We start from the raw sequence: 57,671 nt of genomic DNA on the forward strand, positions 1-57,671 counted from the left end.
ATCGACAATAACATAACTGCTCTCGGTTTAGCCTATAACCTGAGTAAAGCGAGACTTAATTCTCTTTAGATTTTCTTTACGAATCAGCTCTTAGGTTAGCTCTAACGACTTTTGCCTCATTCAAGGATGCTTCGGTTAAGTTTGCAGAACTGAGTGTAGCGTCGCTCAAATTGGCATTATCTAGGTTGGCATTACTAAAGTTAACGCTACTCAAGTTTGCTCCAGTCAAGTTGGCATTATCTAGGTTTGCGTTACTCAATTTAGCGTTACTCAAGTTTGCTCCAGTCAAGTTGGCATTATCTAGGTTTGCGTTACTCAATTTAGCGCTATTTAGGGTTGCTTTACTCAAGTCAGCACTACTCAAATCTGCCCAACTCAAATTTAAACTAGAACTTTCTACCAAACCACTTAAGTTTGTGCTTATCAGAGATGCCCTAGTAAGATTTGTACTTTGAAGTATTGCTTTGCTAAGGTTTGCATCATTCAAATCTGCTCCTGTCAAATCTGCACTTGTTAGGTCTATCCCACTCAGATTTGCACCTTTGAGGTCTACTCCTCTCAAATTTTCTGAATGAAACTTCCGTTGTCCTGCGGCGTATTTATCCAACAGTTCTTCAACATCCATAATGCACCTTTAAATACCACTGACACAGTATAATCACAAAAACTTTGTGTCACAAGTATTCCTCTCCCCTCTTCTCTCTGCGCTCTCTGCGCCTCTGCGGTTCGTCCCTCCTACCCCAACCTCGGACGTATCCCATAATGCCGATATCGCCAATAATCCTGCAAAATGCGATCGTGGTCAAAACATAAATTACCAGGCACACACCAAGACTCAAAAATGCCTATACCCTTAGCATCATCCCCAGCCACAGGTTCCCCCGTCGCTGTTGCTAAAAATACAATGCTAATCGTATGCTGACGCGGATCGCGATTGGGGTCAGAATACACTAGTAATTGTTCAACTAACTCCACCTGCAAACCCGTTTCTTCCTGAGCTTCGCGCCGGGCCGCCACTTCTACTGCTTCTCCATAATCCACAAAACCACCAGGAATAGCCCAACCTAAGGGTAGATTATGTCTTTCAATTAACACTATTGGCCGATGAGGTCGATTTACAAGTTCAATGATGATATCAACTGTCGGTGTAGGATTTCGGTAAGTCATAGTCATTAGTCATTAGTCATTAGTCATTGGTCATTAGTCATTAGTCAAGGACAAATGACAAAGGACAAACAACATGAGTTTACTTGATTTACCCTACAAATGCTGTTTTGTGATAGATTCGATGCGATCGCGTAGCGTGTCGTTCAGACAATCGCTCCCTCTCATAATTCAGGTTAAATATGCCTTTTCCTAGATCAAGTGGCATTTTGCTGCATCCCACATCTTTTCCCAGTCGATTTGGCATTGGCGATTTAGGCTTAGAAGCCTATCGCTTTATTGATTTTCTCAAAGAAAGCCATCAACAATATTGGCAAGTTTTACCTTTGGGCCCCACTGCATACGGTAATTCCCCGTATATGTGCTACTCGGCAATGGCGGGAAATCCCCTGCTGATTAGCCCAGAAAAACTGCGAGATGAGGGTTTGCTAACAGAAGAAGACTTTGCTAATTTACCAGGATTTTTGGAAGAAAAGGTAGATTTCAAGGAGGTTGTGCCGGTTAAGATTGGGCTACTCAAAAAAGCCTATGAACATTTTAGAGCCAATGCCACACCCATCCTACAAAAAGAGTTTGAAGGTTTTTGCGACAGCAAAGCCTATTGGCTAGATAATTATGCCTTATTTATGGCGTTGAAAGATGCCAACGAGAATGCAAACTGGCACACATGGCCCTCAGAACTTGTAAAGCGTGATCCACAAGCAATGGAGGAAGTACAGGAGCGGCTCAATGGAGAGATTTCTTATTACAAGTTTGTCCAATTTGAGTTTTTCCGCCAGTGGTCAGAGCTTAAAAGCTACGCCAACATGCGCGGGATTGACATTATCGGTGATATCCCCATCTACGTAGCTCATGATAGCGCTGATGTGTGGGCGCATCCCAACATCTTTTGTCTAGATGAACAGACAGGAGCTGCCGCCCAAATGGCAGGAGTCCCACCAGATTACTTTAGCGCCACCGGTCAATTGTGGGGCAACCCAGTTTACAACTGGGAGGAATTGCAAAAACAAGACTTTAAGTGGTGGGTACAGCGCTTTGAGGCAATGCTGGATTATGTAGATATAATTCGCATTGACCACTTCCGGGGCTTCGAGGCTTATTGGGCTGTGCCTCAAGGTGAAGAAACTGCCATTAATGGTAAATGGGTGGAAGCGCCTGGAGATGCTTTTTTTGAAGTGATTAGGCAAAAGTTGGGCAAGCTACCCGTCTTAGCAGAAGATTTGGGAGTAATTACACCAGGGGTAGAAGCGCTGCGAGACAAGTATGAATTTCCGGGGATGAAAATTTTGCAATTTGCCTTTAGTGCTGATGCCGCTAATCCATTTTTACCATTTAATTATCCGCGCAATTCTGTAGTTTATACCGGGACTCACGATAATGATACAACTATAGGCTGGTTCGATACAGCTGACGACCAAGAAAAGCAAAACTTGTTGCTTTATTTAGGTTCTATCAGCCCTGATGGCATCCACTGGGATTTAATTCGCCTAGCTTTGAGTTCTATAGCCAACCAAGCGATTATTCCCTTGCAAGATATTTTGGGATTAGGGAACCAAGCGCGGATGAATTTTCCCAGTATTCCTGAGGGTAACTGGGAGTGGCGCTATCAACCAGGAGCGTTGACAGAGGAATTAGGCGATCGCTTAAAAGTTCTTACCAGACTTAATGGACGCGCCCCGCAAGCCCAGTGAGGAGATAAGAAAGCAGGGGGAGCAGGGGGAGACGGGGAAGACAAGCCAGAGAGAGGAGTAAATGCCTTCTGTCCTCCTTATACTCCTCATCCCCATCATCTCCCCCTGCTCCCTCATTTCCCTCATCTCAAAACTTAGGTTTAGCAGCAATCTTAACTTCTTCTTCTTTCCCAGGCTCTCCCATCTCCTTGGCTTTCTGTTGATTGACGCTCATCAACACACCACCAGCATTATCAGTTTTCACTGTCAATTGCTTTTGGGCTTTCCAAATCCGGTGAGTTCCCTCTGGCAAAATCCCCTCAAACTCGGTTTTGCCATCAGCTACTACGCGAATCCAAGATGACGCTTTCAAAGTGACACCAATCTGTACAGCTTGTCCCTGTTGTTCGCCGCTCAGGGTATCGCTGACCGGTTGAACCTTTACTGACTTTTTTAGTTGAGCTACTTCTGGTTTGACAACGGACTTTTGTTTTGGGTATGGCTGATTTTGGCTATTATTGGCTTGTAATACAGCATTATTTAATAACTGAGATAAGCCATTTACAGAGCATACAATTAGGAATATGTAAAGAAAGTAAAGATGAATTGGACGTAGTTGATTCAGGGGTGAAGTATTTCCCATAGATTGGGAGTTCACTCGTGCAGAACTGATCGGAAAAGTGCCAGAAAATTCTACTCCATTCAAGCCTAGTGCTTCGGCAAATTGCCTGATCAAACCCTGAATATAGATTGGTTCTGGCAGATCGTTTAAATTTCCTTCTTCGATCGCCTGCAATAATCGCCGGGGAATCCTGGTTAATACAACCACTTGCTCTAGAGATAAACCTTGTTCTTGACGCAATGCCCAAAGTTGAGCGCCTAATTCTGCCAACTTTTCGGCTCGTTCTTGCTCTAATGAAAGTGATGGCTGGTGATTATTGTTTTTTCTTAGCCATTTCATGCCTACTGACACTCCTTAACTCCGCTGAATCTTTAATAGGTTGCGTTATCTGCTCTTGTAAAAAGTGAATCTCATGATCTTTGAGGGAACGATATTTACCCTCTGACAAAAAAGGTTCTTTTGGAGTTTCTAATTGAATTGGGCCGATAGCAGTCCGATGCAGCTTGATTACTGGGTATCCTAACTGTTGGGCTATCCGGCGAATTTGGCGATTTCTTCCCTCCTGCAACACTATTTCTAAAAAGCTTTGCTCGGCACAACGTTCTATTAGGTGTACTTTAGCGGCTCTGGTTTTTCTCCCCTCCAACATCACACCCTGACGCCACATTTGCAGTACTGGTTCTGGAGGATGTCCTTTGACCAAAACACGATATGTCTTGGAAATACTGTGACGTGGATGGGTTAGTCCAAATGTCAGTTCTCCGTCATTTGTCAGGATTAATGCTCCTGTAGAGTCTGCATCTAAACGCCCAACTGGGTGAATACCTGAACCCTCTCGTAATTTTTTCGGTAATAGATCCAGAACTGTTGGTCTACGGTGAGGGTCGTAGCAAGTCGAAACCACTCCCGGTGGTTTGTGCAGCAATAGATATATTAAAGCCGGACGCTGCTTTTCGGATACGGGTTTACCATCCACAGCGATCGCATCTTTTTCGGGATCAACTTTTTGACCTAAATGTGCCAATACCCCATTGATCCGCACCCGTGAGTCCCTAATCATTTCTTCGGCTTCACGACGTGAGGCGATACCCCATTGAGCGAGAATTTTTTGTACCCGTACCTCCATGTGGAAATTGCTTATTTACTGTTAACAATTAAATGATATTTGGATTTTGTAGTGAGTAGGCATAAATGTTAAATTTAAGGCTTGTTTAATTTCCGTTCGGTTGTTCAGCAAATACTTATAAACAGATTGGTTAGATGCCACAAAATTCCCAAACAAAAAATACAAATAAAATCCGCATAATTACGCAGGTACTCACAACAGCACTAAAGCTCTGGTTGAGAGCGCAAGTGAGCCAAATATCTGAATTAGAAGTGGAGATTAAAGCCAGCGATCGCCAAATTTTCTCTGGGCGTATCCCCTCGGTATCTATTTTTGCTACTCATGCAGTTTATCAAGGTCTCCTGATTACACAAATTCAATTAATGGCAGAAAATATTCGGATAAATATCGGCTCGGTACTCAAGGGACAGTCACTGCGACTGTTAGAAACAGTACCAGTGGTTGGCGATTTAATCATAGACGAGAAGGATCTTAATGCTTCTCTCTCATCTGACTTATTATCGACTGCTTTGAGCGATCTACTGGTTAAGGTTTTACCAACACATTACCCAAAGTCACAATCAATTAATTGGCAAGAAATTCTCCTTGAGAACAACCAAATTATACTGCGAGGCGTGAGAGTAACCAATAGTGAAACAACACCTCTAGAGATTTGTCTTGGCTTACAGTTACTCAGTGGGCATGAGTTGCAAGTGGCACATATTCTAATCAAGCCCGACCAGGGAGATATATTAGAGGACAATCATCAGTACAATCTGGATCTTGGCTCAGATGTCGATATCCAAGAACTAACACTGATCCCAGGCAAGCTGGTGTGTCGTGGGCGGATTAACGTTAACCCTTGATGATTAAAAATTAAAAACTAAAAATACCAATTACTTATCTTAAATAATATAACGCTTCTCGAAATAAGGGCAGGGGGCAGGGAGACAGAGGAGTGGATGGAGTGTCAAAGACTCATTAACGGAGTTCAAAGACTCGTCGGCGAGTAAAAAAGACTCATTCACGAGTATCAAAGACTCGTCGGCGAGTAAAAAAGACTCATCCCCTATTCCCCATCCCCAATGCACAATACTTCTCTACGAGAGGCTGCGCCAACGACTACGCTCAGTACAAGTGCCCAATACTTCTCTACGAGAGGCTACGCCAATAACTACGCTCAATACAAGTGCCCCATGCGCAACTCATCTATCTGTTATCAGCGGCAAAAGTAGGGTTACGAAATAGTAAACCAAAGGAGCTGTGAAAATATAACTATCGGTACGGTCTAAAATACCACCGTGACCGGGGATTAACTGTCCAGAATCTTTGACTCCAGCATCCCGCTTGAGCATAGATTCGGTAAGATCCCCTAAAAGACTAGCAATGCCAATCAGCAAACCCAATGCTAAACCAGTGAAGAGAGATCTGGGCAAGTGGAGATAATAGGCTCCTGCTATGGCTACGGCAACACTTGAAGTAATGCCAAAGACAGCACCTTCTACAGTTTTTTTAGGGCTAATTTCAGATAAACGGGTTTTACCAAAGAATTTACCAATGGTGTAAGCACCGATATCAGCTGCCCAAATACACAAAAAAGTCAGCAGTGTTGCTGTAAAACCTTGTGGTAAAGACGCCGAATTTGCCTTTTCCCAGAAATCTGTCCAGGTTATGGGCCAGTAACCTCCGAAAGGAAGATTACTAAAAGCAGCACTATCAATCGCTCGTAACCGCACCCAGTAACTCGGTAAATAACCTACGTAAAATAGCCCCATAATAGAAGCGGAAACATCAGCGATCGTGGCAAATTTGGGCTGAAACAGCAGGTAAAAACAAATAAGTGTGCCAGCAATTGGCATTACAGCGTCAGCTAAACTGCCATCAAGGGTACAAATTACCAGCAAAACTTGGCTGACAGCCATAGTGGTTTTAGCGGCAGGAGCGATACCTCTGGCTCGCACCAAATTAAAATATTCCTGTTGACCCAAAAAGATGATAACTGCAAAGATGATGGTAAAGTACCAACCCCCCAAAAGGGTCACACAAAGAGCAAGAGCGATCGCAACAATTCCACTAATAATCCGAGACCAAGGCATAGAAGTATTTTGGATTTAGTCTAGTTTCTCACCACTGAGGATAAAAATGGGATCAACGGCGGTAAAGGTTTGAGAAAAGCCGCGTGTCTCTAAGCGGTTAACCGCAGACTGGACAACTTCGATATTTCTAGCTCTTAACAAGGAAAAGCTCTGGGAAATAGCATACAAGCTTTCTAGATTAGCCGCTGTGGCTACAACCCGACCGGATGGTGGTAAATAATGCCAAGCTGCTTGCAGAATTTCCTGAATGGGTCGTCCTCCCTCGATACAAATGCGGTGAGGAGTAATCTTAAGATCATGTAAACACTCTGGGGCGCTACCTTCAATTACTTCAACGTTTTTCACCTCAAAGCGATCGCAGTTACGCTTGATCAGATTAGCTACTTCTTCATCCCTTTCTATAGCGATAATCTTTCCGCCTGGACACAATAGCCCCACCTCTACCGGAATTGTACCTGTCCCTGCGCCAATATCCCACAACACAGAATCTGATTTTAATCGCAGTTGGGCAATTAACAGTAGTCGGACTTCTCGCTGGCTCAGGGGAATTCCTGGCAAGTGCTCGAATAAATCATCGGGAATACCAGGGGTAATATAAGGCCAAAGTTGGGAGGGCATAGAACTACGCAATTATACTAAAGATATGGATTTGCCAAATTGAAAAGCTATAAGTTCTAAAAACTTTTCAAACCTAGCATTATAAGAAACCATAATGATTGGCGAAATATTAGGCGAACGCTACGAAGTTCAGCAGCTACTAGGAAAAAAAGCAGGGCGGCGGACTTTGTTAGCTCGTGATTTGCAAACTCAGGAATTAGTTGTCATCAAGTTACTCTCTTTTGGTGATGATTTTGAATGGGATTCACTCAAGCTGTTTGAACGGGAAGCTGAAACTTTAAAATCTTTGTCACATCCCTTAATTCCTCAGTATTTAAACTATTTTGAGGTAAATTTACCAACCATCAAAGGATTTGCCCTAGTACAAACTTATATCCCAGCAAAAACTTTAGAACAATATTTACAAGGTGGGCGAACTTTTACAGAACCTGAAGTCAAACAGATAGCCAAAGCGCTTTTAGAGATTCTTATTTACCTACATGGGCTGTATCCGCCTGTAATTCACCGTGATATTAAGCCTAGCAATATTTTATTGGGGGAGCGTTCTGGTAATAATGTTGGTCAAGTTTATTTGGTAGATTTTGGCTCAGTTCAGACAGTCCTCGCCACAGAAAGCGGGACAAGAACTGTGGTGGGAACCTATGGCTATATGCCACCAGAGCAATTTGGTGGACGTACTGTTGCAGCATCTGACCTTTATAGTTTAGGCGCAACCTTAATTTATTTAATGACGGGTAATCACCCAGCCGATTTACCGCAAAAGGATTTTCGCATTCAGTTTGAACAAGCGGCTAATCTGAGTCCCAGCTTTACCAATTGGCTAAAGTGGATGATAGAACCCAGTTTAGAAGGGCGTTTTAGTTCTGCTGCTGGTGCGATGTCTACGACGGGCTCCGCCTACGCAGCCTTAGAGAAACCACAATCGACATTACCTGCTTTAGTTGGCAGCAAACCAGACGGGAGTAAAATTCAACTAACCAAAAATTGGGATTCTCTAGAAATTCTCATTCCACCGACTGGTTTCCATCCATCAATAGTATTCACAGGTGTATTTGCGATCGCCTGGAATTCATTTATCCTGCTTTGGACAATTAGCGTTCTCTCGGCCCCTTTTTCTACCAACATTCCCATTGCCTTATTCTCACTTCCTTTTTGGATTGCTGGCTTTCGGATGGTGTATAAATTTTTCTTTAGTTTGTTTGGACGCATCTGCTTACGCCTGAATGCAGAACAAATTGCCCTAAGCTGGGAGTTGTTTAGTTGGAAGTTTGAGCGTCCCCGTCCATCTCGAAGGCAAAGTATTAATAAGTTGGTTTACATTCCAAAACACTTTACTAAAGGCTCTCAAGGCACTAGAATTGCCGTTCCAGCACAATTATATATTTGCTCAGGATTGCAAAAATATCAGATTAGTGGAAACGATATCGGTATTAAATCCGAAGTAGAACTTGAATGGTTAGCTCATGAATTAAGTCAATGGTTAGGTTTGCCAATCACCAATCCAATGGGAAGTTAGTTGAGCAAGCGATCGCTTTGTTCAAGGTGTCTAATTCAATCTTGATCATACTAAGTACAGAACATAAGTACTATTATGAATACAGATTTTTGGCACATTGCCCTATTCATCCAGCAAATTAATCAAAAAAAATAGCTAACAGTTGGAAAACTTATGCTTTGATGGATGATACTGTCTTTATACGTACAACTGTACTAACAAAGTTTAGATGAGACTTAATTGTAACCCTTACTACGAAACAAAATTTGGTGCTGCTTATTTGGGAAACAGCCTAGATTTAATGACATATATTCCCGATGAAAGTATCGATCTAATTTGTACCTCTCCACCATTTGCACTGGTTCGTAAAAAAGAATACGGAAATGTTGATGCTGATGAATATGTTGAATGGTTTAAAGATTATGCGGCACAGTTTTACCGTATTCTTAAACCAACAGGCTCACTAGTTATTGATATTGGTGGCAGTTGGATTAAGGGGATGCCAGTTCGTTCTCTTTATCATTTTGAACTGGTTGTTGCTTTGTGCAAAGCAAAAGAAAAAGGTGGACTGGGATTTTATCTGGCACAAGAATTATATTGGTATAATCCAGCAAAACTACCCACCCCTGCCGAATGGGTAACAGTTCGTAGGGAAAGAGTTAAAGATTCGGTAAATACAATTTGGTGGCTGTCAAAAGAACCGCATCCTAAAGCTAATAATAGAAGGGTTTTAAAGCCTTATAGTGATGCAATGAAAAACCTTTTGAAGAATGGCTATAAACCCAAAGTTAGGCCATCAGGGCATGATATTTCTGATAAATTCGGGAAAGACATAGGAGGAGCTATCCCCCCGAATATTATTGATGGACGTTGTAGTATAGACAAAGAAGAAATAGGGCAACAGACTCTTATAAAAGAAACTTTATTTGAAGATTTAGTCCAGCCCGTAAATTTGATTTCTGCCTCAAATACTGCTTCCAACGATTATTACCAAAGGCGTTGCAAACAAGAAGGTTTTAAGCCGCACCCGGCAAGATTTCCTCAAGCTTTACCAGAGTTTGTTATCAACCTTTGTACAGAACCAGGTGATATTGTATTAGAACCTTTTGCTGGTTCTAATATGACAGGTCGAGTTGCAGAAACTTTACAAAGACGCTGGTTAGCTTTTGAGATTGATGAAAACTACATCAAAAGCTCAAAACTGAGATTTGAAGAAAATGCTCCTTTGGTTGTTGAACCTCCAGCAGATTTACCAGCAATAGCCATAGAAAATGCTGAGAATAAGCACTCAGTACAGTTAGGACTGTTTTAAAGAAGGCGCTCAAACTATCAGATGTTTTAAGGAAATTGCAGAATGGAGTCTAATAAATTAAAAAGGTTTACTTATGGACATCAGTTTGAGCCAGCAAAATTCTCTTTAGTTGAAATTCTGGAATTATGTAAAGAGTGTCAACCAAGTCGGGACATACTAGAAGCCAATATTGCCCAACGTTATTTTTCCCAACATTCTAAACGAGCATCATCCACGCTAGCTTCAGAAAATATCAGCAAATTGGCAATGAATTGTTTTTTATCCCTCAGAGCCTATCAGCTAATTGAGGATTTTGAACAGCCACGTCAATATAAAATTACCCCTCTTGTTGAGGAAATTTTATCGAAGTCGAGCAATGCTTTTTTTGTAAATCGACGGTTTGCGGATCACATATTAAATAATCTATCAGGCATGGCTTTATTAAAAGCTATCGACGCAATTAATTCCAGAGGAGAAGAACCACAGTTAGAGTCGATAGCTTATGAATTACAAGAAAGGGGATATGCCATATCGCCCAACGCTATTTACACAAGTACCATGAGAAGTTGGTTGTCCTTGGCAGGTGTTTTTGAACGGGAATACGAAATAAACTGGGATGTTGTTTCCGAAATTCTAGGTATCAATAAAGATTTTATCGACGAGCTTTATACCCTGACTCCCGGACAAAAACATTTTCTGCTGAGTCTGTTGAATCTTGATGTTAAAGAACTTATACCAGCTAATAAAGTTGCCCAGCATACCAGAAGTATTTATAAATTAAGACTCACAACTAAAAATTTAGTCAAGGATGTTATTGAACCTCTTGCAACTCTCGGTTTAATAGAAACAGAAAAAACCACAGGTGGCAGAGGAGCTAAACCGAATAAAGTCAGATTAACCAGCAAAGCCCAGTCTGAATTATTAGCACCCCTTCTAAAATCCATCGCCAATGAAACAAGGCTTTCGGAAATTGAACTCAACCGTACCTTTGATGATGTTGTAAATGAATTAAATCATCCAGATAAACATATTAAAGGCAAAGCGTTAGAGCTTCTGGCTGTCTGGATGATACGCCTAACCAGTCTACGTTTTACAAAATGGCGGAGTCGAGAAAATGGTAAAGGGGAAGTAGATGTTCTGGCAGCTTCAGACAGGTTTGTTTATAGTCGGTGGCAGATTCAATGCAAAAACACAAATAAGGTTGATATTGATGTTTTAGCCAAAGAAATTGGGCTGACATTTGTTACAGGGGCAGACGTGGTAATGGTTGTAACAACTGGTGAGTTTACAAGGGATGCTTATCAATATGCTTACAGAATGATGGAAGTATCCCGCTATTATATGATTTTGCTACAAAAAGATGAGATTGAAGCAATTAAAAGGGATAAGACGAATATTGTTGAAATTTTCGATAGAAAGGCTAGGCGAGTTTTTGCGAAGAAAGAACTCGACGTGTCTGATGAAGAGTTAAATGAAATTGAACAGGAAGAAGATTTGATGGCTGAAGCTATTGAAGAAGAAATAGATGATAACATTTGAGATATTTCTTTGGCAATATCGGTATTTATATAAGTAAAAATGCAAAGTATTATTAATTTTATTTATACTTTGTTTTTGCAAGAGGGTCGAGCGCTTATCAGTGGCTAACTCATCTGATTTGAGCCATCAATGTCTATATTTAATTAAAGATGCCTTAGAGGAAATTTATATGTTTGGACTGGGATGGCCAGAAATCGCTGTAATTACCATAGTCGCTGTTCTAATTTTTGGCCCTAAAAAAATTCCCGAACTGGGAACCGCACTGGGCAAAACCCTACGAGGTTTTAAGGAGGAGATGAAAACTCCCAGTGACGAAACCAATTCGGAACCAGAAAAACAATAGTCCAGGGTCAAAAGTGAAAAACTTTTAGATGCTGAACTTTGAACTCTTGACTTTTGACTACAGGAGTGTATTAACAACAGAAGAAGGTGCGATCCCATTTTGGGAATCGATGGCAGTTGTGCCAGGATTTGGTTGATGTGTCTCTTCTTTCACTACACCACGCGCCCTAATTAACTTAATAGCGCGAGTGACGCTTTCTGGTAAAATTACCACCAGACTGTTATTAGGAGCCATGTCTAAGCCTTTATTTATCGCTTGGGTTTCATCCAGAATTGATTCATAGCGGCTATCAGGCTTAACTTGGGTGATGCCTTGAATAATCAACTGGGCGGCTGAACCCCGTTGGCGTCCCCGTGTGTCATCGTCTTCTTTGACGATGATGTAGTCAAAAATTTGCGCTGCTAATTTGCCCAAAGTAACAAAGTCTTCGTCGCGGCGATCGCCTGGGCCACCAATTACGCCAATCCGTTGTCCTGTAGTCCAGTTCCGAACAAAGGAACCTACAGCTTCGTAACTGGCTGGGTTGTGGGCATAGTCTACCAAAGCGTGGTAGTTTCCTAAATTAAATAAATTCATTCGTCCTGGCGTTTGACTAACTGAAGCCCGGAAAGTCCTCAAACCAGCCCGAATCTGCTCAATTGTGACGTTTTGCACGAATGCTGCCAAACTTGCAGCTAAAGCGTTGGCAATCATAAACAGTGCGCGTCCGCCCATTGTTAAAGGTATATTTTCTGCTCTTTCTATACGATGTGTCCAATCACCTTTAACAATTGACAAATAGCCATTTTCATATACTGCTGCTACTCCGCCCTTTTGGATGTGCTTTCGCACTAATTCCGAGTCGGTGTTCATTGTGAAGTAAGCAATATTAGCCTTAGTTTTTTCTGACATAGCGGCGACGCGGCGATCGTCGGCGTTAAGTACCGCATAGCCATCAGGGAATACAGCTTCCGCTACTACGCTCTTGAGGTTAGCTAACTGCTCAATGGTATCTATATCGCCTATTCCTAAGTGGTCAGAGGCTACATTCAATACCACCCCCACATTTGCGGCTTCAAAGCCCAATCCAGAGCGGAGAATACCACCGCGAGCCGTTTCCAGTACCGCTACTTCCACTGTGGGATCTTGGAGGATGAGGTGGGCACTTTGGGGGCCTGTGTTATCGCCAGCTTCCACTAAGTAATCACCGATATATGTTCCATCCGTAGTAGTATATCCTACTACCTTACCAGTCTGTTTATAAATATGTGCTAGTAGTCGGGTAGTAGTAGTTTTACCATTAGTACCAGTGACGCTGAGGATCGGAATTTGGCTAGATTGCTCGTTGGGAAACAGCATATCCATCACTGCGCCGGCGACATTGCGGGGGATACCAACGCTTGGAGCAACGTGCATCCGGAAGCCGGGAGCGGCGTTAACTTCGACAATCACGCCATCCACTTCCCGCAGCGGACGACTAATATCCGTGGTGACGATATCGAGTCCGGCGATATCCAAACCGATAATCTTGACTACTCGTTGTGCCAACCAAAGATTTTCTGGGTGAATTTCATCGGTACGGTCTACGGCACTACCACCTGTACTTAAGTTTGCCGTTGCTCTAAGATAACAAAGGGTTCCTTTGGGTGGGACGCTATTTAGGGTATAGCCTTGCCTTTCTAGCAGCTGGTAGCTGGTGCGGTCTAGTTCAATCTTCGTTAGGACGTTATCATGTCCTTCACCGCGATTTGGGTCAAGGTTTGTTTCTTCAATCAGTTCGGCAATGGTGGATCTACCGTTGCCAATCACATGAGCCGGGACGCGTTCGGCTACTGCTACTACTTTGCCATTTACCACCAGTACCCTGTGGTCGCGTCCAACATAATATCTTTCGACAATAATTGACCGAGAAACCTGTCTGGCAGCTTCGTATCCGGCTTCAGATTCTTCCCAAGTTCTGATATCAATGGTGATCCCACGTCCATGATTGCCATCCAGGGGCTTGATGACGATCGGATAGCCGCCAACATATTCAATGGCTTGTTCCAAATCATCTAAGAAGTTGATCACTGTACCTCTAGGTACTGGCGCACCAGCGGCAGCGAGGATGCGTTTAGTGGCTTCTTTATCGCAAGCTAGTTCTACGCCCAGAATGCTGGTGTTGTCTGTCATTGTGGCCTGCATCCGCTTCTGATTCACCCCGTAGCCTAGCTGAATCAAAAAGCGGGCTTCCAGAGACATCCAGGGAATACCTCTTTTTTCTGCTTCCTTGACGATCGCTTCAGTCGAAGGGCCTAAAGAAGCATCACGGGTAAACTCTTTTAGATCTTGGATATCTTGCTCTAGTTCTGCCTTGGGATAACGGCCGCGATCAACGATACTCTGGCACAGTCGCACTGCTGCTCGTCCAGCGTAACGTCCCGCTTCCTCATTCAGGTACTCGATCACAACTTGGTAAATTCCGGGTGTGGCAGTTTCGCGGGTGCGACCAAAGCCGACATGCATACCAGCTAATTCCTGGAGTTCTAGGGCTACGTGTTCTACGATATGGCCGATCATCGTGCCTTCTTTGACTCGCATCAGAAAACCACCACGACAGCCAGGCGAACAATAGTGACCCTCCAGACTCGGCAGCGCCTCAACTAATCCTTCATAAAAACCAGGGATTTCATTCGAGGGCGTCTCGCCAAGGGTTTCTAAATCGAGGCGCATGACGATCAGTTTGTGGCGTCGAATGCTCCAATAGTTTGGGCCGCGTAAGGTCTGGATCTTGAGGATTCTCATGGGAATAGGTAGATGGAGATTCGGAACCAAAATTCTAGTTTCTTACTGGAATTGACCGCTAAACTGTTCATTGCAAACAGTTTTTTCTTTTTAGATGGTATTCTTATCATTTTTATACGGTAAGAAATAAATGTGCGGTCAACTCAGTGTAACCTCAGATACTCTATCCCGTCAGCTGGAGATTCGGTGTACAGCAGGCAATACAGTGCGCTGGTACAAGTGGAAGCGATCGCCGTAGCTGAGGATATGCAGACGTAAATTATGCACGGTTAGCGGTTCATTAGCACCGACATGGGGTTCGTTGGTGTGGGTAAGTTCAGTGGGATCAACAATGGTGACACTGCCTTTACCCATAACTTGTAGCCAACCATCACGTTCAAACACTGCACAAGTATCTTCGTCAATGCCAATACCTAAGCGATCGGGATGAGCTGCGATCGCACTAATTAGTCGTCCCATCCGATTACGGTTATGAAAGTGTTGGTCAACGATTACTTCCGGAATAAATCCTAAACCCGTTGCCATATCAACTAGGGAACGATTTGGCGTCTCTCCACTACCGCCGCCAGCAATCATATGATGCCCCATCACTGCTGCTCCTGCACTGGTGCCTGCTAACGTAAGTTGCCCCGCCCTCACCCGTTGCCGAATAATTTCCATTGCTGGCGTATCTGCCAATACGCCACACAGACGCAGCTGGTCTCCTCCTGTCAAAAATACCCCACTACAGGCTTCTAAAGATGCTTTGATCTGAGAGGCTTCACACTGTTCCCGTTCGCGGATGTCTAAAATTTCTACCTTCTGGGCACCCATTTCTTCAAAAATGCGAATATACCGACCACCGATGATAGCGGGTTCGCGAGAGGCAGATGGAATAATTGTAATATAAGCCTTACTAGCACCAGCACGTCCAAAAAAAGTTCGTAGGATTTCGCGCCCATGAACTTTATCTTCTGCGCCTCCGATAACCAGAACGGCGGTTTTAGTTGCTTGGGGTGTCCTCATTTCTAGCGATTTAGCTTGTAATTGCGGCATTGTGTTTCTCCTGTCAACAACTTCAGGTGAATTTAACAAGTTCAGAAGCCTGATGATTTTTGCGCTTTGCTTCTTTGAGAGGACACTTTTTTGAAGTTTGGAACTGGGTCAGCCACTCTCCAGATTCTCGCTTAACGCTCACGTTGCCTCAGTCTAAGCGTGTTCGTTCCCATTCCTCAAAGCCAGCGCCTTGTTTTTCACCTGTCCACTTGCAGCAGGGCAAAATAGTCTTTAGGGGGCTAGATTCCCCCTTTAGGCTTGGGGACGAGCAGTTAAGACTATGCTTTTTTCTGAGGCTGGCTCAATGCATCCTGGAAGTTGTTAACTTGATATGATTATTAATTTAAATGTAGTTGTGACAACATTTAAACATAAATTAAGTAATTAGAAAAACTTTTGATCCCATCTAAAATCCAAGAGGTCTGGTAGTTTTAGATACTATTGATAAAGTTTAACTGGAGTTTGACCGGACGTTGACCCGACCTTGGCTGGGTGGTGTTTGCTAGACATTCAAATTTAAGATTAGTGTCCTCGAATACGAATAACTGTGCGCTTTGATATAGTTACACTTTTTCCTGACTGTTTTAACTCTGTTCTCAATTCTGGGTTACTGAGTAAAGCCTTAGCCAAACAGATTGCCCAAGTGCATCTGCTTAACCCACGGGACTTTACCACTGACAAGCACCGGAAGGTAGATGATCAACCCTATGGCGGCGGTGTCGGGATGCTAATGAAGCCAGAACCTATTTTTACTGCTGTGGAGTCGCTGCCGACTCTACCCCGAAGAGAAGTAATTTTGATGAGTCCACAGGGTCAAACAATCAATCAACCACTTTTGAAAGAATTGGCGACAAATTATGACCAGTTAGTAGTTATTTGCGGGCATTACGAAGGAGTGGATGAGAGGGTGCTGCATTTGGTAACTCGGGAAGTATCTTTAGGGGATTTTATTCTGACCGGTGGGGAAATTCCAGCAATGGCTTTAATTAATGGTGTAGTGCGGCTAATACCAGGAACCGTGGCCAAAACAGAGTCACTGACAGCAGAAAGTTTTGAGGAGGGGTTATTGGACTATCCCCAATATACTCGTCCTGCCAATTTTCGCGGGTTGAAAGTGCCTGAAGTATTGCTCAGTGGAAATCACGCAGCGATCGCCCGGTGGCGTTACGAACAACAAATTCAAAAAACCCGCGATCGCCGCCCTGATCTTCTAGAGAAATGGGAGCAGGGAGAGCAGGGGAAGCAGGGGAAGCAGGGGAGCAGGGGAAGCAGGGGAGCAGGGGGAGTAGGGAAAGCAGGGAAAGCAGGGGAAGCAGGAAAAGCAGGGGAAGCAGGGGGAGAATAATAATTCCTAACTCCTGACTAATGACTAATGACTAATGACTAATGACTAATAACTAATGACTAAAATTCGTATTGGAAACGGCTACGATATCCACCAACTGGTGAGCGATCGCGCTTTGATTTTAGGGGGAATTCAAATTCCTCATGAACTGGGTTTGTTGGGTCACAGTGACGCTGATGTGCTGACCCACGCGATTATGGATGCCATGCTTGGAGCATTATCTTTGGGAGATATTGGTCATTATTTTCCGCCTAGCGATCCCCAATGGGCGGGAGCAGATAGTTTAGTACTATTAACTCAAGTACATCAACTGATTTGTAATCAAGGCTGGCAGGTGGGAAATATTGACTCGGTGGTAGTAGCAGAACGCCCAAAATTAAAACCGCATATTCACAATATGCGTGACAAACTAGCGGCGGTTTTAGAATTAGAACCAAATCAAATTGGCATCAAAGCTACCACCAATGAAAAATTAGGCCCCGTTGGACGTGAAGAAGGTATATGTGCTTATGCTGTTGTCTTGCTTTTGAAACAATAAAATTATGAAATATTCTACAATTTTTAACATAATTAAGCGTTTTTGCTTACCATTAATTCTGGCTTCGGCAACAGCAATTACAGTTACCGCCTGCAATCCATCTAACTTTAAAACCGCAGCTGCACAAGTTCCTCAGTTGGTGGTTTCTACTACGACTGACCCTAAGACCTTTAACTACGCCCTCATCCAAGAATCTCCCAATATTTCTGGTTTAACTTATGAGGCATTAGCCACTCAAAACGGAATAACTAAGGAAATTGAGCCAGCTTTGGCTGAATCTTGGGAACTTTCCCCAGACAAACTGCGGTTTGTCTTTACCTTGCGAGAAGGATTGAAGTGGTCGGATGGTAAGCCATTAACAGCTAATGATGTCGTTTTCTGTTTCAATGACATCTACATGAACAAGCGCATTCCCACTTATATCCAAGATGCTCTCAAAATTGGAAGCAGTAAGACTTTTCTCAAAGTCCGCAAAGTCGATGATCGCCGAGTAGAATTTATTCTGCCAGAACCGTTTTCTCCTTTCTTGCGATCTATTGCAGCAGGTGTAGGAATCCTACCAGAACACAGCCTACGTGCAGCAGTTGAAGCTAAAAACTCTGACGGTAAGCCTGTGTTTATGTCTACTTGGGGAACCGACACAGACCCGAAAAAAATTATTGTTAATGGCCCTTACGCAATCGAGAGTTATTCAACCAATGAGCGCTTAACATTTCGGCGCAACCCTTACTACTGGCGTAAAAAAGATGCACAAGGAAAACAACTGCCATATATTGAGCGTGTAATTTGGCAAATTGTGGAATCGCCTGATACAGCTTTGCTGCAATTTCGTTCTGGAGGGTTAGATTTACTAGAAATTGGCCCTGGAAATTTTCAATTGCTCAAGCGTCAAGAAAAACAGGGTAACTTTACTATTAAAAATGCTGGGCCTGACTCTGGGACAAGTTTTATAACTTTCAATCTCAATAAAGGTAGTCGCAATGGCAAGCCTGTTGTAGATCCGATTAAGTCCCGTGTTTTTAACAACGTTGCTTTTAGACAGGCTGTCGCCTACGCTATTGATCGCCAAACGATGATCAACAACACTTTGCGGGGATTGGGTGAACCGCAAGACTCTCCAATTTCTGTTCCCAGTCCCTATTATTTGTCTCCAAAAGAAGGTTTAAAAACCTATGACTACAATCCAGAAAAAGCTAAACAACTTTTACTGGGAGCCGGATTCAAATACGATAATAAAGGTCAGTTGTTGGACGCTGATGGCAATCGAGTCCGCTTCACAATGATGGCTGTTGCTGGTAATAGACCCACAATCACACCGAAAATTCAACAGGATCTCGCCAAGATAGGCATTAAAGTTGATTTACAATTTCTTGACTTCAGTATTATTGGAGAAAAAATCTCTAACACCCTAGATTGGGAATGTTGGTATGGAGCCATTACTGGTGGTATTGAGCCGCAAGATGGTTTCAATGTCTGGTCTGTAGAAGGTAACTTTCATGTATTTAATCAGAAAGCTCAAGCCGGACAATCTCCAACGCTAGGTTGGAAAGCTACTGATTGGGAGCAGAAAATTGAAGACCTCTACATCCAAGGGGCAAGAGAGTTCGATGAAACAAAACGCAAAGCTATCTATGCAGAAACGCAACAACTCTCACAAGAGTATCTGCCTTTTATTCACCTATTCAATTCCCTGGCTTTAGTAGCTGTGCGTAATACCATTGAGAACGTAAAATACTCGGCTATAGGGAGTTACGATTGGAATATTTATCAACTCAAAGTAGTAGATAAAAAAGCTAGTTAATTTTCATGGGCATTTGTCATTAGTTAAAAGTTAGGAGTTAGGAGTTAGGAGTTAGGAGTATAAGAATTATTACTCTCCCCTGCTCCCCCTGCCTCCCATGCTCCCTCATCTCCTACTCCTCACTTGCCACTTCCCTTAATGCAGTCAAGGCTAAACACGAGGTGTATTATGCAAACAGTTTAGTCTTTGAGTTCTATGATTTTTGCCCTCTTGCCTACCCGCCACCGTGGATTTACGGTTTTAGTAATATTCGGTCTATTCTTGATTTGTCAGATAGCTCTTATCAGTTGCAACCCAATTAATTTTAAGAGTCAGGCGGCGCAAGTATCGCAATGGGTTACAAGCACTATTGGCGATCCGAAAACTTTTAACTACGCCTTCAATCAGGAATATCCTCATGTTTTTCTGTTTACGACTGAAGGACTAACTACCCTCAATGGTATTACAGGCAAAATTGAGCCAGCTTTAGCTGAATCGTGGGATATTTCTGATGATCAAAAGCGAGTCGCTTTTACTTTGCGAGAAAATTTGAAATGGTCAGATGGCGAACCACTTACCACAGATGATGTCATCTTCACTTATCAGGATGTGATTTTCAATCCCCAGATTCCTACCGATTGGAAAGATAGTCTTAAAATTGGTTCTAGTGGAACTTTTCCGAAAATCAGAAAAATAGGCGATCGCCGAATTGAATTTATTCTACCTGAACCTTTTGCTCCTTTCCTTTCTACCACTGCTGGAGCATCAACAAATTCAGTTGGCATTTTGCCAAAACATGCTTTAGCTGAATCATTGAAATCTAAAGATGCTAAAGGTAATCCCAAATTTTTATCTACTTGGGGAACGGATACAGAACCTAGTAAAATTATTGTCAACGGTGCCTATAAAATAGAAAGTTATATTTCTAGTCAGCGTGTGGTATTTCGGCGCAATCCTTATTACTGGCGTAAAGATAGCCAAGGTAATCAGTTACCTTATATTGAACGCATCGTTTGGCAAATTGTTGAATCTACAGATACAATAATTCTTCAGTTTCGCTCTGGAGGATTAGATACAGTAACTGTTTCTCCGGAAAACTTTTCATTACTTAAGCGCGAAGAAAAGCGGGGAAAGTTTACTATTTACAATGGAGGGCCGGAATTCAGCAATACTTATATTTCGTTTAATCTCAACAAAGGTCGGCGGCAAAATGGACAGTCTGTGCTTGATCCAATTAAATCCCGTTGGTTTAATACCCTTGCTTTTAGACAAGCAGTTGCCCATGCAATCGACCGTCAAGCAATGTTAAATAACGTTTTTCGGGGGATTGGTGTGTTACAAAATTCGCCAATCGAGATTCAAAGTCCTTACTACTTTTCTCCGGAAAAAGGCCTGAAAGTTTATGAATATAATCAAGAAAAAGCTAAAAAATTACTACTAAGTGCAGGTTTTAAATATAATGCTAATAAGCAGTTACTAGATACTGATGGTAATCGTGTGCGCTTCAGTTTATTAACGAATGCTGAAAATAAAACTCGTGTGTTAATGGGAGCGCAAATAAAGCAAGATTTGAGTAAAATCGGCATTCAAGTTGATTTTAATCCGATTGCTTTCAATACTCTCACCGACAAGCTTTCTAATTCCCTCGATTGGGAATGTTATCTGCTAGGCTTTATTGGAGGGATTGAACCAAATGACGGAGCTAATGTTTGGTTACCATCAGGCGGATTACATACCTTCAATCAGAAACTACAACCAGGACGAGAACCGCTTATTGGTTGGCAAGTTGCAGATTGGGAAGCAGAAATCGGTCGTCTTTACATTCAAGCAGCACGAGAGTTAGACGAAGTAAAGCGCAAAGAAATCTACGCCGAAACGCAACGCCTCTCTCAGGAATATTTGCCTTATATTTATTTAGTAAATCCTTTGTCTTTAGTAGCAGTGCGCGATCGCATCCAAAATGTCAAATTCTCTGCACTTGGTTCTCAAAAAGGAACGTTGTGGAACAAATATGAACTTAAAGTAACAGAATAGAGTTTAAATGGAACACTGGAGATTCTACTTTTATAGATACCATTCGAAATGATTCGTGATATTTTATATTTATTTAAAGTACTAAAATCTCCGCCCTTTGTGGTAAGTTTGGGAACATTTATAAAATCAAAACAACTGACCAGTGTCTCAACATGAAACTTTGCGCTCGCTCCTCGAAGCGGTTGCCAATGGTAAAGTTACCTTAGATACGGCATTAGACTCACTCAAGGACTTAGCTTATGAATCTGTGGATGAGTTTGCCAAAATTGACCATCATCGCCAGCTAAGAACTGGTTTCCCAGAGGTGATTTGGGGCCCTGGTAAGACGCCTGATCAAATTGCTAAAATTATGGAGGTGATGCGCCTCCGCAATCCGGTGGTGATGGCAACTCGCATTGAACCAGCAGTTTATACAGCACTGCAATCAAAAGTTAGCGGTTTACGATATTACGAATCAGCGCGAATTTGTGCGATCGCTCCCCCTACTATCGAACCACAATTCTGGGGTGAAATTGGTATTCTTTCTGCTGGTACTGCTGATTTAGGCGTTGCTGAAGAAGCGGCTATCACGGCTGAACTTTCTGGTTTCCGGGTACAACGCCTCTGGGATGTTGGCGTTGCTGGAATTCACCGCTTATTAAGTAACCGCCACCTGATTGAGTCAGCATCGGTGTTAATTGTCGTGGCGGGGATGGAAGGTGCTTTACCCAGCGTTGTCGCTGGTTTAGCAAGTTGTCCTGTGATTGCCGTACCCACCAGCATCGGTTATGGCGCAAGTTTTGGGGGTTTAGCACCTTTATTGACAATGCTTAACTCTTGTGCTGCGGGAGTAGGCGTAGTAAATATCGATAATGGTTTTGGCGCAGCAGTGTTAGCAGGGCAAATTTTGCGAACAGCCGAGAAATTGCGGTTGGCATCGCCTGCATCTTGAGTTAAGACATTAAAGTCATACCTCAAGTTTCAGTAGATTATCAGGAATTTAGGTAAAAAATAAACTGATACTGAAATTTGCTACCCTCAACCTCTTAATCACCAAATATGAGCCATTACAACGATTTGATATCTCAGTTATTTTGGCATTTGCCTATAAATTTGACAGCCCTAGCACAAACAATTACCGACCCAGACCTGATGGGTCAGCTTCAAAAATCTTGGAGCCACTTTATACACACAGGTCAAGGGTGGGCATTGTTGATTGGTTTAATTATTGGCTATATGATTCGGAATCTAACTAGCTACGGTTAAATTTAAAAGTTAGGAGTTGAAAGTGAGGAGTGAGAAGTTAAGAGTCAAAAACTCCTAACTCCTCACTCTTAACTCCTAGCTTTCCTCCACTCCCCTGATATTTATGACCAAAGAACAGACTTGGAGTCAGCGATTTGAATCAGCTTTGCATCCGGCGATCGCTCGTTTTAATGCCAGTATCGGTTTCGATATTGAATTAATCGAATATGACCTGACTGGTTCTCAAGCTCATGCCAAAATGCTAGCTCACACGGGCATTATCTCTCAACAAGAAGGAGAGCAACTGGTTGCAGGTTTAGAACAAATTCGCCAAGAGTACCGCCAGGATAAATTTCAGCCTGGTATCGATGCTGAAGATGTACATTTTGCAGTTGAACGACGACTGACAGAAATTGTCGGCGATGTAGGTAAAAAGCTGCATACGGCGCGATCGCGTAATGACCAAGTTGGCACCGATACCAGACTCTACCTCCGCGACCAAATCCAGCAAATCAAAAGCGAATTGCGAGAATTTCAAGGTGTTTTACTGGATATAGCCGAAAAGCACATTGAAACCCTGATTCCTGGCTATACTCACCTACAACGCGCCCAACCCCTGAGTTTAGCTCACCACCTCTTGGCATACTTTCAAATGGCGCAACGCGACTGGGAACGCTTAGGAGATGTTTCTCGCCGCGTGAATATCTCACCTTTGGGATGCGGTGCTTTAGCGGGAACTACCTTCCCGATTGACCGCCACTACACAGCTAAACTCTTGGATTTTGACGATATTTATGCTAACAGCCTTGATGGAGTGAGCGATCGCGATTTTGCGATCGAATTCTTGTGTGCTGCTAGCTTGATTATGGTTCACCTCAGCCGCCTTGCAGAAGAAGTCATTCTTTGGTCATCTGAAGAATTTCGCTTTGTCACCCTCAAAGATAGCTGTGCCACGGGTTCCAGTATCATGCCCCAAAAGAAAAACCCCGATGTACCAGAATTGGTACGCGGGAAAACGGGGCGTGTATTCGGTCATCTCCAGGCGATGTTAGTGATTATGAAGGGGTTACCCCTGGCATATAACAAAGACCTGCAAGAAGATAAAGAAGGTCTATTTGATAGCGTTAATACAATCAAAGCCTCTCTAGAAGCGATGACGATTTTGCTCAGAGAAGGTTTGGAATTTCGTACTCAGCGTTTAGCACAAGCCGTGACCGAAGATTTTTCCAATGCTACTGATGTAGCAGATTATTTGGCAGCACGGGGCGTCCCTTTCCGCGAAGCTTACAACCTTGTGGGTAAGGTGGTAAAAACTAGTATTGCCGCAGGTAAACTCCTGAAAGATTTGAAATTGGAAGAGTGGCAACAACTACATCCGGCATTTGCAGCAGATATTTATGAGGCGATATCTCCCCGTCAAGTTGTGGCAGCCCGCAACAGTTACGGTGGTACTGGCTTTGTACAGGTAAGCAAAGCACTCATCGCCGCCCGCACTCAAATCGTTGTCGAGTAATAAATAAGGGCGCACATTTGTACGCCCTCAAAACTAAATAAACCAAATAACAAGGATTTAAGCAGGCAGCTTATTCAGTGTCAGCTGCTGCTGCGCCTTCTTCTTCCTCACTCTTTGGTGGTCTTTGTTGGAACCTTCTCTGCATTCTTCCTGTCGTAGTCCGTTTACGAAACTTTCTGGCATACGCCTGGTTCCGTAGCGCCTTTTCTTTTTTCGGGTTACGGCGCTTGGCCATGTTCACCTCATTAATAAACAACAAAAAAGTAGCAACTAGGCATCACGTAGGCAATATCAGCTACCAATGTTATTGATATACTTGTAGCCTAGTGCAGCAATCAATACGCATTAAACAACGTACTAGTCTACCGCATTCCACATTGTTGTGTCAATAACAATTTAGAATTCTCCCCACTAGCTAGACGAAAAATACCTTTTTTTAGATTCAAATCCGTCAAAGACATGTAAATTAGTTAACTAGTTGTTGTTCTTGGAACAAATCAATCAATATTATCAAGAATTAGGTGGCGGTCTCTAACCCCGCTTAATTTTCTCTTCTAAATTCTGAATTATGCATTCTAACTTATTATTCAGATGAATTTTTTGAATGTGTGCTGAAAAACTATTAGTGATAACTGCTTTGGGCAAGACTAATGTTAGTTATAAACTGAAAAATTTTATGATTTAACAAATATTATGTATAGATTAATACAATGCTTCTATTTAAATTTGGTGTTAGAATTAATAATATTCTACGTAAATCGTGAGAATAAAATCTCAAACCACAAACATATTTGTATAAAGCAAAACTCAACAAAAATTTTATTAGTTGAGTCTATGTAAGTGGTAGAGAACTATAGAATACAATACATAAATTTTGAAGATTGAACGTTATTGCTTTTTTTCCAGCAGCTGTCCAGTCCACACGTAGCTTATGGCGTATTGGACAAACAGTATTGGGTATCATATTTCGTCATCCCATTACTGGCACTAGTATCATCCCAATTTTACCCGATGGTCGCATAGTACTGATCCGGCGACGCGACAATGGTCTTTGGGGATTGCCTGGAGGGATAGTGGATTGGGGAGAAGATATTCCCAATACAGTCCGCCGGGAATTGATGGAGGAAACCGGGCTAGAATTGGTGAAAATTAACCGTTTGGTAGGAGTTTACTCCGCACCAGATCGCGATCCCAGAATCCACTCAATTTGTATTCTGGTTGAAGCCGAGGTACATGGGACAATGGAGATTCAAGATACTTTGGAAGTCATGGAAATCCAAGCTTTCCATCCCAATTTACTACCTCCAGGACAAATGTCTCACGACCATACTCGGCAGTTGCAAGACTATTTGAATGGCTTGACAACATTGGCATAACAATATTTTTTTCATTAGTTATTAGTTATTTGTCAGATTCTAATGACTAATGACTAATGACTATTTATTATGGTGCTAAAAGTTAACTACTAAATTATAATGAATACACTATTCCGTAACTCCCGGAGAAAGCTCTCTCAAGGGCTACTATTCTGGCGTGAAGTCGGTGAAAAAACTCCTATAATTTTTTTACATGGTGCTTGGAATGAGAGCAGTCAATGGTTATCTGTGATGGAGTCCCTTGCACAAGATTTCCATTGCTTCGCACCTGATTTATTAGGGTTTGGTGAATCAGAAAATCCTAATATCCACCATTCGATAGATTTACAAGTAGAGTGTTTAGCTGAGTTTTTGCAAGCTGTCAAGCTAGAAAAAGTATATTTAATAGGGCATTCTCTTGGGGGTTGGATTGCTGCTAGCTATGCTTTAAAGTATCCAGAGAAACTTGATGGTGTGGTACTGCTAGCACCAGAGGGTGTAGAAATAGCAGGACAAGAACAGCATTATCGAAAGATGCGGCGATTATTGAATTATCCACCACTAGTAGCTAAATTGTTGCGATCGCTAACTCCCTTCACTAAAATCTTAGGTTGGCATGAAAAAATTGCCCAGGACTTGCAGCTGCGTCAAGCGCTATTGCCGTATCCCATAGGTTGTCAGTTACTTTTCAAACGGCAACAAGCAGAAATTGAGGCGGAATTAGTGCAAAAGCGGCTTTACATGATAGATGTCCCGGTTTTTATTTTACAAGGTGGTCAAGATACGCCAGATGCTTTAGCTAAGAGCCGGGTTTATGCCCAACTAATGCCGAAAGCCGAGTTGAAAATGATTGCCCATGCCGGAAACGATTTACCAAAATCTTGTGCTGGGGTTGTGGCGGTTGAGATTCGGGAGTTTATTAAAGCTATCTTAAAAAGCCATAATTTAAACGAATTAAACTAGCTCATTAAGAGTTTGCTGCCAATCTGCTACACATATTCCTTCGCTCTCAAAGCGTGATATGTGTTTCAAGTTTGTTGTCACAACTATCACCTGAGCAAAACTCTTCAATTGGAGAATTGCTGGACTAGCAAAAATTACATCACCATCCAAGCAAGCTGTCATTGCTTGCCGTAGGCTTCCCCTGGTTTCGTACCCATGCCCATAATTCGGCTGCTTTTCGCATCGTTTCGAGAGTCAATGGTATAAGACAAATTTGGTTAAATAGTTGAGGTGGCCAATACTTTTTTATTTATGTTCTCTCAAGAGTTTACGTCGAAGTTAATAATCGGCTATCTCATACTAATTCTGTATGAAGATGCGCCAAACTATATGAGGAACGAACCGCATTCGCGCAGCGTCTCGTTAGAGAAGAACGCAAAGGACACAAAGAAAGAAAGAAAGAAAGAAAGAAAGAAGAAGCCAAGAAAATTTGGCGCAGCCTCACAAATAAATGGTATCAGGCATACGTATAACAGTTTTATTTTCTCGTAAAGATTTCAACCACTGCTATATTTTTGGGTCGATTTTAGGATGCGTTACTTTACTCAGGGGATGAGTGTTTAGCAATATGACTCTACTCATCTTTGTTACTATACTGACAGCCGATTCTGAGTTAAAGCTGTCTCAATCTGAGGATACGTTTCCTCATCGTATCCTGATTCCTCAGCCATCCATTCATTAACTAGTTCTATTACCTGTTCTAAGGAATCATTCTCTTTTGCTTCCGATTCAAAAAATTGGGCAACTTGATTTTGTCTTAATTCTTGTAACAGGGATCTGTACAACTCTTGCGATCGCATACAAAAAGCAAATACATTTGCTCGATCACAAAAATGCCAAAAACTCTTGAAGAGATTCCAGGCTAAGTCTGGAATCTCTGTGGTGTTTGACAAGTGATGAAGGCTAAAAGCAGCCTTCTTAAATACGGTCTTTGGGCAACTTACCAGTTTTTTCCTCAATAGTACGACCCTCAGCATCAACATCTAACTCTTCACGTCGAATAGTCTCTTCAACTTCAACGATTTCTTTGTCTACAACTTTCTGCACTCTGACTTCTTCCCGTAAAAAAGCTTCTTTGTGGATATCAGCAACTTCTTTATATAGTTCCACATGTGCTACTTCGCCCTCGCGGAAGTTAGCTATTTCAGCAGACACAACTTTGCCTGCATCTTTAGGAGTAACTCGCTCAATCACGACTCGCTCTGTTTCCACTGGAACAGAAACTCTTACAGTTTCTGTTTCAACGTGCTTGCCAATTGTCACTTCTCCAGTTTTACGGCGTTGTTTGTTGGCAACCAGCCTTTCTTCGTAGAGTTTGAAGGTTTGGTCTTCATGAGCATTGACATCATACAAATCCGCGTCGTTTGCATATGTGTAGTTGTTGCGATCATAAGTGGGAGCAGTACGGACATCTGTCGATCCTACCGCAGCTGAACTTTCTACAGACGGTGTACGATATCCTCCACGCACCCGTTCTTCATAGTCGTAATCAAGCGCTGTGTGTTCTTGATATTCAGGCAAATTTTCCGCTTGCTCTTTTGTGATACCAACGGCATATACACGGTTTGCTCTAGAGTCAATACGCGATTTCCCTACTGGTAGTAATACTTTCTTGCCAAAAATCCAAAAGCCCAAGTCAACAATTAAATAGCGAAATGCTCCTTGTTCATCTACTACAGCATCATTTACTGTGCCAATTTTCTCATCAGTTCCCTGAACATATACATCCATTCCTTTGATGTCGTTACCTTGAATAGCATCCCGGTAGTCTGTATCAAATTCACTTATTTTTTGGAGAGGCATTATTTTATTCCTTAAAAACGTACTGTTTCTTTTTTTATAATCTAGCACATTCAATTTAGATAAATTTTTTTTCCGAAGATTGAGTTAAATTATGTTGAGCTTTCACAAAAAGTAGTAATTCAATCTAGCTTTACTTACATTCTGAAGAAGTCTTATTTCAACATCTTGACTTTTGTGACTCTGATGATCAAATCAATTATAACCAAATTTTTCCTAAAGGTAGTCTGGCGGTAGTTTTCAACTGGAGATTTAACCCCACTTGAAAATAAGCCACTTAAAAAAGTAGGGGTTTAAACCTTGCTCATGACCGTCGTGGCAGTAAACTCTAGAGGGCAGTATTGGTAAACCAGGACACCTCTATTGTTAATATTTTTGTGACTAGGTTCTAGCCGGAAATATCAGGTTAAAACTTAGCCAAATTCATATATATTCAGAAGTTTAAGTTAATTAAATTTTTTAAAACCTTACATTTCAATCAAATATCCTGATATTTTTTTAGCGCTTATTGTTTGAGTTGAAACCCTGATCTCCCTCTAGAGAAAAAAACTTACTCCAAGAGATTGATGATAAAGTTATATAAAAATGCCTTAATATTATCAAAGCCCTAATAAATTAAGCGATCGCTTCAATTGATCTGATTACTTAGTAATAATTCAAGGCAATGCTACTGAGAGTAAGCGTGCGGAAGCGATTCTGAAACGGCAAGGAATTGAGGATTTCATTATTGATGATGCCTCCGCAGGTGACAAATGAGGAGTTCGTCAAACAGTGAGTAATGATCACAACAGTGAAGACCCTGCTGTGATCATTACTAGCTGCCGCCATGAAACTGTTTAACTCACTGTATAGAGTCAAAAGTTCATAGCTAAGGAAATAAAAGGCGTTAAAAATATTGTTGTTAAAGCAACTATTGCCAAAGTTGATAACAACAAAGCCTAAACTTTAAAATTGTTCTCATTGCAGAAAATTAGGAGAGAATTATGGAAACTGAATTACAGCAACAGCAATACGTCGATGCTGCCTCCCAAAACCGGATAGAAGCACTTAAAGGTTCAGAGGCTGTAAACTTGCCAATGTTACCGCCTGCCTCAGAAACTGAAGAACAATGGCAAATAATTGGTAGACAGATTTCTACATTTTTGGCACAACTACCTGAGTACATAGGTAGGTTCTACCAAGAATACAAACTACCAATTATCAGCTTTACTTTGCTTGTGATAGCGGTTACGGCACTGAGAATATTTCTAGCAGTACTGAACGCAATAAATGATATTCCATTAGTTTCTCCACTTCTACAGTTAATTGGGCTTAGTTACACAATTTGGTTTACTTTTCGCTATTTGCTCAAAGGTTCCACTCGGCAAGAATTAGCAGCAGAAATTCGTTTGGTTAAAAAACAAATTTTAGGCAGACAAGAATCACAAACTTTGAGCTAACCACAGGATAGTGGCGAATGAAAAACTTTTTTTTCGCCATATATGTATATTTGAATATTTGTGGTTAAGTAAAACTCGGCTTTTTAGTTGATCATTGTACAGATATATAGGGGTGTCCGTTAAATTAAGCTGCCCCATCACCAGCACGAGCGCTAATTAAAATTGCTCAAACCATTGCTTAGGGAAATCCAAATAATCAAATGCCCATATTATTTGTTGAATTTATTTATTTTTGAAGAAAAAACTGAGCGATGGCATATGCGGGTAGATAGAGATGTACGTCCAATTAATAATGATGTAAACAACTTTGTCTGATTTTTACAGCCAGCTTGGCGATAAAAAAACAACAATAAAGTAAGAGGAAAAAATGCCTAGACTCGTAGGACAGCGCTCTAATACTGGAGCAAACATCACCGTTCTCATCATCCTTGTCGCCATTTTTGGGGTATTCATGGAATACTTTGGTGTTATTGACATCGTTCCCGGTTTTGGCAGAGAGGGACGATATTTTCAGCTAAAAATTCAGCCAACCAACGAACAAGTCACTAAATAACCCAATCAATAATAACTGCGAGGGATAGAGAAATGCGTAAAGGTAGTGATGTGATCGATAAAGTAGTCGTCACCTCTGACAAGGGTAAGAAAATTCAGCGAATTCTAGATTTAATTTTTGATCACAAACGCAATCAACTTTTGGGTTTCCTGGTTGAAGAGAAGGGACTGTTTCGGAATGCAAAAGTCATTCCTCTACAAGAGGTGCAAGCGATCGGGTCAGATGCGATTATAGTTAAATCGAAAGAATCTGTTGTTAAGGCACATCGTGTGCCTGCAATAAAAGAGATTCTGCACCAAAATATCGTACTAAGAGGAACAAGAATTCTGACCACTGAGGGACTTTACCTTGGTGGACTGGTGGATTTGTTCTTCGATGAGCATAGTGGACTGGTGGAAGGATACGAAGTTTCTGGCGGTGTATTTGCTGATGCTTACTCGGGGCGATCGTTCGTTCCTGCTCCCGAAGCACTGACAATTGGTGACGATGTTGCCTTTGTGCCTCCAGAAACTGCTCAGATGATGGAAGAACAGGTTGGTGGTATCCGGGGAGCCGTCCAAGCAACTGAAGACAGGTTGCAAGAATCGGCTCAAACGGCTAACCGCAGGCTACAGTCAGCCAGCCAGAATGCAGGTGAGCAACTACAAAGCTCAGTAGAGAACATGAACCGCAGGCTACAGTCAGCAAGCCAGAATACAGGTGAGCAACTACAAAGCTCAGTAGAGAACGTGAACCGCAGGCTACAGTCAGCAAGCCAGAATGCAGGTGAGCAACTACAAGCCGCAACTGATGCTACCAGCAGTAAACTGCAAGAACTGAATCGAGATGCAGCTGCCTCCCTGACAAACAATTTGGTTGACCCTGCCGAGCAAAAAATATATGTGATTGGCAAACATGTCGAGCGGGATGTGCTAACTCCAGACGGTAGTGTACTGCTACTACAGGGGCAGTCAGTCACGCTAGTCGATGCAGAAGCGGCCGAGCGCATAGGTATCCTCGATGAACTCTATCGAGCCACGGGTGGCAGTCTGACTGCCAATATCAGCCGCAATTTGCAAGCAGCAACAGAATCTGCTAGCAATCGAATCGGGAGTGCAACGATGAGCAGTGCTGCTAACCTACGTCACTCCGTTAATGGGCTGGCAGCACAGGCGATGCAGCAGGCAAGAGGGCGCAGAGTCCTGCAAACAGTGCGTGCTGACGATGGCTTAATTATTGCGGCATCTGGGCAGATTGTAACTGAATCCGTCCTTGGTCGTGCCCAGACTTACGGCAAACAAGCAGAATTACTCAACGCTGCTGGTCTGGCTCTGGCAACCGCAGTTCGTTCTACCACAAGTGACACATGGTTAGAAACCAAAGTTCAACTGCGCCAGGGGGCAAGTGTCGCCCAAGCAAACCTCAACACTTTCTGGCAAGCCTTGAAACAGAAGGCAGAAATGCTACAAACACGCAGCACACGGGCGATGAGGAAGCAACGAATTGAACTTGCACTGGGTCGTCCTGTTACCCGCGTCATTCTTGATCCAGAAGACAACGTGATTCTGAATGTGGGTGAATTGATTACGCATTGCGCTGTGCGTCAGGCTGAAGAAAGTGGAGTCCTGAATATCTTACTTAGTTCGGTCTATATTAAGGAGCCAGAAATATCTGATCAAGAGCTACGTGCCCAAGAACATGGAATGGCGGCCCTGTCGCATCACGATAATGGGCGATCGCAACTTGAATCCAAATCAATCTCAGTAAACTAATGCTCGACTTTAGCACTTTAACTGAATTTTCTCACTGCATTGGGATTTCTGGCTTTTTAATTCCAGCCAACCTGTTTATTTATATTAATTAACAATACCTTTGCCAAAATAAGAGCCTACAAAAATTTTGGCAAAAACGGCAAAATGACTCATATATAAGAGTTTAGCTGACAAGCTACCTTGTCAGCTAAAACCCTTGAGACTGCTGGGAATACCTGAAAAAATGCTTGCGAGAAACCTTGAAGTAATTTTTAGGACTTATTGTTTTTGCCAAACCTTTGAGAACAGGACGTTAATATATCAACTCAGCCTCGTAAATTGGCGAAGGTATTGAATTAAATAAACGTAATGGTTAATAGAATAGCTGGGTCAAAATTTAAGTTATTGATTTTCTGCCATATCGATGCTTAGTCTATCTCCAGTTTCTGCATCCACTACCATTAAAATTTTCGATTTTTTAAATTTTTCTGAAGGTGGTGTTTTTTGATCACGGACTCGTTGTGCTACATCAATCCCGTTTGGTGCATCAATTTCAATTAACCAGACACGACGGTTAGGGTGTACTTGAGCATTTTCGACGCTATCGCCGCCAAGTTTACTTTTAAATTTGATGTAATCGGCGTAAGTTACAAGCCGTGCATTTTTGAGATTCAACCCTTGTCTTAATTGTCCAATCGCACGTTCTTTTGTAATCATCTGCAAAACGGGTTTTGCGCTGTTATCTGGATAAAGATATTCTGTCGGCGTTGTTGGTGACGGTGGCTCGGGAATAATAGGGTGCTTTAATTCAGGGGGTCTTCTCAATCCCGGAGGATTACTATTATCTGGGTTATCTACTGAATTTTGCGCTAATAATGATGTCGTTGGAATTGTGATCCCAATCGCCAAAATACCTAAAAACAAAAGCTTTTTCATCTTTTACTCTGTTGATTACAATCTATTAAGGATGTAAGAATTGAATAGCATTTGGGTTCCCATTTTGTACAGGAAACCAACCCGAATACCACCCACGGTTATTATTATCTGCGACTACAGGTGCAGTTCCAGTGTAATTCTGAAATCCTGATGCACTTACAGGATAAGACCAGATATTCTCGACAGAAGTTTCGTTTGTAAATGAATGTTGGTTATCTTGTGACTCGATACCAATATTTAACTGTTTCCCAACATTCTAATTACTTGCACCTGCGATCGTAATCAAGTAAGCTGCAACCTTGTCAACAGAGGATTGATTAACTAACGAAATTTTATGAAGCTAATCTAAACACATTCCCAAAAAAATCAAATTTGGTTCTACAATTAAAAATGCTGCAATTTCCGGATAGAGGGCTTGTAGATAGTTTAGTAATAAAGTGCGATCGCCTCCTTTAATCGCAATCTTCCCATTAGGAAATAATTGCCACCACGCTTCAAGAAAATCTTTGATTCCAGCTACTAGTGTGTAAATAACTCCACTTTGAATTGCTTCTGTAGTATTCAAGGCAAAACGTAATGGTAAAGAGGCAAACTTTTGCATTTCTACTAATGGTAATTGTCCTGTTTGTTGACCGAGAGCCGCAAATTGCAAACCTATTCCTGGCAGAATTGCACCTCCAACTAGACACTGATTCTCATCCGCAGCCGTAAAAGTCAGCGCTGTCCCAGCATCAATCAGTAACATTGGAAAACCCCACGTTTTCCCCGCACCCCACAAAGCTAAAGCGCGGTCAATTCCTAGTGTGGGATACATACCTTTGAGCGGTACTTGGTCTAAGGTAATGACCCGAATGTTGGGGTAAGTTTGCCAAATAGCAGTTTGGCTGGGAACTACGGAGGCTATGAAAAGAGGAGGGAGACGCAATGACGTGGGGAGGGAATTATTTCCGTGTCCTTCTTGTTCATCAATTCTCTGATGGGGTGAAAAAATTTTTTCTAGTAAATCATTTAGGGTTTGACATTCAGCCAACTGCTGTATAACAGACTCAGGTAGATGATCGGTATCCCAAGCTGAGGAAAGCGTCTCACCTAGAAACAATGCCCAATGCAGCCGAGAATTCCCAATTTCTAAAGCTAGCCAAACATTCTCTGTTTGTTCTGGGTGCTTATACGGTTTCACTGTTTTAACTTTTTTAAGTCAGTCATAGCTTTTTTAATAAAAATTAACATTCAAGCCGTGTAACAATAAAACTAGAGGAATAAATACTCAATTTGTCAAGGAGGGGAGTTATGGTAGCGCTCACCGAAAAAACTGAAAAACGGCTCACCATAGAGACTGTGGAAATCGCTCAAGAGACGACGGCTATTCGCTCATTAGATTGGGATCGCGATCGCTTCGATATTGAGTTTGGTCTGCAAAACGGTACTACTTATAACTCGTTTATCATCCGTGGGGAGCAGACTGCCTTAGTTGATACCTCCCACGAAAAGTTTCGTCAACTATACTTTGATACGCTTACCGGACTAATCAAGCCAACAGAGATTGATTATTTGATTATCAGCCACACTGAACCAGACCACAGCGGCTTAGTTAAAGATTTGCTGCAAATGGCTCCGGAAATTACCGTTGTCGGCTCTAGGGTGGCGATTCAGTTTCTTGAGGATTTGGTACATCAGCCATTTAAACGGCGGATTGTGAAAAATGGCGATCGCTTAGATTTGGGCAATGGTCATGAATTTGAATTCGTGATTGCTCCAAATTTACACTGGCCAGATACCATTTTCAGCTTTGACCACAAAACCAAAATTCTCTATACCTGCGATGCCTTTGGGCTGCACTATTGCTCAGATAGCACCTTTGATGAAGATTTGGCGGCTATCGAAGAAGATTTTCATTACTACTACGATTGCTTGATGGGGCCGAATGCCCGCTCAGTTCTGTCTGCCCTAAAGCGGATGGCGGAATTGAAAACCATCGATATGATTGCCACAGGACACGGCCCATTATTATCCCATAATGTTGAGGAACTAACTGGACGTTACCGCACTTGGAGCCAAACACAAACCAAGGCAGAAACAACAATTGGGATATTTTACGTTTCCGAATACGGATATAGCGATCGCCTCGCGCAAGCAATTGCCAACGGGATTGGTAAAACTGGTGTCGCCGTAGAAATTGTCGATTTGGGATCTGAAGTCGATTTCCAAGAACTGCGGGAACTAGTTAGCCGCTGTACTGGGCTAATCGTTGGTCTACCTCCGGCTTCTGGCGCTGCTAGCATCCAAGCTGCACTCAGTACAGTTTTAGGATCTGCCAAAGAAAAGCAAGCCATAGGCGTGTTTGAAACTGGCGGTGGCGATGATGAGCCGATAGATCCTTTGGTGAGTAAATTCCGGAATTTGGGTTTGACAACGGTTTTTCCAGCGATTCGGATTAAACAAACACCCACAGAAAATACCTACAAGCTGTGTGAAGAAGCGGGTACAGACTTAGGGCAATGGGTAACACGCGATCGCAGCATCAAAGCCATGAAATCCCTCGGTGCAGACTTAGATAAAGCACTCGGTAGACTCAGCGGCGGACTATATATTATTACTGCCAAAAAAGGCGATGTTTCCAGTGCCATGCTAGCCTCATGGGTTAGTCAAGCCAGCTTCAAACCTTTGGGATTCTCCATTGCAGTCGCCAAAGATCGGGCAATTGAATCACTCATGCAAGTAGGCGATCGCTTTGTTCTCAACATCTTAGAAGAAGGCAATTTCCAACCACTAATGAAGCACTTTTTGAAGCGGTTCGCCCCTGGCGCAGATCGCTTTGAAGGTGTAAGAACCCAGCCAGCCGAAAATGGTGCCCCCATCCTCAACGACGCCCTTGCCTACATGGAGTGCGAAGTTGTCAGTAGAATGGATTGTGGCGACCATTGGGCAGTATACAGCACCGTCTACGCCGGACGGGTTTCTAAGCCAGATGCTTTGACTGCTGTGCATCACCGTAAAGTCGGAAACCACTATTAATTTTGGATTTTGGATTTTGGATTTTAGATTAATAATCCAAAATCCATAAACATTCAATAAAGCATTTGTGTAGTATGTCCCTCCCTACTTAATATCCAGAATTTGGATGTTTAATTAACAATCCAAAATCTAAAATCTAAAATCTAAAATTATTTCAGCCATGTCAACAAATAAACCCCGTGACGTTCAAGTTTATCCAATAGCTACAGATACAAGAATACTGCGATCGCGCAGTTGGTCTAGGCTCAGATTTGAAATTGAATATGCTCTTGCTAAGGGTACAACTGCTAATTCTTATTTAATAGAAAGCGATAAAACTGCCATAATCGATCCTCCAGGGGAAACCTTTACGCAAATTTATTTAGAAGCATTGCAGCAGCGTTTCCATGTCGAAGAGTTAGATTATGTAATTTTGGGACACGTAAATCCTAACCGGGCTGCGACTTTAAAAGCTTTACTAGAAATTGCCCCGCAAATCACTTTTGTTTGTTCTAATCCAGGGGCGAAAAATTTACGTGGGGCACTGGAAAATCCAGATTTGCAAATTCTTGTGATGCGGGGCGAAGAAACTCTGGATTTAGGTAACGGGCATAATTTACAATTTATTCCCACCCCCAATCCCCGCTATGCAGATCAACTTTGCACCTACGACCCGCAAACTGAAGTTTTGTACACAGATAAGTTATTTGGGGCGCATGTTTGCGGAGATCAGGTATTTGATGAAGGCTGGGAAGTATATAACGAAGATCGGCGCTATTATTTTGATTGCCTCATGGCTCCCCACGCCCGTCAAGTTGAAACAGCGCTGGATAAACTTGTCGATTTTCCCGTGAGAATGTATGCCACTGGGCACGGGCCTTTGGTACGCTATGGCCTAATCGAACTGACCAAAGCTTATCGGGAATGGAGTCAACAGCAAACATCTGCTGACTTGACAGTAGCGTTGATTTATGCATCAGCTTACGGGAATACAGCCACATTAGCCCAAGCGATCGCTCGTGGGATCACAAAAGCTGGCGTTGCCGTAGAATCGATTAACTGCGAATTTACTGAACCAGAAGAAATCCGGGCTGCTGTAGAAAAAGCCGGTGGTTTTATCATCGGTTCTCCTACCCTCGGCGGTCATGCACCCACACCCGTGCAAACAGCTTTAGGAATTGTGCTATCCACGGCTACTAACAATAAACTCGCTGGTGTTTTTGGTTCCTTTGGCTGGAGTGGGGAAGCGGTTGATTTAATCGAAGGTAAATTGAAAGATGCTGGCTATCGGTTTGGTTTTGATCCGATCCGCGTAAAATTCAAACCCAACGATGCTACCTTACAATTGTGTGAAGAAGCTGGAACCGATTTTGCTCAAGCACTGAAGAAAGCTAGAAAAGTGCGTTCTGCGTTTCGCAGCAGCGCTTCGCTATCGCCAAGGCAACCTGCAACAAGTGTAGAACAAGCAGTTGGTCGGATTGTCGGTTCTCTTTGTGTTCTCACAGCAAAAGAAGGCGATCGCTCCAGTGCCATGTTAGCCTCTTGGGTGTCTCAGGCTAGCTTTAGTCCCCCTGGTTTAACCATAGCCGTCGCCAAAGAACGCGCAGTAGAAACACTGACACACTCAGGCAATAAATTTGTCCTCAATATTCTTAAAGAAGGGAATCACTTGGGGTTTATGAAGCATTTCCTCAAACCTTTTGGCCCAGGACAAGACCGATTTGCCGATGTCGCCGCCCAAGAAGCTGAAAACGGTTCTCCCATACTTACAAATGCCTTAGCATATCTCGAATGTTCCGTACAAAATCGGATGGAATCTGGCGACCACTGGCTGGTTTATGCGACTGTTGAGAGTGGCAAATTGCTAGATAATGATGGCGTTACAGCCGTCCATCATCGCAAGTCTGCAACTCATTATTAATCAATCATGGCCAATTTTCGACCCCAGCCGATTTTTGCTAGTACAATTGTTCCCCTCCTTGCTTGCGGGGAGGGGTTTGGGGTGGATTGCTTTAATTTTGGGCATACTTGCTAGGGATCAGATTATGTCTGATAGCGAATCTTGTTGAATGTATGAAATAAAAATATACCAATATTAGTATATTTTATAATAAAATTATGAAACTTATAAAAAACCATGTAATTAACAATACTCCGGACAAAATCAGGCAGCGATAACGCCATAAAAACGGAGCGCTTGGTAATATGTAACTAAATTGCATAAAAAATAAGTTAGAAATCATTGCCATGACGTTACGTGAACTTGAAGATCAAGCACTGAGATTATCTGCCGAGGATCGTTGGCAGTTAATCAATACATTAATGCGATCGCTCCAACCAAAACTCCAGCCAACGTCAAAGCCGAAGGGTTTAGCTGCGAGTTTAATCGGCATTGCGAAGACTGACAGCCTGCCACCTACAGATGAAGAAGTGAAAACCATGCTAGATGAGCGGTTGGTGCAAAAGTATCTGTAATACGAATTTTATTTGATACAAACATTTTGCTGGATGCTTTGCTAGCGCGTGAACCTTTTGTGGCGGATGCTGCTTTTTTGTTAGAGACGATTGAATCGGGGCAAGTTGAAGGGTTTATGTCGGCAACAACGGTTACGGATGTGCATTATTTGGTTGGACGCCAAACCAAGAGTGCTGAAGTTGCGATTGCCGCAGTGACTCGATTGTTGGCACTGATGGAAATTTGTGCAGTGGATCGCGAGGTGCTGGAACAGGCGATCGCATTGGCGTTAAGTGATTTTGAAGATGCGGTGCAGGTAGCATCGGCGATTAAGTTGGGCTTAGAGGCGATCGTTACTCGTGATGTAGATGGATTCACAGGTTCACCGATTTCAGTACTCTCACCTAAAGATATAAGAAATCGGTTGATGTAACAGAATTACTGAAAAGTTCCGGGGGAGTGTAAAAAACTACCACCACTGACACCAGACTTTATAATTGAACTCAGGTTCCAGAGTGATCGCTTGATGCTGCTTAAAAGTAGTCAAGAAAGTAGGGTAGGTAATGAATACCCATCTTTTTTGCGTAGGGTAGTATAAAGTTAGTTTCGGAAAAGCTATTAAGCATGACGGCATCAAGTGGAAAAGCAGACGAATTAGAGGAATCCTTTCTCCATAAGTTTGAAGAGTGTTTGCTTCAACCGGATGTACGAAAGTCAGCTAAAGATATCATAGACTTACTTGCTGACGAGTTCATTGAGTTCGTCATCTCAGGATGTGTTTTTGATAAACAGCAAATTATCAACAGCTTGCAGAATGAACCCATCGAACCCCTGACTCAAAAAGTTTTGGCAACAGGGTTGTTTTAGTAACCTATCGTATAGTCAGACATAGTGGATCTGGCGAACAGCCTGTTCATTCGCTGCGAAGTTCCACCTGGCAATTGAACAATGATCGATGGAAAATGATCTTTGATCAGGGGACTCTGGTTAGAGAATCATAGATGCGGTATAATAAGCAACTTTCCGAAATTATTCATAGTTCAAGTTTTGTATAGAAAAGGCTCAAGCATTGCTGCTTAAGCCTTTTCTAAATTCAATTAAGTTACTTTAGTAAACTTGGTTTAGTAGCGGTTGTTACGGAAGTTGCCGCCGCCGCCACCACGGTTACCACCAAAGGAACCACCTCTGTCTTCTCTGGGCTTGGCCTTATTTACTTTCAGGTCACGACCCAACCATTCAGCACCATCAAGAGCTTCAATGGCTTTTGTTTCTTCATCTTCTGAACCCATTTCCACAAAAGCAAAGCCGCGTAAACGGCCTGTTTCACGATCAGTGGGTAGCTGAACACGCTTTACAGAACCATATTCTGCAAAAACAGCACTCAGCGCATCTTGCGTAACTTCATAGGAGAGGTTACCTACGTAAATTGACATGGAATGTCTCCAAAATCATAAGTTTGTAGAGATTTAGATTTCGGAGAGAAGTCTGTAATACCAAAAGGGAAAAGCCTGTCAATACTAAAAACAAACACTGTCGCCGAATTAATTCTCATTTCACATCCCATGATGACATAGCAACTAACTTTCTGGGGAAAAGTTTAAAAAACTGTTATAAAAAGTTATGTTACCAGTTGATAGCTAGGTGCTGGCTAGTCTGAAAACGGGTGAGGCTGTAGCCAGCTGCACCCATCCGATAAACTAATCCACTCTTTTTTCTAAATATTGACCAATCATCAACTGCTCACCGGCACGAGAGATAATAGTTTGTCTAGTGCGGTATTTCCTGCCAATTAACTTTAACTCTTCCTCAAACATTGAACCATTGTATTCAGTTCGTAAAAACAGTGTTTTCGGGTTAGAGAAATAATACTGAGCGGTGACTGGTTTGGATATGGCAAAACCGCGATCGCGATACAAAATGTTTCCCATCACCCCAAATATCGTTGAACCTTGCGACTCTTTCCTTGCTTTGGGCACATCCGTACTTTCCCATGTAACTGCTGCACCACAGATCAAACTGACTGGATCAGGCAAATCGTGCATCTGAGCTAGCTTTTGCAATTGATCACAGCCCTGCTCTAGAAAATTGATCGTAACTATACTCTCCATCTCCTTGGTTTCTCCCTGAGGTAGGGTGTAATAGCGTCGTTGCGATCGCCACTTCCCCACTGATTCCTGGAAAAATTCCGAAATTTGGGATTCGTCAGCAGTTTGTGCAATTTTTAGCAATGATGTCACTCGTAACTTTCCTCACCTAATATTTGGTAGCTGTAGTAGATATCGGCTTTTTCTTTGCTGTATATGCAATTGCTTAATCGAAATATTACAGCGTCAAAAAAAGCAACTTATCTTTACTATTCTTAATATATCGTTTCAAGGGTAAAAATTACTAGGCATTTTGCTATAGTTAGGTTTTGCTATGTAAGCAGAAGTATAGTTATTTGATACTACCCATTTTAGAAGTAGGGGCGTGAAAGTCCGATATATTCAAGAAACGCTACTCTTCTACTAAGGGCAGATTGCAAGAAATTTAAAAGTATTTATACTAAATTAATAATTGCATCGGCAGCTAAAAAATTGCCTACTCGATGTAATGAGTTAAAGTTGTGAGAATTTTTCGTGATAAAAAGTAGTTTTTGATACATAATTCTGCAAGAAGATAGTTAATTGATTCTCGCCGCTTTTCATTGGTCATAATGTCTCAAAATTACTTGGTAATGCACGGCTGTTTAACCCCAAAAGCTCCCCAAATAGGAGAAAAATAAATGATTTTGGACAGAAATAAGCCGCAAAAGCAGGCGAAAATCTCACCTTTCGCAGCCGCTAACCAGGTAATTAATGTCCTGTTAGATTCAGTTGTGAAGACTGATGTGGCTGTCGCAGATGTCAAGAGTAGTGTTCACACAAAGGTGTCTTCCCCTTTTGCACCCATATTATTGATTCCGTGTTTGCTGGGCATAGGACTGCTGATGGCGAATTGCGGATCATTGCCCAAGGAATCGGCTGATGCAGAATCTCAAAGTCCTGGTAGTGGACAACGTGGTAGTGGTGCAACGGCTGTAGATGTGGCGATCGCTCGAACTGACTTGCTGCAAAAACAACCAGAATATACAGGTAATACAACACCCTTTAGGATTGTATCAGTGCGATCGCTATCCGCCAACACATTGGTACACTCATGCTCACCGTGGCAGTAATTGTCATTGGGGTATTTTTTCTCACAACCATCCAAGTCGATCTCCTACCCTCAATTACCTATCCACGAATTGGCATCCGACTAGAAGCCCCTGGTATTTCACCAGAAGTAGCAGTAGATGAAATCACTAGACCTCTGGAAGAAGCTTTATCGGCAACCGAGAATGTAGTGCAAGTTTTTTCCCGTACCCGTGAAGGACAGGTAAGCCTCGATTTATACTTCCAACCAGGGGGCGATATTGACCAAGCCCTAAACGATGCTACTGCTGCTTTTAACCGAGGCCGAGGACAACTGCCAGATACGATAGAGGAGCCGCGCTTATTTAAAGTCGATCCCTCCCAATTGCCGGTTTATGAATTGGCGCTGACATCTGCTTCTCTGCCAGGTAAAGATTTACGCGTATTTGCTGATGAAGATTTAACGCGTGAACTCAGTGTCGTGCCGGGAGTCGCTTCAGTTGATGTATCTGGTGGTGCTGAAGAAGAAGTACGAGTACTTGTTGACTTGAACCGATTGCAAGCTTTGGGTGTGGGGTTAAATGATGTATTAAATGAATTAACAGCCCGTAACCAAGACACTTCTGGTGGCCGGATTCTGGGGCAAAATTCTTTATTGACAGTGCGATCGCTGCTTCCCAAGAAGTAGAATCTGCTTTAGTTGCTGTTACAGGTGCCAACTTAGTTTCTGTAGTGCCATTTCTCTTAATTGGCGGCTTTATTGCCCTGCTCTTTAATGAACTGATTCTGACAATTAGCTTCGCAGTAGCAGCATCCCTAGTCGTCGCGATTACAATAGTGCCGATGCTGTCTTCTCGACTCTTGGGAATTCCCTGGTCTAGTCGAATCAGCGAATTTTGGCTGCTTAGACAGTTTAATCACCGATTTGAAGATGCTACGCTCTTATACGGTAACTTCTTAACCAAGATTTTACGCTATCGGCTCCTCGTAGTTACCGCTGCTTTGGTAATTTTAGGCGGTAGCAGCTTTTTTATGTTTGGTCAAATTCCCCAAGAAATTTTACCCCGGATCAGTACTGGTCAAGCTAACTTGAGAGCGCAGTTTCCTCCCGGTACACCTTTAGCAACTTCTCAGAAAGTTATGCAAATTGTCGATGACATTTTGCTCAAACAACCAGAAACCGAGTCTGCTTTCACAACTGTGGGTGGTTCTTTGTTTGGTAGCAATACTACAGAGAATCCTTTACGTGCCAGTAGCACTATCAATCTAAAACCAGGCACAGATGTTGAAGCTTTCGTCAAAAAAGTAACTCAGGAATTTAACAAACTCAATTTAGCAGGAATTCTACTGCGCCTCAATCCTGGTCAGGTGCGGGGTTTAATTTTGAGTAATTCTCCAGTGCAAGGGTCAGACGTTGACGTGATTCTGCAAGGTGAGAATGAAGAAAACTTAACGCAAGCAGGCGCACAAGTGCTGCAAGCATTGCAGGAAAGGGCAAAATTAGCGACATTCCGACCAGATGCAGACCCCCGACAACCGGAAATCCAAATTCGCCCTGACTGGGAAAGGGTTTCGGCTTTAGGGTTGAGCGCTGAACAAATTGGTGCAACAGTTCAAACAGCAATTGAAGGTTCAGTTCCTACGCAAATTCAACGCGGTAATCGTTTAGTTGATGTGCGGGTGCAGCTAAATAAAGAAGCGATTGCGCGTCCTTCCCAGTTAGAGCAATTACCGTTATTTACAGAAAACAATCACCTAATCCGCCTCTCAGATGTTGCAAACATTCAAGAAGGTCAAGCGCCTGGTGAGGTGCAAAGGATTAATCAGCGCCAAGCTTTTATTGTGGCAGGTAATCTCAGCGAGGGAGCTAGTCTTGGTGAAGCGATCGCAGAAGTCAACGAGGTACTTAAGGATGTAGACTTACCTGATGGCGTTTCAATTGTGCCTAGTTCTGCCCAAGAAACTAATCAGCAACTTCAGGATGCTTTAAAAACTTTGGGGGCGTTGGCAACGTTCTTAATCTTTGTAGTCATGGCGGTGCAATACAATTCGCTGATTGACCCATTGGTAATTATGTTCACCGTACCACTGGCGTTAGCTGGGGGAATTTTTGGACTTTACATTACCCAAACTGCAATTGGCGCAACTGTAATTGTTGGCGTTGTGCTGTTGGTGGGAATTGTGGTGAACGCAGGGATTCTAATGGTAGAACTAGCAAACCAAATTCGGGATGAAGAAGGTTGTACTCGCCAAATTGCGATCATGAAAGCTGCTCCTCAACGCTTGCGCCCAATTATCATGACTACAGTCACCACTATCTTAGGACTGTTTCCCTTGGCATTGGGCATTGGCGAAGGTTCGGAGTTTTTGCAGCCTTTAGGAATTGTAGTTTTCTTTGGGATGGCGATGTCTACGACGGGCTACGCCTACGCAACAATGCTGACATTATTGTATCATCCCCTGTTTTTATATCCTGCTGCACGATTTGCTAGGTGGGAATTGGGCGAAGCCAGTGTTAAGCCGATTGCGTGGATTTACGAAAAAATTTATCTGAATTCCTGATCAGGATTAACGCAAAAACAGTGTACAGAATTTATCGAATTACCCAAAACAAAAACCTCACCCTGTCCTGACAGACATCCCTCTCCTTACTAAGGAGAGGGACAGGTTTTGCGTAGCAGAACCAGGGTGAGGTTTCTTTGGGCTATTCGATAAACTGTGTTGTATACACCGTATTCGGGGAAATGGAGGAACAGCTTATTTAAACAATACCAAGCCATTTATTTGCTGTAAAGTAAAGCGGCGTTGCATCATTAACTAGCTGATGTCTCGTCTATAATCTTCTTAAATCTCTCAATCACATCCTTTCGGATCAACTTAAAATCTGAATTTTCTATTTTATTTTCAGCTTGGTCTGTGCCATCAATATTGAATTTGCCGTAATAAACCCCTACAGGAAAATACAATGGACTACCATTCAAACCTTTCTTAAGGAAAAGAATGTATTTCGCATTTTTGACTAGCGGTTGGTAATCGTCAAGTACCTGAAGGGAGCTTTTAGCGGTGATTCTGTCTGCAACTATAGCTGCTTGTTGTCCGATCAATAGCGTGTCAGAATATGACGCACCTTTCAGCACACCTTGTACTTTAAATTTAGTTTGGGAGATCGCTTCAGTAACGTAACCCCCAAAATCACGTTGAATTAAGGGTGTACTTTCTGTGATCGATTGCGTTGGTTTTCCAATAGCGATAATATCGGATTTTGCAATTAAATCCTATACATCTTTTGGTACAATAATACTCCCCTCTGTTCTTGTAACTGTCAAACCCTTAATCATTTTAGTACTTGCAGATACTTTCTCGGTACTTTGTGCGAAGGATTTGGTTGTATTGTTTGCAGTAACTAGACCAGCACCAAAGACAGCGATCGCTGCAATAGTTGTAAAATAAATTCTCTTTTTCATTAGTTCCCCCATTTCGCTTTCAAATTCGCTTTATCATATGCCTGTACACCTAAACCAGAGGGCCCTAGCGTCATAACCGTAGCAGAACCATTACTGACGTTTATTTGCTTATACATAGAATTGTCCGGAGTGGATACTACCGCAGTAGCCCACACCCACCCAAAACTGACAACTACTTCCAGTTAAGATCATCGACTGCTGAAATTAGTAGGCTATCTGGAGAAATTTATTATGCTACAGTCATTTATCCGCAGCCCTTTTAATCCTTTTGCCACGTTAACGATTTGTATCTTGTCCGCAGTCACTATTCCGAACTTTGTGAATCTGCACAAAGCTGAAGCTGAATCCATAACGGATTGTCGCAAATTTGTTACAGGCACATACCTCACGACAAACTCTGGTAACTTCGGTTCATTTCGTGGGATAACAACGTTCACTCAAGATGGCAACTTTGTCTCCACTGCCTCAGTCCAAAGTAATGTTCCCCCTTTTCAACCTTTTGGTAATATACAGGGCAGTTGGAAGTGTACCTCCGACAGAGAGATTACTGCCACCGGACTCGACTTTAATTACCCAACAGCGACATTACCCGGCAAAATTACCAGAACCGATTATCGTGCGACATTTGATCCGAAAGCTGGGATAGTGCAAGGAACAGTAACACTGAGGTTGTTCTCACTAAACGCAAATCCGCTTAAAGATAATGTCCCGCTAGAGGAGACGTTCACTTTCACAGGGCAACGTATAAACCCTCCACAGTAACCCCACTTTAGTAATAAATGCCGCAGCAGACACTTATCAAGACAACAAAGGATAGCTAATCATTTCATGGTTAGCATTTTAACGACAAATTAAATTTTGTCAGCATACTTGCACACTGAGAATCTGAATCAGATTTTTAAAATACACATATTGCCAAATCTGTCAACATATAACTTCTAACTTAGATTTTTTATAAAGATTGCGTGAAATTACTAGTTATGGTGATAAAGCATTACAATAATTGCTTTATAAATCAACCTATGAGTAGATATAAACTCAGTGAGCAGGCACACATTAACCACTATTTATCTAGCAGGTAGATAGCACTTTAAAAGTGAGTTTTTCCTGTTTGATTTAACCCAGACGGTATAGCATTCTCTCAATCAATATAAAGAGGACAGAAATATGACTACAATAGCAACCAAAATAACCTTGTCTGTTCTAGGAGCAGCAGGAATTAGTTTTTTGTTTTTGGCACCAGCGAGAGCCGTCATTTTCGTAGAACCGATTGTGACGAGTAAAAATCAAGATATACTCAACACGAAAAAGCCAAGAACCCTTACAGACTATCAACCAGGGCAAGTAATAGAATATGGTGTCCCAGATGTAGCTAATAACTTTCTCAATGCGACTGGGTACGATATAAATAGCTTGGTGTTTGATTTAAAAACGCTGTCCTATAGTAATCCGAATTCCACTCCACCACTTGATAATGAACTAGTGCAGTGGGGAGATGTTAATGGAGATGGCAAGATTGGTTACTCTAATAACCCTAATCTAAAGGATATTTTTACAGACATTACCATCGGTGGTAGTACTATCACTTTTAGTGGTGGCGTAATCCCAAACGGAAGCCTATTTTACAATCCATTCGCTACCTTGCCCAATCTAGCGCCAGGTACTGGAATCATTCCATCAGTGCCACCAGAGAAAGCGGATAAAGATGGTCCTATCAGAGTAGCTGGTTATTTTACCGCTATTCCTGAATCAACTAGCGTTTTGAGTGTACTGGTCTTTGGTGCTTTAGGTATAGCTTTAAAACTAAAGCGATCGCTACCCTGTTAATCTGTAACTAACTCACGATATACTACCAATGTTTCCTGATGGACGCGGGCAACAGTTAGCCACTCTAGGTTTTGATTTGCCCGCTGTTTCCACTTATGCAGCATATCGGCATTACTCAGTAATTGTACTAAAACCCCAGCTAAAACATTACTATCTTTTGGTGGTACTAAAAGACCTGCCTGCCCATTGTCCAAAGCTTCAGGAATCCCATCTACTTGAGTGCCAATAATTGCAGTTCCAGCTTCTCTAGCCTCCGAAAGTACCAGAGGGCAAGGGTCACGATGGGAAGCCAACACAAATATGTCACAAGATATGAGATAGCGTTGAGGTTCCGGTTGGAAGCCTTCAAAATGAATGCGTTTTTTTACAGAAGTTGCTTGTGCCTGTGCCTCAAATAGCTGTTTATCAGGGCCATTTCCGATCAAATAAAGATGTGCTTGGGGAAAATCTGAGGCAATTTGTTCAAAGGCAGCGATTAACTCAGTAATTCCTTTGCGTTGATACATTCCGGCTACGGTAGCGATCGCTGGACGCTGTAATGGTAAAGGTTGATAATCTTGTATTTGTCGGGTGCGGGGACTGCCCAAAGTTCCATTGCATACCACCCGTAACTTGTTTTCTAGGATACCGCGCCTTGCCATAGAATCTCGTACAGCTTTGCTGACGGCAATTACCCTGTCAGCTAAACCCATCAGCAGGCTAGCACGCTGAAATTCGTTGTGGACTGTGGAAACTAAAGCATACTTGTGCCCTTTAAAAATGCGTGCTAGTATGACTCCTGTCATCATATGTGCATGAACAATATCCGGCTGAAATTCTGCTGCGATCGCCCGGTAACGTACAGCTGCTTTGATAATACTTATCGGTTTCCTGGTTTGATCTAGTTGGTAGTGTTTGACGCCACAAATATTTAGTAATTTCTCATATTCACCACCAGCAGAAATAACCGCTACCTCATAACCAGATTTTGCCTGTAAACAAGCCAGGTCTACAGCCACATTTACAATACCATTACCTATTTCTTGAACGTGGTTCAAAATATGTATAATTCGCATAATCTTTCAGATATGTATAAGAAATCAAGATAAGTAACTGTGTGTAAATCAACATAATTATTGAGGTCTTCAGCGACAAATCAAAAGTAGTCAGTAGTGCGTAACAATGACCACTTGCTACTGACCAAGAGCGCTTCTAACCAGTTACTTAGCTTAAAGACTTATTCAGTAACGGCTCGATAAATCGGGGTAAAACTCCAAAATTTTGAAGACCAAATCTGCTACTTGAGCCGCTACAGGTTTATTTCCGATTCCCCAATAGCTACGACCAGCATCAGCCAATACCCTAGCATCGGACTCTACAAATATGGATACGATTCAACACAGCGAGTGCCAAAGCCTTTTTGAGTTCCGAGTCATCTTAGGTTGAAGCAAGCTATGCTTACCATCTTCTGAAGGAACTGAGTGGCACTAAGAGGAACTTTAGCAATTTAGTCAAATTACATACTTTTCTGGCTTTACAAAAACCGCAACTTAGGTGACGATAAGAAAGAAGGAAATTAATAGTAATAAATAATTCATTATAACTGTTAAAAATTGTGTGAAAACCCGGTTATGACAAAGCTTCAGTCAGTTTTAGATCAACTCATAACCTTAGTTTAAAGTAACAAAATGGCAATTTTACACACTCCACCCTTCCAATTAAATTCCATAATTACCACCTCATATACGCATAGCCTCGTCTTCATCGACACGGCAGTTGAAGACTATCAGAATTTAGTTAACGGTATTATCCCCGACACCGAAGTATTCGTTATTGACTCTACACAGAACGGTGTTGAGCAAATTACGGAGATTTTGGCAACTCGTGCTGACCAGAATCTTAGCAGCATTCACATAGTTTGCCACGGTGCCCCCGGTAGCTTGCAACTGGGCAACACTCACTTGGGACTCGATACCCTCGAATACCATAGCCAGGAACTGCAACAATGGCAGAAGATATTTTCCGCCTCGTCAAAAACCGATAAATCATTGGTGACATCCGCTACAAAATCTGTAGCCAACTTACTCATCTATGGTTGCAATGTAGCTTCCGGTGATGTGGGGGCAGAATTTCTTGCCAAACTGCGCCAACTCACAGGAGCAAATATTGCTGCTTCGCGTCAGCGGATAGGTAATGCAGCATTAGGCGGTAACTGGGAGTTAGAAGTCCACACCGCTGATATGGAAGTAAATCTTGCGTTTGCAGAAACGACGCGAGAAGCTTACCCAGGAGTACTAGCAACGTTCACGGTGAATAATACTGGAGACACAGATGATGGTAATGCGAACAACGGCATCACTACTCTACGGGAAGCAATTAACTTAGCCAATGCTACTGCTGGGGATGATACCATTACCTTTGGGGGAGTGTTCAACGATACAACACAAGATATCATTACCCTCACCTCTGGGCAACTGACGATTACCTATGATGTCACCATCTTGGGTACGGGGGCATAGAACCTCACCGTGAATGGAAATAATGCTTCCAAGGTGTTTGAGATATCGGGAATAGGGAGAGATGTCAGTATTGATGATTTGGCGATCGCTAATGGGAATGATAGCGGTATTTTGGTGAATACCAATACCATCCTTAGCCTGACCAATACTAATGTCTTTGATAATACGGCAGCCTCCAGCGGCGGCGGTATCAATAACAAAGGCACCCTTAAGCTTACCAATACTAATGTCTCTGGCAATACGGCAACCTCTAACGGCGGCGGTATCGCCAACCAAGGCATCCTCAGCCTAACTAAAAGCAGCGTCTTTGACAATACGGCAACCTCTAGCGGTGGCGGCATTTATAGCGAAGGCATCCTCAACCTAACTAAAAGCAGCGTCTATAACAATACGACAACCTCCATCGGTGGCGGCATTTATAGCGAAGGCGACTTCAAGCTGACCAATAGCATTGTCTCTAACAATACGGCGAACAATGGTGCAGGTATTTATAACGGAGGAGATGAGATTCCTTTTAACGTCGGTACAGCTACCCTGACTAATAGCACTGTCTCTGGTAATAAGGCATTAGAGGATGGGGGTGGCATTTATAACTTTAGCAACCTTAGCATCATCAACAGCACGATTACCAATAACATCGGTGACTCAAACCGTGATGGTGTTGGTAACGGTGGTGGCGTTTTCAGTGGGGAGTTTGATACATACAAGTACCCACTCAGCGTTGTGGGCAACACCATTATTGCAGGCAACTTCGACAAATCTAGCTCCGGGAATATCAACCCCGATGTGTCCGGCAGCAGTTTCAAAGATTCGGGCAATAATCTGATTGGTAATCAGACTGGTAGTACTAATTTTACCACCAGTACCTTAGTGGGCACCAACGCCAACCCCATTGACCCAAAGCTCGGGCCGTTAGAAAATAACGGTGGTGCAACCTTAACTCATAGCTTACTTGCAGGTAGTCCCGCCATTAACGCAGGCAATAATTCCCTAGTTGCAGCTAATTTCACTACTGACCAAAGAGGTGTTGGATTTAACCGAATTTTCAGCAATACAGTTGATATTGGTGCTTATGAAGTCCAGTCTCCCATCACCCCACTACCTGTTAACACTGACACAGTGGTGACTAATACCAACGATTCTGGGGCAGGGTCATTGCGGCAGGCGCTTCTGAATGCTAATGCGACTGCTGGGGCGGATACGATTACCTTTGCAGGCGGCGTGTTCACTGATGCCACTCCAGATATCATTAACCTTACCTCTGGGCAACTGACCATTAGTGATGATCTAACCATTGTGGGAACTGGAGCATCTAAGCTGACCATCAGCGGCAATAATACCTCCAGTGTATTGGAGATCACGGGGGCAGGAACAGATGTCAACATTGATGGCTTGAAGATTGCCAATGCCAATGATGTTATATATGGCAGTATTTTGCTCAATAGCAATGCCAGCCTCAACTTAACTAATAGCACTGTCTCAGATAATCAGGGAGCAGTAGGAGGCATCTTTAACAGAGGCAACCTCAGCCTGACCAACACCACTGTCTCAAGCAATCAGGGGTCATCATTAGGCGGTGGTATATTTAACACAGGTACTCTCAGCCTGACTAACAGTACTGTCTCTGGTAATAGTGCATACATCTACAGATCATTCAATGCCTACGGCGGCGGTATATTTAACACAGGCACCCTGAAGATAACGGGAAGCACTATCTCTAATAATACGTCATACGCCAAAGGTATAGAGTACCGATTTCCTAACCCCTATCCGTCCTATGCTGGTGGCATTTATAACTCCGGCACTGTTGATATATCGGGAAGCACTATCTCTGGTAATGGGGCAGGAGACGGCGGTGGCGTCTTTAACGATGGTACTTTTAGACTGACTAACAGCACTGTCTCTAATAATAATGTATATACTAGAGGCGGTGGCATCTATAACAACAGCGGTACTCTCACCCTCACCAACGACACTATTACCAATAACGAGGCAACAGGTGGCTACAACGGTGATCCTGAGAATGGGGGCGTTTTCAATGAATCTGATGGCACTGTTATCGTTGGAAACACTATCATTGCAGGTAACTTAAAGTATAGTGTTTCCAGCGACGTTGAAGGCAACTTCACCGACCTCGGCAATAACCTAATTGGCGATAACACTAATAGCACTGGCTTTACTACCAGCACCCTCGTCGGCACCAGCGCCAACCCTATCGACCCCAAACTCAGCCCTTTGCAAAATAACGGTGGTGCAACCTTTACTAATGCCTTACTTGCGGATAGTCCCGCCATTAACGCGGGCAATAATACCCTGATTCCAGCAGGTATCACCACCGACCAACGCGGCGCTAGATTTGACAGAATATCTAAGGGTATAGTTGATATTGGTGCCTTAGAGTTCAATAGTCTGATTGGAACCAATGACGCTGATAATCTCGTAGGCAACAATTATGGTGACATAATTAACGCTCAAGGCGGGAATGATACCATCACAGGTAATCAAGGCAACGACATCCTAACTGGTAGCGGTGACAAAGATAAATTTGTTTACAATTTAGGTGACGGTGTTGATACCATCACCGATTTTGGTGGGCTAGGTAAAGGCTCAAATCCCTCGGCAACAATTATTGGCGGATTGGATACCCTGAAATTCCAAGGTACTGGATTGACATCCCGAAATCTGCTACTCACTCAGAATAGTAACAATCTAGAAATCACCTTTGAAGGGGTGGCTGATGATAAAGTTATCCTGCAAAACTTTCCCCTGGAAAACCTAGACAACCTCTCTACCATCGGTAATATCCTGTTTGATGGGCAAACCAGCATTCGTGACAGCTTTGATGTCTTTAATGCCAACTCCACTCAAAGCAGCATATTCAACAAAAACACAGTCACCTTTCTCAATGACCTGAACAACAATGTCAATGGCTTTGACAAATCAGATGATGTGATTAATGGTCAGGGGGGTGATGACCGCATCGACGGCAAGAGTGGCAACGACTTGCTACGCGGTGGTGCAGGTAATGATACCCTGCTTGGTGGTGCTGGCAATGACACCCTGCTTGGTGGTGCAGGTAACAATAGCCTCATCGGAGGTGCTGGTGATGACATCCTATTTGCTGGTGATTATAATGATACCCTGACTGGCGGTAGCGGTTCTGACCAGTTTATCGTCCAAAGCTTGAACTATCCCGGTGATACAATCACTGACTTTAATCAGAGCGAGGATAAGTTAGTCCTTACTAACGTGTTTAAGAATCGGGGCTACATTGGCAGCAATCCCATTTTAGATGGCTACCTACAGTTTGTGCAATCGGGTACTTCTACACAAGTTAATTACTCTTACTATGGTAATGGTTCTTCCGATTTCATATTGGCGACTTTGGATAATTTCACTGCGACAAATCTGGTAATTGGTAGTAACGTCCTCGTCTAGCGCTCAGTCGAACTCTGAGCGCTCACGCAGAAGTCCACCAGTCGCACAGAATTAAATTCTGAATGGCGACTGGAGCTTTTATTCTATGTATTTTGCCAGACATCATAATTACGACTCAATCAACACAAGTTTGCGAATCTGAGAATTGTTTCCCTGAGAGCGGCGTGATGAGGCAGCAGTTAGCAAAAATTTCCAAGACTGAGGAGAAAGTACAGACGGATCGATCATTGAAAGAAAACTCTTGAGATTTTTTTGCTTCAGTGCTACTAAAATCCAATGGAGTTTCAGGTAATTTTTTATATCCTGAAAGACGGGAATCTTTGAGCGATGTTGGTCATTTACCAAGGCGTAAATTTTTTCCTTCATCAAAATATTTGTAGCCAACCGCCGAGACAAAGAAAACTTTTGATTATACGCACCAGGCCAGATAGTCCGGTAAGCAAGACACTGATTGAAGAAAATAGCATCACCAAACTGAGCAATCCGAATCCAGGAATCGATGTCATCACAGTTAGCATCGAGTGTGGAATCCCAACCACCAGTTTGCAGGAAAGCATCGCGTCGGCAAGCTACTTGTACAGGTGTGCCAAAGGGTACAACCTCTAAGAGCATACCGTAGTGAATATCGGCTTGGGGGACATAAAAAGCTAATCCGGGGCCGACTTGGGGGGTGCGACTGAGTTCAACTTCATTGCCATCCACCTGAGCCGCCACACAAGAGCAGATTACAGCATCAGGACGAAGTGCGATCGCCTTCGCCATCTCTTCTATGCAGTTGGGCGCTAAATAGTCGTCATCATCTAAAAACTTTATCCAGTCGCCGCTAGCTTTGGCAACTCCAGCATTTACCGTTGCTGCATGACCTTGGTTAACTTCGTTACGATAGTAAACAACTTTGTCCCCTAAGCTATTGACATAGGTTTGGGTGTCATCAGATGAACAGTCGTCGGCAATAACCACCTCGCACTCGATTGTTTGGTTACGAGCCGAGTCAATTGCTCTTTGCAGCAAGTTCACGCGATTATAGGTACTGATGACGACGCTAAATTTCATAAATTTACACCTGTGGTACAGCATTCTGCAATATAGCTTTGATATCTAGGCTGTTGTATCAGTAAAATTATCAATCCCAACAAGTAGACTGAAATAGGATTATCGATTTATGATTGATGATTGTGAGTTTTTTTAAGCAGACAGAAAGACTATGAACGCTCAAGAAATTATCCGCTCGATTGAAGCGGAACAGATAAAATCAAATGTGCCCGACATTTATGTGGGCGACACAGTAAAAGTCGGAGTAAAAATCAAGGAAGGCGAAAAATACCGCGTACAACCCTACGAGGGAGTAGTGATTGCCAAGCGCAATGGCGGCATCAACGAAACTATTACAGTCCGTAAGGTTTTTCAAGGTGTGGGCGTCGAGCGTGTGTTTCTATTGCATTCTCCCCGGATTGACAGCATCAAGGTATTACGTCGCGGTAAAGTACGCCGTGCTAAACTGTATTATCTCCGCGATCGCGTAGGTAAGGCAACCCGGATTAAGCAACGGTTTGACCGCCCTTTGTGATTCGTCCTGCAAAAGTATGGGAGAAATCTCAAGCCTCAAGCGGCATCTGCCGCTGACTTGTTCCCAAGGGCAAAATTGAGGTATGATATAAATCGCATATTGCGTTAAACTGAAATTTAGTTCAGCGCAATGACTGAATCAAAAACAGCTTGTGCGCTCTTAGTTCAGTTGGTAGAACGCAGGTCTCCAAAACCTGATGTCGGGGGTTCAAGTCCTCCAGGGCGCGCTCAAGAGCAAAAAATAAAGCCCGAAATAATTACGCAGCTGCTAACATAGCAGTTAGCGCTAATAATTTCGGGTAAAATTATTGTATTTGCAGTTGTTTTGCTGACAGTAAGTGAAACAGAGTCGAAGCTGCAAACTGGGATGATCGAATTTTAGATTTTAGATTTGAGATTTTGGATTAAAAAGACAAAATCTGCCGATTTGAGATTTTAGATTAAGAAGAAATCTAAAATCAACAACCCAAAATCTAAAATCAAGCGCCTTTGCCTTAAGGCATGGGTAAATCTAAAATCCAAAATCCAAAATCCAAAATCCAAAATTGAGTGATAAAGGGGGGATAAACGGTCGTGGCCAAAAAAAGTGAAGCAGAATTGCCAGAAACCACAAATGGGTTTAGCCCTGGCAACTTCATACAGGGAATCAGAGAAGAACTTGAGAAAGTAGTCTGGCCGAGTCGGAAGCAGATAGTGAGCGAATCCGCCGCTGTGTTGTTAATGGTGGCACTCTCCGCATCTTTGATATACTTGGTCGATGGATTGTTTGGTTGGGCAGCAAAACAGGTGTTCTGATGACTTTTGCAACAGACGAACCCCGCAACTCCACCTTGCAGTCAGAGGAAACAGCAGAAACAGCAGAAGCAGCGTCAAAAGAAGCACGCTGGTATGCAGTGCAAGTAGCCTCAGGCTGTGAAAAACGTGTAAAAACTAACTTAGAGCAACGCATTCAAACTTTTGATGTAGCTGACAAAATTGTCCAGGTAGAAATTCCGCAGACGCCAGCGGTGAAAATCCGCAAAGATGGCAGTCGCCAGCATACAGAAGAAAAAGTTTTCCCTGGCTATGTGCTGGTGCGGATGAAGATGGATGATGATACCTGGCAGGTGGTACGAAACACCTCCCATGTAATTAATTTTGTCGGTTCAGAACAAAAACGTGGTAGTAGCAAGGGTCGCGGTCATGTCAACCCGATACCACTGAGTTCTTCAGAAGTCGAACGTATATTCAAACAAACCAGCGAACAAGAGCCGGTTCTCAAAATTGACATGGCTACTGGTGATAAGATAATGGTGCTTTCTGGTCCATTTAAAGACTTTGAAGGCGAGGTGATTGAAGTCTCTCCAGAGCGGAGTAAGCTCAAAGCCTTGCTCTCAATTTTTGGCAGGGATACACCAGTAGAATTGGAATTTAATCAGGTAGAGAAACAAAGCTAAATACAAATGGCGAAGAAAATAGTGGCGGTCATTAAACTGGCCCTGAATGCTGGAAAAGCCAACCCAGCACCGCCAGTGGGTCCCGCCTTGGGTCAACATGGCGTCAACATCATGATGTTCTGCAAAGAGTACAATGCCAAAACAGCAGACCAAGCTGGAATGGTGATACCTGTTGAAATTTCGGTTTTTGAAGACCGGAGTTTTACATTTGTGCTCAAGACGCCACCAGCGTCAGTGCTGATTCGGAAGGCGGCGAAAATTGAAACAGGCTCGAATGAACCTAACAAAAAGAAGGTTGGGTCAATTACTAAAGCGCAATTGCAAGAAATAGCCCAAACGAAACTCCCCGATCTTAATGCTAACGACATAGACGCGGCAATGAAGATTGTGGCAGGAACGGCTAAGAATATGGGCGTAACAATCACGGATTAGTCATTAGTCATTAGTCATTGGTCATTAGTATAAGACAAAATACAACTGGCAAATGATCAAGGACAATTAAGTAAAACTTATTGGGGGAGAAGCGAAACTTCGGAATTACCCCAGGAGAAAAAAATGGTAAAAATATCGCGTCGTTTGCAGACGCTGCAAGCAAAAATAGAAGATAAGGACTATCAACCCCTAGAGGCTTTAGCCCTTCTCAAAGATACAGCAACAGCTAAATTTGCCGAAGCTGCTGAAGCGCATATCCGCCTGGGAATTGACCCCAAGTATACAGACCAACAGTTGCGGACAACGGTAGCATTGCCCAAAGGTACAGGACAAATCGTCCGAGTGGCGGTGATTGCCAGAGGCGAAAAGGTAAACGAAGCAAGCAATGCTGGTGCTGATATAGTAGGTTCAGAAGAACTGATTGACGAAATCCAGAAAGGTAGGATGGATTTTGACAAGCTGATTGCCACACCCGATGTGATGCCACAGGTGGCAAGGCTGGGTAAGTTGCTTGGGCCACGTGGTTTAATGCCATCGCCCAAGGGTGGAACCGTGACATTTGATTTAGCAAGTGCGATCGCCGAATTCAAAGCTGGTAAATTAGAGTTCCGAGCTGATCGAACTGGTATTGTCCATGTTATGTTTGGTAAGGCAACCTTCTCGCCTGAAGATTTGTTAGTCAACCTGAAGGCATTGCAGGAGACGATTGACCGTAACCGTCCTTCAGGAGCTAAAGGTCGTTATTGGCGCACATTTTATGTGGCAGCCACTATGGGGCCATCAATTAAACTTGATATCAGCGCCCTACGAGATTTGAAACTGAGCGAAGCAGGTTAATAAGAGTTAAGAGTTATGAGTTATGAGTTTTATTCCTAACTCCTAACTACTCACTCCTAACTACTTGCTACTAACTCCTAACTTTAAATTGAATAGGCAAAGCCGGAGACAGCAGGTGCTAATAGCTTAATATCCTGCCGAGGTTAAAACTCTAATTGTCAAAATTACCACCCGTAAAGGTGTGATAACTTATGGCATCAGGAGTCTTAATACTCAACCCCGGCTATATTAGCTGGGGTTTGTTGTTTGGGTTCAGGTTTAGAAAAAACGCACAACTAGGGCAATCGCCGGTTGTTTTAAGGAGGTGAGACTGGAATGGGTAGAACAATAGAAAATAAAAAAGAAATAGTAGCTGACCTCAAAGAAACTTTGAGTGAGTCAACTCTGGCACTGGTAATTGACTATCAGGGGCTAACAGTTTCTGAAATCACAGACTTACGGCGGCGGCTGCGTCCCAGTGGCACCGTTTGTAAGGTGACGAAGAATACCCTGATGGGCATTGCCATTAAAGATGATGAAAAATGGCAACCTCTGTCGGAATTGCTTAATGGTGCTTCCGCCTTTTTGCTGGTAAAAGAAGAT

Annotated in this window: 53 protein-coding genes, 1 tRNA gene, 2 pseudogenes and 1 other annotated feature (1 of these 57 running past the window's edge); of the genes and pseudogenes, 36 read left to right on the top strand and 20 right to left on the bottom strand. The window is 42.8% G+C overall.

Annotated features, from left to right (window positions below; all coding sequences use genetic code 11):
* Positions 1 to 76: 76 nt before the first annotated feature.
* Together V7K85_RS17205 and V7K85_RS17210 are read right to left on the bottom strand one after the other, a co-directional pair.
* The gene (locus tag V7K85_RS17205) at positions 77 to 625 is read right to left on the bottom strand and encodes a pentapeptide repeat-containing protein (protein ID WP_334814851.1); all 549 of its coding nucleotides are present in this window, start codon (positions 623 to 625) and stop codon (positions 77 to 79) included.
* 110 nt (positions 626 to 735) lie between these two features.
* Positions 736 to 1,167 carry an NUDIX hydrolase gene (locus tag V7K85_RS17210; protein ID WP_334814982.1) on the bottom strand — a complete coding sequence of 144 codons (432 nt, stop codon included), beginning with the start codon at positions 1,165 to 1,167 and terminating at the stop codon, positions 736 to 738.
* A 179-nt stretch (positions 1,168 to 1,346) separates the two neighbouring features.
* On the opposite strand from V7K85_RS17210, the gene malQ reads away from it, so the two are divergent.
* Positions 1,347 to 2,855 (top strand): 4-alpha-glucanotransferase, encoded by a 1,509-nt coding sequence (gene malQ, locus V7K85_RS17215; RefSeq protein ID WP_334814853.1) that lies wholly within the window; start codon positions 1,347 to 1,349, stop codon positions 2,853 to 2,855.
* A gap of 127 nt (positions 2,856 to 2,982) precedes the next feature.
* On the opposite strand, the gene V7K85_RS17220 is transcribed toward malQ, so the two are convergent.
* Both V7K85_RS17220 and V7K85_RS17225 read right to left on the bottom strand, forming a co-directional pair.
* On the bottom strand, positions 2,983 to 3,795 hold the full coding sequence (locus V7K85_RS17220) for a helix-turn-helix domain-containing protein (RefSeq protein ID WP_334814854.1): 813 nt from the start codon (positions 3,793 to 3,795) through the stop codon (positions 2,983 to 2,985).
* Positions 3,770 to 4,582 carry a pseudouridine synthase gene (locus V7K85_RS17225; RefSeq protein WP_334814855.1) on the bottom strand — a complete coding sequence of 271 codons (813 nt, stop codon included), beginning with the start codon at positions 4,580 to 4,582 and terminating at the stop codon, positions 3,770 to 3,772. The genes V7K85_RS17220 and V7K85_RS17225 overlap by 26 nt, the downstream gene beginning before the upstream one ends.
* A gap of 134 nt (positions 4,583 to 4,716) precedes the next feature.
* On the opposite strand from V7K85_RS17225, the gene V7K85_RS17230 reads away from it, so the two are divergent.
* Positions 4,717 to 5,427, top strand: coding sequence for an LmeA family phospholipid-binding protein (locus V7K85_RS17230; protein WP_334814857.1), 711 nt, complete (start codon positions 4,717 to 4,719; stop codon positions 5,425 to 5,427).
* Between the two features lie 339 nt (positions 5,428 to 5,766).
* Here the strand turns inward: V7K85_RS17230 and V7K85_RS17235 are convergent, their stop codons facing one another.
* Together V7K85_RS17235 and cbiT are read right to left on the bottom strand one after the other, a co-directional pair.
* Entirely contained in the window at positions 5,767 to 6,657 is an 891-nt protein-coding gene (locus V7K85_RS17235) for a phosphatidate cytidylyltransferase (protein WP_334797976.1), read from the bottom strand.
* 15 nt (positions 6,658 to 6,672) lie between these two features.
* Positions 6,673 to 7,275, bottom strand: a complete 603-nt coding sequence (gene cbiT, locus V7K85_RS17240; RefSeq protein WP_334797975.1) for a precorrin-6Y C5,15-methyltransferase subunit CbiT — start codon at positions 7,273 to 7,275, stop codon at positions 6,673 to 6,675.
* Positions 7,276 to 7,369: 94 nt separating this feature from the next.
* Here cbiT and V7K85_RS17245 point away from each other — a divergent pair, with 94 nt between their 5' ends.
* The 4 genes from V7K85_RS17245 (at position 7,370) to tatA (ending at position 11,943) form a co-directional block, all read left to right on the top strand.
* Positions 7,370 to 8,791 carry a serine/threonine protein kinase gene (locus tag V7K85_RS17245; RefSeq protein ID WP_334814859.1) on the top strand — a complete coding sequence of 474 codons (1,422 nt, stop codon included), beginning with the start codon at positions 7,370 to 7,372 and terminating at the stop codon, positions 8,789 to 8,791.
* A gap of 208 nt (positions 8,792 to 8,999) precedes the next feature.
* Complete coding sequence (locus tag V7K85_RS17250) at positions 9,000 to 10,082, top strand: DNA-methyltransferase (protein WP_334814861.1); 1,083 nt, start codon at positions 9,000 to 9,002, stop codon at positions 10,080 to 10,082.
* A 42-nt stretch (positions 10,083 to 10,124) separates the two neighbouring features.
* A complete protein-coding gene (locus V7K85_RS17255) occupies positions 10,125 to 11,600 on the top strand; it encodes a restriction endonuclease (protein WP_334814863.1) in 1,476 nt (491 codons plus the stop codon).
* Between the two features lie 169 nt (positions 11,601 to 11,769).
* On the top strand, positions 11,770 to 11,943 hold the full coding sequence (gene tatA / locus V7K85_RS17260; protein WP_334814984.1) for a twin-arginine translocase TatA/TatE family subunit: 174 nt from the start codon (positions 11,770 to 11,772) through the stop codon (positions 11,941 to 11,943).
* 57 nt (positions 11,944 to 12,000) lie between these two features.
* Here tatA and cphA read toward each other — a convergent pair whose 3' ends face one another.
* On the bottom strand, positions 12,001 to 14,706 hold the full coding sequence (gene cphA / locus V7K85_RS17265) for a cyanophycin synthetase (RefSeq protein WP_334814865.1): 2,706 nt from the start codon (positions 14,704 to 14,706) through the stop codon (positions 12,001 to 12,003).
* A 171-nt stretch (positions 14,707 to 14,877) separates the two neighbouring features.
* A complete protein-coding gene (locus V7K85_RS17270; protein ID WP_094348499.1) occupies positions 14,878 to 15,741 on the bottom strand; it encodes a cyanophycinase in 864 nt (287 codons plus the stop codon).
* Between the two features lie 547 nt (positions 15,742 to 16,288).
* Here V7K85_RS17270 and trmD point away from each other — a divergent pair.
* From trmD to argH, 7 genes are all read left to right on the top strand, one after another.
* Positions 16,289 to 17,086 (top strand): tRNA (guanosine(37)-N1)-methyltransferase TrmD, encoded by a 798-nt coding sequence (gene trmD, locus V7K85_RS17275; protein WP_334814867.1) that lies wholly within the window; start codon positions 16,289 to 16,291, stop codon positions 17,084 to 17,086.
* Between the two features lie 55 nt (positions 17,087 to 17,141).
* Entirely contained in the window at positions 17,142 to 17,624 is a 483-nt protein-coding gene (gene ispF / locus V7K85_RS17280) for a 2-C-methyl-D-erythritol 2,4-cyclodiphosphate synthase (protein WP_334814869.1), read from the top strand.
* Positions 17,625 to 17,628: 4 nt separating this feature from the next.
* A complete protein-coding gene (locus tag V7K85_RS17285; RefSeq protein WP_334814871.1) occupies positions 17,629 to 19,425 on the top strand; it encodes an ABC transporter substrate-binding protein in 1,797 nt (598 codons plus the stop codon).
* Positions 19,426 to 19,620: 195 nt separating this feature from the next.
* Positions 19,621 to 21,438, top strand: coding sequence for an ABC transporter substrate-binding protein (locus V7K85_RS17290; protein ID WP_334814873.1), 1,818 nt, complete (start codon positions 19,621 to 19,623; stop codon positions 21,436 to 21,438).
* Between the two features lie 142 nt (positions 21,439 to 21,580).
* A complete protein-coding gene (larB, locus tag V7K85_RS17295; RefSeq protein WP_334814875.1) occupies positions 21,581 to 22,369 on the top strand; it encodes a nickel pincer cofactor biosynthesis protein LarB in 789 nt (262 codons plus the stop codon).
* Between the two features lie 107 nt (positions 22,370 to 22,476).
* Positions 22,477 to 22,683 (top strand): hypothetical protein, encoded by a 207-nt coding sequence (locus tag V7K85_RS17300; RefSeq protein ID WP_334814877.1) that lies wholly within the window; start codon positions 22,477 to 22,479, stop codon positions 22,681 to 22,683.
* Positions 22,684 to 22,786: 103 nt separating this feature from the next.
* Positions 22,787 to 24,175: an argininosuccinate lyase gene (gene argH, locus V7K85_RS17305; protein WP_334814879.1), complete on the top strand. Its 1,389-nt coding sequence runs from the start codon at positions 22,787 to 22,789 to the stop codon at positions 24,173 to 24,175.
* 70 nt (positions 24,176 to 24,245) lie between these two features.
* Here the strand turns inward: argH and V7K85_RS17310 are convergent, their stop codons facing one another.
* Positions 24,246 to 24,410 (bottom strand): hypothetical protein, encoded by a 165-nt coding sequence (locus V7K85_RS17310; RefSeq protein ID WP_167407613.1) that lies wholly within the window; start codon positions 24,408 to 24,410, stop codon positions 24,246 to 24,248.
* 646 nt (positions 24,411 to 25,056) lie between these two features.
* Here V7K85_RS17310 and V7K85_RS17315 point away from each other — a divergent pair.
* Together V7K85_RS17315 and V7K85_RS17320 are read left to right on the top strand one after the other, a co-directional pair.
* The gene (locus V7K85_RS17315; protein ID WP_334692043.1) at positions 25,057 to 25,551 is read left to right on the top strand and encodes an NUDIX hydrolase; all 495 of its coding nucleotides are present in this window, start codon (positions 25,057 to 25,059) and stop codon (positions 25,549 to 25,551) included.
* A gap of 99 nt (positions 25,552 to 25,650) precedes the next feature.
* Positions 25,651 to 26,493, top strand: coding sequence for an alpha/beta fold hydrolase (locus tag V7K85_RS17320; RefSeq protein ID WP_334814882.1), 843 nt, complete (start codon positions 25,651 to 25,653; stop codon positions 26,491 to 26,493).
* On the opposite strand, the gene V7K85_RS17325 is transcribed toward V7K85_RS17320, so the two are convergent.
* The 3 genes from V7K85_RS17325 to V7K85_RS17335 all read right to left on the bottom strand — a co-directional run bounded on the left by V7K85_RS17325 (position 26,485) and on the right by V7K85_RS17335 (position 28,335).
* Positions 26,485 to 26,655, bottom strand: coding sequence for a hypothetical protein (locus V7K85_RS17325; protein WP_334814884.1), 171 nt, complete (start codon positions 26,653 to 26,655; stop codon positions 26,485 to 26,487). The two genes, V7K85_RS17320 and V7K85_RS17325, sit on opposite strands and share 9 nt — an antisense overlap.
* Positions 26,656 to 27,122: 467 nt before the next feature.
* Positions 27,123 to 27,425: a hypothetical protein gene (locus V7K85_RS17330; RefSeq protein WP_334814886.1), complete on the bottom strand. Its 303-nt coding sequence runs from the start codon at positions 27,423 to 27,425 to the stop codon at positions 27,123 to 27,125.
* A gap of 25 nt (positions 27,426 to 27,450) precedes the next feature.
* On the bottom strand, positions 27,451 to 28,335 hold the full coding sequence (locus V7K85_RS17335; RefSeq protein WP_334814888.1) for a DUF2382 domain-containing protein: 885 nt from the start codon (positions 28,333 to 28,335) through the stop codon (positions 27,451 to 27,453).
* Between the two features lie 980 nt (positions 28,336 to 29,315).
* On the opposite strand from V7K85_RS17335, the gene V7K85_RS17340 reads away from it, so the two are divergent.
* The 3 genes from V7K85_RS17340 to V7K85_RS17350 all read left to right on the top strand — a co-directional run bounded on the left by V7K85_RS17340 (position 29,316) and on the right by V7K85_RS17350 (position 32,075).
* Positions 29,316 to 29,771 (top strand): CAAD domain-containing protein, encoded by a 456-nt coding sequence (locus tag V7K85_RS17340; protein WP_334814890.1) that lies wholly within the window; start codon positions 29,316 to 29,318, stop codon positions 29,769 to 29,771.
* 367 nt (positions 29,772 to 30,138) lie between these two features.
* Complete coding sequence (locus V7K85_RS17345; RefSeq protein ID WP_298906380.1) at positions 30,139 to 30,324, top strand: hypothetical protein; 186 nt, start codon at positions 30,139 to 30,141, stop codon at positions 30,322 to 30,324.
* Positions 30,325 to 30,356: 32 nt separating this feature from the next.
* The gene (locus tag V7K85_RS17350; protein WP_334814892.1) at positions 30,357 to 32,075 is read left to right on the top strand and encodes a PRC-barrel domain-containing protein; all 1,719 of its coding nucleotides are present in this window, start codon (positions 30,357 to 30,359) and stop codon (positions 32,073 to 32,075) included.
* Between the two features lie 381 nt (positions 32,076 to 32,456).
* Here V7K85_RS17350 and V7K85_RS17355 read toward each other — a convergent pair whose 3' ends face one another.
* Entirely contained in the window at positions 32,457 to 32,990 is a 534-nt protein-coding gene (locus V7K85_RS17355; RefSeq protein WP_334814894.1) for a hypothetical protein, read from the bottom strand.
* 340 nt (positions 32,991 to 33,330) lie between these two features.
* The gene (locus V7K85_RS17360) at positions 33,331 to 34,170 is read right to left on the bottom strand and encodes a pantothenate kinase (protein ID WP_334814896.1); all 840 of its coding nucleotides are present in this window, start codon (positions 34,168 to 34,170) and stop codon (positions 33,331 to 33,333) included.
* A 110-nt stretch (positions 34,171 to 34,280) separates the two neighbouring features.
* On the opposite strand from V7K85_RS17360, the gene V7K85_RS17365 reads away from it, so the two are divergent.
* From V7K85_RS17365 to V7K85_RS17385, 5 genes are all read left to right on the top strand, one after another.
* Positions 34,281 to 36,005: a diflavin flavoprotein gene (locus V7K85_RS17365; RefSeq protein ID WP_334814898.1), complete on the top strand. Its 1,725-nt coding sequence runs from the start codon at positions 34,281 to 34,283 to the stop codon at positions 36,003 to 36,005.
* A 160-nt stretch (positions 36,006 to 36,165) separates the two neighbouring features.
* On the top strand, positions 36,166 to 37,905 hold the full coding sequence (locus tag V7K85_RS17370; protein WP_334814900.1) for a diflavin flavoprotein: 1,740 nt from the start codon (positions 36,166 to 36,168) through the stop codon (positions 37,903 to 37,905).
* A gap of 326 nt (positions 37,906 to 38,231) precedes the next feature.
* Positions 38,232 to 38,459 carry a hypothetical protein gene (locus V7K85_RS17375; RefSeq protein ID WP_334814902.1) on the top strand — a complete coding sequence of 76 codons (228 nt, stop codon included), beginning with the start codon at positions 38,232 to 38,234 and terminating at the stop codon, positions 38,457 to 38,459.
* 5 nt (positions 38,460 to 38,464) lie between these two features.
* Positions 38,465 to 38,872 (top strand): type II toxin-antitoxin system VapC family toxin, encoded by a 408-nt coding sequence (locus V7K85_RS17380; RefSeq protein WP_334814986.1) that lies wholly within the window; start codon positions 38,465 to 38,467, stop codon positions 38,870 to 38,872.
* Positions 38,873 to 39,063: 191 nt separating this feature from the next.
* Positions 39,064 to 39,306, top strand: a complete 243-nt coding sequence (locus V7K85_RS17385) for a nuclear transport factor 2 family protein (RefSeq protein WP_334814904.1) — start codon at positions 39,064 to 39,066, stop codon at positions 39,304 to 39,306.
* A gap of 254 nt (positions 39,307 to 39,560) precedes the next feature.
* Here the strand turns inward: V7K85_RS17385 and V7K85_RS17390 are convergent, their stop codons facing one another.
* Together V7K85_RS17390 and V7K85_RS17395 are read right to left on the bottom strand one after the other, a co-directional pair.
* The gene (locus tag V7K85_RS17390; protein ID WP_334814905.1) at positions 39,561 to 39,872 is read right to left on the bottom strand and encodes an RNA recognition motif domain-containing protein; all 312 of its coding nucleotides are present in this window, start codon (positions 39,870 to 39,872) and stop codon (positions 39,561 to 39,563) included.
* Positions 39,873 to 40,136: 264 nt separating this feature from the next.
* On the bottom strand, positions 40,137 to 40,676 hold the full coding sequence (locus V7K85_RS17395; RefSeq protein ID WP_334814907.1) for a phycobiliprotein lyase: 540 nt from the start codon (positions 40,674 to 40,676) through the stop codon (positions 40,137 to 40,139).
* 527 nt (positions 40,677 to 41,203) lie between these two features.
* On the opposite strand from V7K85_RS17395, the gene V7K85_RS17400 reads away from it, so the two are divergent.
* Positions 41,204 to 41,635: a hypothetical protein gene (locus V7K85_RS17400; protein ID WP_334814909.1), complete on the top strand. Its 432-nt coding sequence runs from the start codon at positions 41,204 to 41,206 to the stop codon at positions 41,633 to 41,635.
* Positions 41,617 to 44,145, top strand: a pseudogene (locus tag V7K85_RS17405) (efflux RND transporter permease subunit). Before V7K85_RS17400 ends, V7K85_RS17405 begins: the two are co-directional and overlap by 19 nt.
* A 259-nt stretch (positions 44,146 to 44,404) precedes the next feature.
* On the opposite strand, the gene V7K85_RS17410 reads toward V7K85_RS17405, so the two are convergent.
* Together V7K85_RS17410 and V7K85_RS17415 are read right to left on the bottom strand one after the other, a co-directional pair.
* Positions 44,405 to 44,728, bottom strand: a complete 324-nt coding sequence (locus V7K85_RS17410; RefSeq protein ID WP_334814911.1) for a hypothetical protein — start codon at positions 44,726 to 44,728, stop codon at positions 44,405 to 44,407.
* A 138-nt stretch (positions 44,729 to 44,866) separates the two neighbouring features.
* On the bottom strand, positions 44,867 to 45,055 hold the full coding sequence (locus V7K85_RS17415; RefSeq protein WP_334814913.1) for a hypothetical protein: 189 nt from the start codon (positions 45,053 to 45,055) through the stop codon (positions 44,867 to 44,869).
* Positions 45,056 to 45,286: 231 nt separating this feature from the next.
* Here V7K85_RS17415 and V7K85_RS17420 point away from each other — a divergent pair, with 231 nt between their 5' ends.
* Together V7K85_RS17420 and V7K85_RS17425 are read left to right on the top strand one after the other, a co-directional pair.
* Entirely contained in the window at positions 45,287 to 45,817 is a 531-nt protein-coding gene (locus tag V7K85_RS17420; protein ID WP_334814915.1) for a hypothetical protein, read from the top strand.
* A gap of 405 nt (positions 45,818 to 46,222) precedes the next feature.
* The gene (locus tag V7K85_RS17425) at positions 46,223 to 46,882 is read left to right on the top strand and encodes a hypothetical protein (protein ID WP_334814917.1); all 660 of its coding nucleotides are present in this window, start codon (positions 46,223 to 46,225) and stop codon (positions 46,880 to 46,882) included.
* On the opposite strand, the gene V7K85_RS17430 is transcribed toward V7K85_RS17425, so the two are convergent.
* Positions 46,879 to 47,937: a glycosyltransferase family 4 protein gene (locus V7K85_RS17430; RefSeq protein ID WP_334814919.1), complete on the bottom strand. Its 1,059-nt coding sequence runs from the start codon at positions 47,935 to 47,937 to the stop codon at positions 46,879 to 46,881. The genes V7K85_RS17425 and V7K85_RS17430 overlap by 4 nt on opposite strands.
* A 612-nt stretch (positions 47,938 to 48,549) precedes the next feature.
* Between V7K85_RS17430 and V7K85_RS17435 the strand changes: the two genes are divergently transcribed.
* Both V7K85_RS17435 and V7K85_RS17440 read left to right on the top strand, forming a co-directional pair.
* The gene (locus tag V7K85_RS17435) at positions 48,550 to 49,380 is read left to right on the top strand and encodes a DUF4347 domain-containing protein (RefSeq protein WP_334814920.1); all 831 of its coding nucleotides are present in this window, start codon (positions 48,550 to 48,552) and stop codon (positions 49,378 to 49,380) included.
* A gap of 9 nt (positions 49,381 to 49,389) precedes the next feature.
* Positions 49,390 to 52,818, top strand: a complete 3,429-nt coding sequence (locus V7K85_RS17440; protein ID WP_334814922.1) for a beta strand repeat-containing protein — start codon at positions 49,390 to 49,392, stop codon at positions 52,816 to 52,818.
* A 108-nt stretch (positions 52,819 to 52,926) separates the two neighbouring features.
* On the opposite strand, the gene V7K85_RS17445 is transcribed toward V7K85_RS17440, so the two are convergent.
* Positions 52,927 to 53,871, bottom strand: coding sequence for a glycosyltransferase family 2 protein (locus V7K85_RS17445; RefSeq protein ID WP_334814924.1), 945 nt, complete (start codon positions 53,869 to 53,871; stop codon positions 52,927 to 52,929).
* A gap of 151 nt (positions 53,872 to 54,022) precedes the next feature.
* On the opposite strand from V7K85_RS17445, the gene rplS reads away from it, so the two are divergent.
* The 7 genes and pseudogenes from rplS to rplJ all read left to right on the top strand — a co-directional run.
* Entirely contained in the window at positions 54,023 to 54,385 is a 363-nt protein-coding gene (gene rplS / locus V7K85_RS17450) for a 50S ribosomal protein L19 (protein ID WP_322671078.1), read from the top strand.
* A 153-nt stretch (positions 54,386 to 54,538) separates the two neighbouring features.
* A tRNA-Trp gene (locus V7K85_RS17455) sits at positions 54,539 to 54,611 on the top strand.
* 346 nt (positions 54,612 to 54,957) lie between these two features.
* Positions 54,958 to 55,179 carry a preprotein translocase subunit SecE gene (gene secE / locus V7K85_RS17460; protein ID WP_334688948.1) on the top strand — a complete coding sequence of 74 codons (222 nt, stop codon included), beginning with the start codon at positions 54,958 to 54,960 and terminating at the stop codon, positions 55,177 to 55,179.
* Positions 55,179 to 55,820 (top strand): transcription termination/antitermination protein NusG, encoded by a 642-nt coding sequence (nusG, locus tag V7K85_RS17465; protein ID WP_334814928.1) that lies wholly within the window; start codon positions 55,179 to 55,181, stop codon positions 55,818 to 55,820. Before secE ends, nusG begins: the two co-directional genes overlap by 1 nt.
* Positions 55,821 to 55,826: 6 nt before the next feature.
* Positions 55,827 to 56,252, top strand: a complete 426-nt coding sequence (gene rplK, locus V7K85_RS17470; protein WP_334814930.1) for a 50S ribosomal protein L11 — start codon at positions 55,827 to 55,829, stop codon at positions 56,250 to 56,252.
* Positions 56,253 to 56,375: 123 nt separating this feature from the next.
* On the top strand, positions 56,376 to 57,089 hold the full coding sequence (rplA, locus tag V7K85_RS17475; RefSeq protein ID WP_334814932.1) for a 50S ribosomal protein L1: 714 nt from the start codon (positions 56,376 to 56,378) through the stop codon (positions 57,087 to 57,089).
* Positions 57,090 to 57,173: 84 nt separating this feature from the next.
* Positions 57,174 to 57,342: a sequence feature (ribosomal protein L10 leader region), on the top strand.
* 62 nt (positions 57,343 to 57,404) lie between these two features.
* Positions 57,405 to 57,671, top strand: a pseudogene (rplJ, locus tag V7K85_RS17480) (50S ribosomal protein L10); its annotated part runs 261 nt beyond the window's last position; the annotation flags it as partial.

Origin of the sequence: Nostoc sp. (assembly GCF_036917615.1) — a bacterium.
Taxonomy (GTDB): domain Bacteria; phylum Cyanobacteriota; class Cyanobacteriia; order Cyanobacteriales; family Nostocaceae; genus Nostoc.

What these genes read in the sequence shown, in the direction of transcription:
- V7K85_RS17205 (WP_334814851.1), bottom strand. Translation starts at nt 625, where the DNA reads ATGGATGTTGAAGAACTGTTGGATAAATACGCCGCAGGACAACGGAAG.
- V7K85_RS17210 (WP_334814982.1), bottom strand. Translation starts at nt 1,167, where the DNA reads ATGACTTACCGAAATCCTACACCGACAGTTGATATCATCATTGAACTT.
- malQ (WP_334814853.1), top strand. Translation starts at nt 1,347, where the DNA reads ATGCCTTTTCCTAGATCAAGTGGCATTTTGCTGCATCCCACATCTTTT.
- V7K85_RS17220 (WP_334814854.1), bottom strand. Translation starts at nt 3,795, where the DNA reads ATGAAATGGCTAAGAAAAAACAATAATCACCAGCCATCACTTTCATTA.
- V7K85_RS17225 (WP_334814855.1), bottom strand. Translation starts at nt 4,582, where the DNA reads ATGGAGGTACGGGTACAAAAAATTCTCGCTCAATGGGGTATCGCCTCA.
- V7K85_RS17230 (WP_334814857.1), top strand. Translation starts at nt 4,717, where the DNA reads ATGCCACAAAATTCCCAAACAAAAAATACAAATAAAATCCGCATAATT.
- V7K85_RS17235 (WP_334797976.1), bottom strand. Translation starts at nt 6,657, where the DNA reads ATGCCTTGGTCTCGGATTATTAGTGGAATTGTTGCGATCGCTCTTGCT.
- cbiT (WP_334797975.1), bottom strand. Translation starts at nt 7,275, where the DNA reads ATGCCCTCCCAACTTTGGCCTTATATTACCCCTGGTATTCCCGATGAT.
- V7K85_RS17245 (WP_334814859.1), top strand. Translation starts at nt 7,370, where the DNA reads ATGATTGGCGAAATATTAGGCGAACGCTACGAAGTTCAGCAGCTACTA.
- V7K85_RS17250 (WP_334814861.1), top strand. Translation starts at nt 9,000, where the DNA reads ATGAGACTTAATTGTAACCCTTACTACGAAACAAAATTTGGTGCTGCT.
- V7K85_RS17255 (WP_334814863.1), top strand. Translation starts at nt 10,125, where the DNA reads ATGGAGTCTAATAAATTAAAAAGGTTTACTTATGGACATCAGTTTGAG.
- tatA (WP_334814984.1), top strand. Translation starts at nt 11,770, where the DNA reads ATGTTTGGACTGGGATGGCCAGAAATCGCTGTAATTACCATAGTCGCT.
- cphA (WP_334814865.1), bottom strand. Translation starts at nt 14,706, where the DNA reads ATGAGAATCCTCAAGATCCAGACCTTACGCGGCCCAAACTATTGGAGC.
- V7K85_RS17270 (WP_094348499.1), bottom strand. Translation starts at nt 15,741, where the DNA reads ATGCCGCAATTACAAGCTAAATCGCTAGAAATGAGGACACCCCAAGCA.
- ispF (WP_334814869.1), top strand. Translation starts at nt 17,142, where the DNA reads ATGACTAAAATTCGTATTGGAAACGGCTACGATATCCACCAACTGGTG.
- V7K85_RS17285 (WP_334814871.1), top strand. Translation starts at nt 17,629, where the DNA reads ATGAAATATTCTACAATTTTTAACATAATTAAGCGTTTTTGCTTACCA.
- V7K85_RS17290 (WP_334814873.1), top strand. Translation starts at nt 19,621, where the DNA reads ATGATTTTTGCCCTCTTGCCTACCCGCCACCGTGGATTTACGGTTTTA.
- V7K85_RS17300 (WP_334814877.1), top strand. Translation starts at nt 22,477, where the DNA reads ATGAGCCATTACAACGATTTGATATCTCAGTTATTTTGGCATTTGCCT.
- argH (WP_334814879.1), top strand. Translation starts at nt 22,787, where the DNA reads ATGACCAAAGAACAGACTTGGAGTCAGCGATTTGAATCAGCTTTGCAT.
- V7K85_RS17310 (WP_167407613.1), bottom strand. Translation starts at nt 24,410, where the DNA reads ATGGCCAAGCGCCGTAACCCGAAAAAAGAAAAGGCGCTACGGAACCAG.
- V7K85_RS17320 (WP_334814882.1), top strand. Translation starts at nt 25,651, where the DNA reads ATGAATACACTATTCCGTAACTCCCGGAGAAAGCTCTCTCAAGGGCTA.
- V7K85_RS17325 (WP_334814884.1), bottom strand. Translation starts at nt 26,655, where the DNA reads ATGACAGCTTGCTTGGATGGTGATGTAATTTTTGCTAGTCCAGCAATT.
- V7K85_RS17335 (WP_334814888.1), bottom strand. Translation starts at nt 28,335, where the DNA reads ATGCCTCTCCAAAAAATAAGTGAATTTGATACAGACTACCGGGATGCT.
- V7K85_RS17340 (WP_334814890.1), top strand. Translation starts at nt 29,316, where the DNA reads ATGGAAACTGAATTACAGCAACAGCAATACGTCGATGCTGCCTCCCAA.
- V7K85_RS17345 (WP_298906380.1), top strand. Translation starts at nt 30,139, where the DNA reads ATGCCTAGACTCGTAGGACAGCGCTCTAATACTGGAGCAAACATCACC.
- V7K85_RS17350 (WP_334814892.1), top strand. Translation starts at nt 30,357, where the DNA reads ATGCGTAAAGGTAGTGATGTGATCGATAAAGTAGTCGTCACCTCTGAC.
- V7K85_RS17355 (WP_334814894.1), bottom strand. Translation starts at nt 32,990, where the DNA reads ATGAAAAAGCTTTTGTTTTTAGGTATTTTGGCGATTGGGATCACAATT.
- V7K85_RS17365 (WP_334814898.1), top strand. Translation starts at nt 34,281, where the DNA reads ATGGTAGCGCTCACCGAAAAAACTGAAAAACGGCTCACCATAGAGACT.
- V7K85_RS17370 (WP_334814900.1), top strand. Translation starts at nt 36,166, where the DNA reads ATGTCAACAAATAAACCCCGTGACGTTCAAGTTTATCCAATAGCTACA.
- V7K85_RS17375 (WP_334814902.1), top strand. Translation starts at nt 38,232, where the DNA reads ATGACGTTACGTGAACTTGAAGATCAAGCACTGAGATTATCTGCCGAG.
- V7K85_RS17385 (WP_334814904.1), top strand. Translation starts at nt 39,064, where the DNA reads ATGACGGCATCAAGTGGAAAAGCAGACGAATTAGAGGAATCCTTTCTC.
- V7K85_RS17390 (WP_334814905.1), bottom strand. Translation starts at nt 39,872, where the DNA reads ATGTCAATTTACGTAGGTAACCTCTCCTATGAAGTTACGCAAGATGCG.
- V7K85_RS17400 (WP_334814909.1), top strand. Translation starts at nt 41,204, where the DNA reads ATGATTTTGGACAGAAATAAGCCGCAAAAGCAGGCGAAAATCTCACCT.
- V7K85_RS17415 (WP_334814913.1), bottom strand. Translation starts at nt 45,055, where the DNA reads ATGAAAAAGAGAATTTATTTTACAACTATTGCAGCGATCGCTGTCTTT.
- V7K85_RS17420 (WP_334814915.1), top strand. Translation starts at nt 45,287, where the DNA reads ATGCTACAGTCATTTATCCGCAGCCCTTTTAATCCTTTTGCCACGTTA.
- V7K85_RS17425 (WP_334814917.1), top strand. Translation starts at nt 46,223, where the DNA reads ATGACTACAATAGCAACCAAAATAACCTTGTCTGTTCTAGGAGCAGCA.
- V7K85_RS17430 (WP_334814919.1), bottom strand. Translation starts at nt 47,937, where the DNA reads ATGCGAATTATACATATTTTGAACCACGTTCAAGAAATAGGTAATGGT.
- V7K85_RS17435 (WP_334814920.1), top strand. Translation starts at nt 48,550, where the DNA reads ATGGCAATTTTACACACTCCACCCTTCCAATTAAATTCCATAATTACC.
- V7K85_RS17445 (WP_334814924.1), bottom strand. Translation starts at nt 53,871, where the DNA reads ATGAAATTTAGCGTCGTCATCAGTACCTATAATCGCGTGAACTTGCTG.
- rplS (WP_322671078.1), top strand. Translation starts at nt 54,023, where the DNA reads ATGAACGCTCAAGAAATTATCCGCTCGATTGAAGCGGAACAGATAAAA.
- nusG (WP_334814928.1), top strand. Translation starts at nt 55,179, where the DNA reads ATGACTTTTGCAACAGACGAACCCCGCAACTCCACCTTGCAGTCAGAG.
- rplK (WP_334814930.1), top strand. Translation starts at nt 55,827, where the DNA reads ATGGCGAAGAAAATAGTGGCGGTCATTAAACTGGCCCTGAATGCTGGA.
- rplA (WP_334814932.1), top strand. Translation starts at nt 56,376, where the DNA reads ATGGTAAAAATATCGCGTCGTTTGCAGACGCTGCAAGCAAAAATAGAA.